We start from the raw sequence: 57671 nt of genomic DNA on the forward strand, positions 1-57671 counted from the left end.
CGCGCCCCCTCCACAAGAGGGGAGAGGGCGCGGCCCCGGCCCGTCAGGGCCAGGAAAGGGCAGGGAGTTGAATGCCGTTACTTCCCCACCCGCCGGACATGGGCGGCCAGACCCAGGAAGGCGGGGTAGGGGTGGGTGACGACATAGGTGGGGATGGGCCCCAGGAAGGCGCGCATGCGGCCCTTTTCCACGAACCGCTTGCGGAAGCGGCTATGGGTGAACCAGGTCAGGAAGCGGGGAATGATGCCGCCGGCGATGAAGACGCCGCCGCGTGAGCCCAGCGACAGGGCCAGATTGCCGGCCACGGCGCCCAGCATGGCGCAGAACATGTCCAGCGCCTCCACACAGATGGCGTCGCGCTTGCCCACGGCGCGGTCGGAAATCTCGGCGGCGGTCAGCTTTTCCGGCTCCACCCCGTCCAGGAAGCAGAGCGTTTCATAAAGGTTGACGAGGCCGGGGCCGCAAACCAGCCGTTCGGCCGAGACATGTTCGAACTGTTTGCGCAATTGCGACAGGACGGCACTTTCGCGATCGGTGATGGGGGCCATGGTGACATGCCCGCCCTCTGTTGCCAGGGCCGTGAAATGACCGGCGCTGTCGGGCACCAGGGCCGAAACGCCCAGGCCCGAACCCGGCCCCAGAACCGCGATGGGAGAGCCGGCGACCGGGTCGCCATCGCCCACCTGGGTATAATCATCGGGCGTCAGTTCGGGGATGCCCAGCGCCACGGCGGTGAAATCATTGATCAGGTCCAGGCGCGCCAGACCCAGATCATGCGCCACGGCCTTGATGGAGAATTCCCAGGCCAGATTGGTCATGCGGATCAGGTCGCCCGTGACCGGGGAGGCGACGGCGAAGGTGGCGATTTGCACCTTGCCCACCAGATCCTGGATTTTCAGGTAGGTCAGCGCCGCATCCTGCAAGGTGGGATAGTCGGCGCAGCGCAGCACCTGTTCGTTATAGGGCGCACCGGTCGGCCCCACCAGGGCGAAGCGGGCATTGGTGCCGCCGATATCGGCGATCAGGAAGGGGGCGGTACCGTCGGTCATGGGTGTCGTTCCAGGCGGGCGGAGAGGCGGTTTGGAAATGGGTCAGGCACTGCGCACGGGACGCAGCGCCGCACCGGGCTGGCCAGGGGCCGGGCCGGTGGACCCGCGGATGATCAGGGAATGGTCAAGCTGCCGGTGCGGCATGGGGTTTTCCCACACGCCCGCATCCTTGCGCTTGATCAGTTCCAGCAGAATATCGGCGGCGGCTTCGGCCATCTGGATCACGGGCTGGCGAATGGTCACCAATTGCGGCCAGACCATGCTGGCGATGGGCATGTCGTCGAAACCGACCACGGAAAGCTGTTCGGGCACGGTGATGCCCATGCCATGCGCCACCGCCAGGGTGGCGGCGGCCATTTCGTCATTCGATGCCAGGATGGCGGTGGGCCGGTCGGCCCGTTCCAGCAGCCGCGTGGCGGCCGGCAGGGCAGCGCTATAGTTGAATTCCCCGATCTCGATCAGGTCGGGCATGGGGGCCAGACCATGGTCGGCCAGCGCCTCGCAAAAGCCGGCATAGCGCAGGCGGGTGGCGGCATGCTGCGCCTTGCCCTTGATGAAGCCGATGCGCCGGTGGCCCAGATTGATCAGATGCTCGGTCAGGTCGCGCGTCGCCTTCCATTCATCGATGCGCACGATGGGCGAGGTGTCGATATCCCGGTCGGGCGCGATGCGCACATAAGGCACGCCGGCCCGTTGCAGCACATTCAGCACGATGGGATTGTCGGTGACGGGCGGGGTCAGGACCACGCCGGCCATACGCACCTGATTGACCAGGGCGGCGGCGCGTTCCTCCACATCCGGGGCGTTATAGGCGATTTCCTCGATCAGCAGATGATAACCGGCGGCGCGGCAGCGGTTCAGCATGCCCAACTGAATGTCGTGCGTGTACTGGCCGCCGGTATCGCCATAAAAATGGCCGATCAGGAAAGAGCGTTCGCCGGCCAGACTGCGCGCCGACAGCGAGGGCTGATAGCCAAGCTGCGTGATGGCCGCCTGCACCCGCTGGCGCACCACGTCGCGGACATTCGGTTCCTTGTTCATCACGCGGCTGACGGTCTTGATCGACACCTCGGCCAGGGCCGCGACGTCGTTGATCGTCGGCTTGCGATGCGACTGCGCCATTTTCACTGAATCTCCCGGTTTGACCGGTGTAATTGTCTGCCTATTCGATTGCCGGGTCCACCATCAAAAGCCGCAAAAGTGGCGGAACCATGCGGGTTCCGCCACGAAAACGGCCCCGACCCGTCAGCGGATGCGGCCGTAGCCGTTTTCCAGCGAACCGTTGGTGCATTTCAGGCCGAAAGCCACGATCACCAGATAGCAGACCACCGGCACGATCATCGAGATATGCAGGTTGGTGGCATCGGCGAACAGGCCTGTCAGCACCGGCACCACGGCCCCACCGACGATGGACAGGCAGAGCAGGCCCGACGCGGCCGGCGTCTGGTCATCCATGTCCTTCACCGAGAGCGAGAAGATGGTGGGGAACATGATGGAGTTGAACAGACCGATGGCGATGGCACTGTAGGCCGACAGCGGGCCGGTGGTGAAACCGGAGATGGCAGCCAGCACGGTGGTCATGATGGCGCAGAAGGCCAGCACACGGGACGGCGCGATCTTCGACATGGCGGCAGAGCCGATGAAGCGGCCGACCATGGCCCCGCCCCAATAGAAGGCCAGATACTTGGTCGCCTGTTCTTCGGTCAGGCCCAGCGTGCTTTCCAGGCCCAGATAGTTGATCATCAGCGAGCCAATGGCCACTTCCGCACCGACATAGACAAAAATGCACAGCGCGCCGAAGGCCAGACGCGGATTTTCCGTCAGCGACGGCATGTGCCAATGGGCCGTTTCCCGGCGCACCACCTTTTCCTTGCCGCGCAGCGTCCAGAACAGGGCGGCCACGGCGAACATCATGCCGGCCAGCACGATGCAGGGCGTTTCCAGAACGCGCAACATGGTGGTGGCAGAGCCTTCGCCGGCGGGCACAACCTCTGTCACCGCGTCGAAGATGATGGCGCCGGCCAGCAGCGGGCCGATGAAGGTGGCGACCGAATTGAAGGCCTGCGCCAGGGTCAGGCGCTGCGGTGCAGTTTCCGGCGAGCCCAGGCCCGAGGTAAGCGGGTTCATCACCACCTGGATCATCGTCACGCCGGTGGCGATGATGAACAGGGCCAGCAGAAACACCCAATATTGCGCAATCTCGATCGCGGGCACGAACAGCAGGATGCCCAGACCGACGGTGACGAAGCCGACAATGGCGCCGCGCAGATAGCCCAGACGGTCAAGCACGCGGCTGGCCGGCAGGGAGATCAGGAAATAAGCCAGGAAGTAGCAGAACTGCGTCAGCATCGCCTCGGCATAGCCCAGGCTGAAGGCCGCCTTGAACTTCGCCACCAGCGGGTCGACCAGAACGGTCACAAAACCCACGACGAAGAACAGCATGAAGGTGAAAGGCAGCATCGAACGGGCCACCGGGAACGTGCTGTCCCCCCCGGATGCGGCAATAGGACCGGACTGCGCCAAGGCGACCTCCCCATATTTTGCTTTGTCCCGACATGTCGCAGAAATTGACAACGCTGTCGACACCAAATTGTACGAACGGTTCCTTTTCTGCCGATTCCCGTAACGATGCAACAGGAAAACGGGTATGTTCGGGTAATTTCGTAAACGGTCTTGGCAGAGGCGCTTCAACCATGTTCAGTGATGGGCAACAAGAAGCGCCGGGGACAGGTGGAAACCACCGCTACCGGGGCGTCCCTGGGAGGACAAGCCATTGGAGCGCAAGGCAGGCACGTTGAGCCTTGGCCGGAAGTTCGGCTATGGGCTGGGGGATTTCGGTCTGAACCTGCACTGGCAGGGCATGGGCCTGTTCCTGACTTTTTTCCAGACGGAGATCATGGGCCTGTCGCCCCTGTGGGCCGGGCTGACCTTCTTCATCGCGGCCCTGTGGGACGGGATCACCGACCCGATCATGGGTGTGATCGCCGACCGCACGCGCGGCCGCTGGGGCAGCCACCGGCCCTATCTTCTGTTCGGGGCGGTGCCGCTGGCGGCCAGCTTGGCGCTGGCCTTCACGGCGCCGGGACTGACCGGCATGGCGGCGGTCATGTATGGCCTGGCCACGCATATGCTGCTGCGCACCACCTATACGGTGGTGGCCATCCCTTATTCCAGCCTGTCCGCCCGCATGACCAGTGACGCGGACGAGCGCACGTCCCTGACCGGGTGGCGCATGCAGTTCGCCTTTCTGGGCGGGGCGGCCGTGTCCTGGATGATGCCGGTCCTGGCCAAGGAATTCGCCGATGTGGACGGGGCCCAGGGCTATGCTATCGCGGCCAGCATCATCGGGGCGATTTCCGCCTTGGCCTTTGTCCTCTGTTTCCTGATCGTGCGCGAACAGCCCGTGGCGGAAAGCCGCCTGCCGCCGACAGGGGGAATGTGGCCGGAGCTGAAAGGGTTCATGCGGCTGGTGCGGCGGGGCGGACCGACGGTGCAGCTTTATCTCTGCATCCTGGTTTCCCAGATCATGGTACCGCTGCAGGCCCGCAACTATCTGTATTTCTTCAAATATGGCCTGGGCGACATGAGCCGGGCCGATCGGGCCATGGCCCTGTTCGGGATCATCAATGTCGTGTGCGTGCCGCTCTGGGTCTGGCTGATCCGGCGGACGGAGAAACGTACCGGCTTCATGGTGGGCGGCACGCTGTTCGCGCTGGGCAGTGCCGGATTCGCGCTGATGCCGGACTGGACCTACTGGACCGGGTTCCTGCCGCTGGCGGTGGCCTGTGCCGGGCACACGGCCTATGCCGTCTGCATCTGGGCCATGCTGCCCGACAGCGTGGACTGGAGCGAATGGCGGTTCCGGCGGCGTGACGAGGGCAAGATTTTCGGGTTGGCCGCCTTTCTGCAAAAGGCGGCGCTGGGCGTTTCCGGCCTGCTGATGGCCGCGATTTTCCACGGTTTCGATGTGACCAAGGGCCAGGGGGAGGCGTCGGAGGCGGGCCTGCGCGTCGTCATGGGCGTGATCCCGCTGGCCGGCATCCTGGCCGCCATGTTCATCATGCGCGATTACCGCCTGGATTTCCGGCGCCATGCACGCATCGTGGAACGCCTGGGTAACCGGTGACATTGTTAGCGTTGTCAGGGATTTCAGCCAGTAGGCGGACATTTATGACAAATGGACGGTCAGGGCCGGCTGCGGGTCCGGTGCCAAAGGTTGTATTGTCGTCACGTATTCATGTTATGGCGCCGCTCAGGTCGAACCGATGGCGCGCCCGGTTGGCGAAGGTCTGACAGTCATGCCGTCAAGTCTCTCTGGCGAGGGGACCAACCTGTGCCAATGGCCGCCGGTTGATAGCGCTCACATTTTTCGTTGATCCCCCTCCCAAGGAACGCTTTACTGTCCGCACCAAAGAACCCGGTGAACGGGTAAAGGGAGGAAACATGGTCAGGAAAGGGTGGGTCCTGTCGGCGGTGGCGTTTGCCCTGCTGGCGGGCGGTGGAATTGCTTTGCCTGTGATGGTGAAGGCGGACGAGGCGGCGCTGGCTGCCTTGCAGGCGCAACTGCCCGGCAAATTGATGAATGATCCGACGGTGCTGGACTGGACCGTCTATGGCCAGGGGCAGAAAAACAAGCGGGTGAAGACACCGGGCATCGGCGGCGGGGTCGCCCTGCAGGTGACCTCGCCATCGGCATCGGACGCGGCGCACAGCATCGGCGTGAATGTGCCGCTGACGGCGGGGTTCACGCCGGGCCAGGCCATCACGGTGGTGTTCTGGGCGCGCACGGTGTCGGCCGACACGCCCGATGGCATGGGCAGGCTGGGCGTGCGGTTGCAGTTGAACGAGGCGCCGTATAGCGGCTTCGGGGACAGTATGCTGTCCATCGGCGGCGACTGGAAAATGTATGAGGTGAAGAGCCAGGCCAGTATCAATGTGGATGCTGCCAAGGCCGTGCTGGGCTTTCAGGTGGCCGCCGCCAAACAGGTGGTGGAGATCGGACAGATCTTCGTGCTGGACATGGGCATGAAGGCGGTCGCGACCCCGGCGGGCGGCGGGGTCGCAGCCATCCGCATGCCGGTACCGGAAGGGCTGCCGGGTGCGCTGCTGAACGATCCGGCCAGTATTGACTGGCCCGTCTATGGTACCGGCCAGACCAATGCCAAGGTGCAGACCCCCGATGTCGGCGGTGGCTATGCCATGCGGGTCAGCAGCCCGGCGGCCGATGAGAAGCCGTTCACTATCGGGGTCAGCGTGCCCCTGGCGACGGCCATCGCGCCCGACCGCGACATCACGGTAGCCTTCTGGGCCCGCTCCCTGTCGGCGGAAACGCCGGACGGCATGGGGCGCATCGGCCTCAGAATTCAGGAGAATGCGGCCCCCTATGCGGGTTTTGGCGACAAGATGTTGTCGGTTGGGCCGGATTGGAAACTGCATCAGGCGAAGATGCGATCCAGCATGGCCCTTGATCCCGGCAAGGGTGTTCTAGGCTTCCAGCTTGCCGGTGCCAAACAGGTGGTGGAGATCGGTCAGGTCTATGTGCTGGACATGACGAAGTAGGATGATCGCCGCCTCCCCCGGCAGGCGCAAGGGGAGGCGGCGCATACGTATTTCGTGCCGCTTCGCAACGCACAACATACGTATTCAGCCGGTAAAACCGGCGTTGATACCCGATCTATTCTCCTCAAGCGCCACGGCCATGAAGCCGGGTGAAATCGGTTGGATTGGGGAGTGACATGACCAGGACCTTGCGCGCCGCCGCCGCTGGCACCCTTGCCGCCCTGTTGATGAGTGGGACGGCCCTGGCCGCGACCGCACCGGGTGCGCCGGGGGCCACGCCCACCTTCTCCTATGCCGGCAAGCAGGGGATCGGCACCTCGTACGAGGCCTATGTCAAGGGCCGCTACCAGGATGGCGGCGTGACCGGTCCGGTGTCCAAGGTCTGGTTCTCCCTGGCCCATGGCGTCATTACCGAGACGATGCAGGGCATGATCCATGAGGCGCAGCTTCGGGAGCTGCAATTCGCGGTGAAGGGCGACGGGTTCGTCCATACCGAATATGACGACATGGAAACCCATGTCGATTACCTGCACAAGGATGCGGCCGGGCGGCCCTTGTCGCTGGCCTACCGGATCGTCAACCGCGACCGGCAGGGGCGGTATGAGATCGAAAAGCATGTCTTCACCGATCCCGACCGCGACACGCTGTTCGTGCGGACCATCTTCCGCGCGCTGAAGGCGGGCATCACGCCTTTCCTGCTGGCCGATCCGCAGATGGCGGGCACGGGCAGCAATGACAAGGCGGACACGGCCGGCGGCACGCTGAACGCCGTGGAGGGCACGCACAGTCTGGTCATCAAGGCGGACAAGCCGTTTGTGAAGGCCAGCGTCGGGTTTGCCGGCACGTCCGACGGGTTGAGCCAGCTTCGCAAGGACGGCGCCCTGACCGTTTACGACACGACGGGGGCCAAGGAAGGCAATGTCGCGCTGGCGGGTGAGCTGCCGGCGCTGTCCGCCGGGCAGGAGGCCACCTATGATGTGGCCGTAGCCTTTGGGGCCGACCGTGCCGCCGCCACCGCCGTGGCCGATGCCAGCCTGAAGCAAGGTTATGCCGCCACGCTGGCCGCGTTCAATGGCCAGGGCGATGCCGTGGGCTGGGAGGATTATATCAATGGCCTGGCCCCGCTGAAGGATCTGGCCGCCATGGCGACGGATGGCGGCGGCCTGGCCTTCGTCTCGGCCCTGGTGCTGAAGGCGCAGGAGGACAAGACCTATGCCGGCGCCTTGATCGCGTCCCTGTCGGCACCGTGGGGCGAGACGGTGTCCACCGAAAAGCTGGCCACCGGGTACAAGGCCGTCTGGCCGCGCGATTTCTATCAATGCGCCATGGCGCTGCTGGCGCTGGGCGACAAGGATACGCCGCTGGCCGCCTTCAACTATCTGAAGACGGTGCAGGTATCGGCCCAGACCAGGGGCAACAAGGGCGCCAATGGCTGGTTCCTGCAAAAGACCCATGTCGATGGCACCATCGAATGGGTGGGCGTGCAGCTTGACCAGACGGCCATGCCCATCATGCTGGGCTGGAAGCTGTGGCAGGCCGGCATCGTGGATGAGGCCGCGCTGAAAGCCATGTATCCAGCCCTGCTGAAGCCGGCGGCGGACTTCCTGGTCAAGGGCGGCACGATCGGGCTGGACTGGAACAAGGCCAGCATCAAGCCCCCCTACAGCCAGCAGGAACGCTGGGAAGAACAGGAAGGCCATTCGCCTTCCACCACCGCCGCCATCGTGGCGGGGTTGATCAGTGCGGCGGAAATCGCCGACAGGCTGGGCCAGGGGGACGACGCCAGGACCTATCGTGCAACCGCCGATGCCATCAATGGCGCCATCGAGGCGCGGATGTTCACGACCCAGGGCACCTATGGCAATGGCCGCTACTTCCTGCGCGTCAACCAGAACGACAATCCCAATGACAAGGGCCCCGTCAATGCCGCCAACGGGCAGCAGGGCCTGACGGAGAATGTCTATCTGGATGGCGGGTTCCTGGAACTGGTGCGTTACGGAGTGCGCGGCGCCAATGCCGACAGCATTGTCGACAGTCTCGGAGAACTGGACGACATGTCCATCCCCGACCATTTCCGCGTGAAATACGTGTTCACGTTCTCAGGCGATCCCGGCACCTATCCCGGCTGGCGCCGTTATGGCAATGACGGCTATGGCGAGGATATCCGCAACGGGGCCAATTACGGTACCGGCGAGCTGAAAGGCGGCATGGGTCCGGGCCAGCGCGGGCGCGTCTGGCCCATCTTCACCGGGGAGCGCGGTCATTATGAACTGGCGCGCGCCAGTGCCAAGCCGGGCGGTGCGACGGCGGCGGACCTGGACGCCATCCGCATGACCTATGTCCGCGGCATGGAGAAGTTCGCCAATGAGGGAATGATGATCCCCGAACAGGTATGGGATGGGGTGGGCGTAATGCCCAAGGGCTACGCATTGGGGGAGGGCACCAACAGCGCCACGCCCCTGGCCTGGAGCCACGCCGAATATGTGAAACTGCTGCGGTCGGTGCGCGACCGGCAGGTGTGGGACCTGTATGCACCGGTGGTGGCGCGATACGGGAAGTGATGGTTTGTGTGGTGGGTGATGGGCCTTATCCCAGCGGCACGAAATCATGACCGATGGTCAAGCTTTCGTTCGCCTCAATCGCCGGTGGGCGCATCCGCGCCCTTGGCGACGCGGCATGGGCCGCGTGGTGGCAGTCGCCGCCGTACCATCGGTCAAGAATTTTGACCCATGGCATTATCCCATCACCCGTTCCACGGTCCAGTAGAGCCCGACCAGGGCGATGGCGGCCGAGGCGGGGGTGATCAGGCGGGCATGATACCAGGGCCGGTCCTTGAACCAGCGCAGGACAAGGAAATAGGCCAGCGCGATCACCGCCAGTTGCCCCAACTCGATCCCCGCATTGAAGGCGATCAGGGCGACGGCGCGGTCATTGGCCGGCAGGCCCAGATCGGCCAGGACACCGGCGAAGCCCAGGCCGTGCAGCAGGCCGAAACCGAAGACCAGCACCGGTCGCCAGGGTGTCAGCCGTCTGGCAAAGATATTCTCGACCGCCACATAGGCGATGGACAGTGCGATCAGCGGTTCCACGACGCGGGACGGCAGGTCGATCACCCCGTACAGTGCCAGGGCAAGCGTCAGGCAATGGGCCACCGTGAAGGCGGTCACCTGCACCAGCAGGGGATGCAGGCGTGTGGTCAGCAGCAGCAGACCCAGCACGAACAGTACATGGTCCGGCCCATCCGGCAGGATATGGATGAACCCCAGATAGAGATACTGGCCCGTCACCTGCAACAGACCGGGGGGCGGGGCGGCGTGCAGCGGCAGGGGGCCGGCTTCGGACCCACCCTCCACCCAATGGGTCCGCCCGGCCAGCAGCAGCGGGTTCTGCCCCTCCAGAAGGTCGAAACGCCAGGTCATGCTGGTGGCTCCAGCCAGCAGGGGGCCTTCCGCGCGCAGCACCAGATAGGCCGGCTGTGACTGGTCGGCCGGCATCTGAAGCTGTTCCACCGTCAGGGTGGCGGGAACGGGCATGCCATCGATGGTGATGCGAAGATGGTCGGGCAGGGCGGGGGCCATGGCCGCCAGCCGTTCGGCCGCTTCTTCCGGGGTCATGTCGCGGCTGGGCACCCGTCCGGCCGCCCGTTCCAGCCGATTGATCAGCGGCGTGGGGGCGGTCACGATGCGGGCCACCCAGATGCCGTCCCCCGGTTCCACCACGATCTGGCTGTCCCCGATTTCATGTGCCGGGGCGGATAGGACCGGCACCAGCAAGAATAGCAGGAGCAGAAGGCGGTAAAGCGGGGATGTCATGATGGCTCCGGTCTCAGGACAGGATGGCTGTTGCTATAGCCGATCATCCCTGCCCTGTCGCCGGGCATCGCCGAAGGCTTGACCCGGAAGATGAAACAGTGTGACTGGGAAGAGGTGGACAGCGGGAGCGGGCGATGGCGGCGCCGGACATTGCGACCTTGCGCATGGGGCTGGGATTTGCCGGGCTATTGTCGCTTGCGGTGACCGTGGCGCTGTGGTGGTCCCCCTCGCGGGTGTCGGGGACGGGGCAATGGTTGCTGGCGGCCCTGCTGTCAACGCTGGCCTATCTGCTGCCCCCGGCCGTCCAGTGGCGCAGCCCCGACCTGGGCATTGCCGTGAATTGCGGCCTGACCCTGTCGGCCATGCTGTTCATGCTGGACGGTGCCCTGGCATTGCGTGGGTTTGGTCACGCGGCGCGGCGCCGCATGCCGGTCATCATGGGGTGCCTGGCGGCGCTGGCCCTGATGCTGGTGTCGGCGGGGTTGCCCTGGCTGCGGGTGGTGCTTCATGACGGGCTGGCCTGCCTGTTGCTGGGTGCCACGGCGCTGGTCCTGCTCTGGCGGGCGCCGCGCTGGTCCCGGCTGCCGGCGGGCGGCATGGCGCTGCTCTCCCTGGTCCTGGGCCTGATGTTCCTTTGGCGCGGCATGGGCTTGCTGGCTGCCGGCCTGGAGCTGGGCGGGGCGGATACGCGCACGCCCCCCTGGCTGCTGGCCGCCAACCTGGCCTGGGCCCTGGGCTGGGCGGCGCTGCTGCCGGCGCTGGTCGCGGCGGCAGCGGGCGACTATCTGCGCCAGCAGGCCGAACGGGACATCCTGACCGGATTGGCCAGCCGCAGCGCCTTCCTCAGCCAGGCCCGCCTTGTGCCGGAACGGCGGGACGGGCTGCTGCTGCTGGGGCTTGAAGGGTTGCGCACCGTGAACGGCAGCCTGGGCCATGAGACGGGCGACCGTATGCTGGCCGCCTTTGCCACCCGCCTGCGCGAGGCGGTGGGGGAGGGAACGTTGACGGGGCGCCTGACCGGTGGGCAGTTCGCGCTGCTGCTGCCCGGTCTGCAAGGGCGGGCGGAATTGATGGCGGCGGCGGACCGTCTGCGTTCCGCCCTGTCGGTGCCGCTGATCATCGGCGATCTGGTCCATGCCCCGGAATTCACCCTGGGCACGGCCCTGGCCCCCGATGATGGCAAAAGTGTCGAACGCCTGCTCGAAGCGGCCGAACGCGCCATGTTCCGCGTGCGGGCGGCACAGGAGGCGGGATAGGCCCCCCGAGCGGCATATTCCCTGCAACGGTCCGCCCAAAGATCAATCTTCAGGCGGACTCTGTTGCCAGCCGATGCTGTCAGCCGATGATGATATCGGTGTCGAAGGGCACCCGGCCCTCGATCTGGCCGACCAGCCGGTAATGGCTGAGGCCGCTGTCGAACACACCCGCGGCCACGGCGGCGGCCACGTCCGGATTGTGCGACAGGTAATAGCTTTCGCTGAACTGCTCAGTCGCCAGACGGCCTTCATAGCGGCCGAAGCTGAGATAATGGTCGATGGCGGATGCCACCTGGCCCGTCTGGATGGCGGCGGCCACGTCGGGATTCAGTTCCAGATAGTCGATGCTGTTGAAATAGGCGTTGGGGTTGCGCCCCTCGAACTGCCCAAACAGCAGGTAATGTTCGAACGCGCTGCGCACCGTGCCCGCCTGGATCGCCGCCGCGATGTCGGGATTGTGCGCCAGATAGTAGCTGCTGTCGAAGAAGGAGGCCGGATCACGCCCTTCCTTCGCGCCAAAGGACCAGAAATGTTCCTCCAGCGAGGAAATGGCGCCACCGGTCACGGCGGCGGCCACATCCACATTGACCTTGCCATAATAATCGTCGTCGAACCGCACATGCGTGGCTTCCGCCCCCCAGTTGCTGCTGTCGATGATCCGGTCAGCGAACTGCACATATTCGACATTGACGATGCTGATCTGCCCCTCGGCGCCGGTGATGACGGCCCAGGTCCTGCCATCCTCCGCCGTGAGGGGTGCGATTGTATAGCTGGCCGCCGCCCCCGACAGGGTGATGCGGTCAAGACCGGTGCCACCATCGACGCTGTCACCATTGGTCAGGCTGGAGATCACGTCATTGCCACCGCTGGCCGCGATGCTGTCGGCCCAGGCGGTGGAACGAATATTGTCGGCGCCGACGGTACCGACGATGGGCACAACGGCGATGGTCGCGGCGCTTTCGGCATAGCTGCCGAAGGTCGCATAGATCATGCTGCCGGATATGCCGATGCCGATGGCATCCCAACTGGTGGAAAGCAGGTTGCTGGCGGTACCTGGCTTGTCCAGCCAGGTGCTGAGAATGTCGCCATCGGCATTGCCCGCCAGAACGCCTTCGGCATTTTCCCCGATGCTGCGCGGCAGCGTCAGGTTCAAGGCGCTGGCCATGGCCAGCACGCCGCTGGTGTAGCTTTGCCCATCACTCCAATGATGCAGAGACGGGACGGCACGGACCGCCACACCTGCCTGCGACCAAGCCGCATACCCGACATTGCCGTCGAAATCGGCGGCATGCTGCCCGGCCATGACCGACAGGTCGAGCGAGGGTTTCAGCGGTGTCAGGCCTTTGGCCAGGCGCAGGTCGTTGATCGCGTGGTAAAGCTCCAGCTCCGTGATCGACAGGCTGTTGCTTCCTGTAAGCAGGGTTTCAAGGGCTGCCAAACTCATTTCACTCAACCTCCGCCAACCAGCGAGTGCCCAGGCGCCGACAGATGAATTTCCATCGTCGCCTGACCGATCACCGTCAACTGTTGTCCGCCATTGGCAACCAAAGCCCCCAAATCCGTGATAAGGGCGCTGCTCGTGCCCTTGTCGTCGGATTGTTCGATCACCAGACTGTCATGCCCCTTTTCGAAGTCCCCCACCTTGCTGGTTACCTCCTTCTCATCCTTGCCCAGGATGATGATGAAGGTGTCCGCCTTTTCTGCCGTCCCTGCGAAATAGGCCTTTTCATTGAAGGCCACCTGCACATGGTCGCCGCCCGCCGCCACGAATGACAGGGCGACGCCCGACGATTCCTGCCGGTCGGAGACGGCCACCAGGGCCATCATCTTGCCGGTATCCAGGACATCCTCCGCCTGCACCGTCACGACCTGGACGTCTTTGACCGGTGCCTGCACGTTCTGCACCGTGACGGTCACGGCCGCGGCGCTGTCATCATGAAGATCGTGGTCGGCGGTCTTTTCCGCCTTTATCGCCAGGGGCTGCCGATCGCCCGCGTCATCCGCCGATGCGGCCGTCGTCTCCTGCCGGTGCGCGGTGGGCAAGGTCGCCTCGACCGCTGGCAAATCCAGCACAGCCTTGTTACCATCATTCGAGTGGTCGCCAGCGTCTGGCGCGCCGGTCGGGGGCAGGGGCGATGCCGCCGCCTCGTGCGTGACGGCGTTGGCGATCACGTCGGCCGTCAACACGGCGACCACGGCACTGACGATGCGCAGGAAGGCATGCGTCCCGTCACGGTCGTCATCGCCATCGGCAGCGGCGTCATGATGGCCGATCCCGGCCTCCAGGCCGGTCAGCCCGCCAATATCAAGCTGTGACAGCGCATCCCGCAGCGTGTCGCCCGACCACGCCTCCCCATCCAGCACATGCACAATGAAGAACCCGTCGATCCGGGCGATATGGACCAGGGCGTCGCCGGTCGTCGTATCCTCGATGGAGAACCAGGGGTCCCCTTCCTCCGACATGCCGGAGGCGGCTTCCACGCTCAGGCCGTTACGGGCGAAGATATCCAGGCAACGATAGACATCGGCGATGTCCTGATTGCTCCAGGCGCCATTGCCACCATTGGTCGATCCCCTGTCCGGGAAGCGGAAAATTTCGGCCGACGCGCTCATGCCGGCCTCCCTTCTTCTTGGTTCGGCCGCAGAGCGGCAAAGGCATCGGGTTCGAAAGCGGAAAGATAACCGGCGGCAAAGTCGGATGGTTCCATGCCGATCGCCAGGGCCCAGCCCGCCAGCACACCATCGGGAAGGCGGCCGCGACCGCTTTCGATGGCGCTGACCAGCGTGGGGCTGGGCAGGCCCACGGCATCGGCCAGCGTCCGCGTGGTGTAGCCACGGTCCACCCGCTGCTGCCGGATGATACGCCCCCAGGCCGCCCGGCGCTCACGCAGGGCGGTCATCCGTTCACGCAGGGCATTGTCGGTCGCCTCGGGACGGGCGGCCTTCAATTGCGCAATCTGGATGGAGACGATTTCGCCCATGGCGACGGCTCTGACCTGCTGACGATAAAATGAAACCTGTTCAGACCACGCGGAACTTCGGCGTCGACTTTTCCCCGGCATTGGCCTGGGGGGCCGAGCCGGCGTCGCCGAACAGGATGGAATGGGTAATCGGATCGTAGAACTGCATCAAGGTCCGCACGAACTCCGCCGGTTGCATCTGCAGCGCGTTCGCCCATGCCAGATAACTGTCCGGTGGGATGCGTCCGCGTCCCGCCTCGATCATCGACACCATCGTATAATATTCAAGGCCAACGGACTCGGCCAGCACACGCTGGGTCAGCCCGACCTCGGTCCGGCGGTTCTTCAGCCAAGCACCCGCCTGCCGGCGCAGTTCCTTGACCTCTTCACCGCCACCATGTTGAGGATGTGAGTACATCCGACACCCCATAAACGCTGTCTGGCCCAAACATAAGCGACTTTATAACAGATTACCACTTTTCTCTTACGCAGGCCGGGGCGGGGTGTCCTACGTCGGATTGCATACGATGAAATGCCAAAAAAATGGCCGAAATAGGGTGATGCCGAACGCCTCTGCCTGTGCCATGGGCGGGTCGTTTGGGCGACTCCGGCGACTCCATCCTGACGCGGCGGCCGGGGCGCGGCTTGACCCTGGCGGGCCGCTTCTCTAACGTTGCGCGGCGCAGCGATGCGCATTCCCAGGATGGATCAGGGCCAGCGTGGGCATGATGGACGCCTTCTACGACGCGCTGTTCGCGCTGAACCTTCTGTACAATTTTGCGCTGGAGCCGCTGTTCCTGCTGTTTTTCGCGCGCCTGCTGGGTGTCGCCTATCTCAATCCCTATTCCATCACGGTTTTTGCGCTGCTGCCGGTGCGCCTGCTGTGGCTGCTGGCAGGGCCGTCGGTGCATTTCACCGATGGGGTGCTGGACCAGACCTACCAATATCTGATCCTGCTGGAGAATCTGCATTTCACCCTGCGCACGGCGGTGGCGGGGCTGCTGGTCTTCTATCTCTCGCGCGACGATGTGCTGGGCCGCTTTGTCGACCGGTTCCATTTCCAGCCCCTGTCGGGGGAGCGGTTGCGGCTGTGTGCGCTGCTGTTCTTCGGGGTCTTCATCCTGGCTTTCGTGGTCACGGCCAGTTGGAGCTTCGGTCTGCTGAACTGGCTGATGAGCCCGCGCACGGGGTACCAGTTGCACCGGTCGGGGGCCGGGCCTTTCTATGCCATCGCGGTCTCGATGATCGCTGTGTCCTATATCCTGGCCCTGCTGGCGGCCAACAGCCAGAAGCGGATAATCGTCACCTGGCTGGTCTTCCTGCCCTTCGTCTTCCTGCTGGGGTCCAAGGGCTATCTGGTGCTCTACACCGTGACGGCCTTTGCCTTCATGCTGATCTATGGCTTCAAAATCCGCATTTCCACCGTCGCGGCGGCCGGTCTGGTCATGTCCACGGCGGTGCTGCTGAATTTCGGGTCGGCCGATCTGGTCGATATCTTCTTGTATTTCGACTATTATTCGAACAGCGCTTATTTCGTGCGGGCCTACCAGAACGGCCTGACGGACCTGTTCTATGGTGAGATTTCATCGACGGAGATCATCGGGGCCGTGCCCCGCGCCCTCTGGCCCGGAAAGCCCTTCGTCTATGGCGCGACGCTGCTGAACGAAATATTTTATCCCGGCATGGCGGCGGCCGGTCATACCCCGGCCTTTGGCGGCCCGATTCTGGCCTATGCCGATTTCGGCGTGGCGGGCGTGGTGCTGCACGGCCTGACCGACTGGTCCTATCTGGGCACGGTGATGATGGCCTTCATGCTGCTGACGCGCCTGCGCGACCGGGGCCCGGCCTTCGTGCGCACGCACCATTTCTACATCTTCCTGACCCTGATGATGCTGGCGCCGGGTTATCTGAACTTTTTCCAGTTTCCGCTGAACCTGGGCGTCATGCTTTTTGTCTCGGTCACCCTGACGGCCTGCGCCGTTTTTCCGCGGACACGCTTCATCCGTTTTGCCTGAAACCCGTTGCACGCGGAACGGTATCGCGACATATTTCTGTTGGACTCATCCCAGCGGCACGAAATCATGACCGATGGTCAAGCTTTCGTGCGCCTCAATCGCCGGCGGGCGCATCCGCGCCCTTGGCTACGCGGCATGGGCCGCGCGGCGGCAGTCGCCGCCGTACCATCGGTCAGGAATTTTGACCGATGGTATCAGTCGCAGCCCTGTGGGCAACCGGCGTGACGGGTCGTTCCAGCCAAAAAAAAGCCGGCTGCGGGTAGCAGCCGGCTAAGAGATGAAGGGAGCCTCATAAGGAGGTAAAGTCCCTGACAGTTGCCCTTATGCAACGGTCAAGTCACTTTCTTATAACCCAACAGGACGGGCTTTGAAAAGTGAAAAATGTGTCCGAATGGCTACACTAGCGAAAAATTCATAATTGGCCCTTGCGGCGGGCGCGATGCTGCACTGCATCAGGCGCTGGGGGGCGATCCGGGAAACCGGTCGACCTTGCGCAGGGCCGGGAACAGCACGCACCAGAGGGCCACGATGACCAACGTGCCCGCCCCGCCCACGATGACGGCCGGGCCGGCCCCCCACCAGGAGGCGGTGGCCCCGCTTTCGAACTCGCCCAACTGGTTGGAGGCACCGATGAACAGGCTGCTGACGGCGCTGACGCGGCCGCGCATGTCGTCGGGTGTTTCAAGCTGCACCAGCGACTGGCGGATGAAGACGCTGACCATGTCCACCGCCCCCATCACCACCAGCGCCGCACCTGCGACCAGGGCCGAACTGGTCATGCCGAAAATGATGGTGCCCACGCCGAAGGCCGCCACGCAGAGATAGAGCACGCGCCCTACCCGCCGCCGCACGGGCCACAAGGCCAGGCAAAGTCCCGTGACCAGCGCCCCGACGGAGGGCGCGGCCCGCAGCACGCCGGCCATGATGGGGCCGGCATCGAACTGGTCCTTGGCCAGCACGGGCAGCAGCGCCGTGGCCCCGCCCAGCAGCACCGCGAACAGGTCCAGCGAGATGGCGCCCAGCACGATGGGCTTTGACCAGATGAAGCGGAAGCCGGCGAACAGGGTTTCCAGGTTGACCTTCTTCACCGCCGCCGGCGTGGTACGCGGCGGCAGGCGGATCAGCGTGACCAGGATGAAGGCCACCACGAACAGCAGGGCGCAGATGGCGAAGACCCAATGGCCGATCACCCCGTACAAAAGGCCGCCCAGCGCCGGCCCCACGATGGAGGCCGCCTGCCAGGCCGAGGAGTTCAACGCCACGGCGCGCGGAAACAGCGCTGCCGGCACCAGATTGGGCACCAGGGAGGAGGCCGCCGGCATTTCGAAGGCGCGGGCGGTTCCCAGGATAGTGACGGCCACGAAGGCCGGCCACAGCGCCCTGGTATTATCATCCCAGAGCGCCAGCCAGAGCACCAGCATGGCCAGGATTTCCAGCCCCTGGCAGACATTGATCACGCGCCGCCGGTCGAACCGGTCGGCGACGTGACCCGTGATCAGGACCAGCAGGATCGAGGGCAGGAATTCTGCCAGCCCGATCAGGCCCAGCGCCATGGGGCTGCCGGAGACATCGTAGACACGCCAACCCGTGGCCACGATCTGCATCTGCAGCGCCAGGATCGCCGAGATTCGGGCGAACCAGTAAAGCCGGTAGGGGACAAAGGCGAAAGGGCTGGTCGGCTGGCCGACCGTGGTGGCTTCGGACATGGCACCAGGGCACGTAACGGGCAATGGCGAAACTATGCGCCGGGCAAATGGGGGGCGTTAAGGGCGGTTCCTGCAAGGCAGGGGCGCGCCGGGGTGGGAGAGGGCCGGATGGAAATGACGGGTCACGTGCCCGGCCGCAGGACCAGAACCGCCCCGCCGGCACCGGCCAGGGCCAGTTGTACATGGTCGGCGGCGGTCACCGTGCGGCTGCCGCGCGACAGGGCGGCGGGGCCGGGACCGTCGGACAGGATCTCGGCGGTGAAGCTTCCCCGGCCCAGGAAGGACAGGGGCAGGTCCAGGTCGCGCGCCTGTTCATTATTGATCACGCCGACATACCAGATGTCGCCTTTGCGCCGGGCCAGGGCGATGCTTTCCCCGACCTCCCCCGCCACGAACCGCACCTCGTCCCACACGGTGGGGACGGCGCGGATGAAATCCAGCCCGTCCTGGCCTTCATAGGCGTCGGGACTGTCCGACACGCAGGTGAACGGGCTGTCATAGACGACAAAGAGCGCCAGGCCATGCGCCCGCGTGGTCTGCACCTCCGGCAGGGTGAAACGTGCCTGGAACGTTTCCGGCGTTGCATGGCGGAAACCGCCCGGCGTGTAATCCATGGGCCCCAGCAACAGGCGCGTATAGGCCAGCATGACATTGTGGGACGGCGTGATGCGGCTGGACCATTTGTTGTACTCGGCCCCCAGCACCCCTTCCTGCGTCAGATAGTTGGGATAGGTGCGGATCAGGCCCGTCGGGTGATAGGCGCCGTGCAGATCCACCAGCAGCTTGTGCCGGGCCGCCGTGGACAGCAGGCGATGGTAGAAATCCACCATCCATTGATCGTCCCGGTCCATGAAATCGACCTTGATGCCCTTGATCCCCATGCGGGCGTAATGGGCCAGCACCTGCTCCATGCGCGGCTCCAGCACTTCCCAATGCATCCAGAGCCACAGGCCGATGCCCTTTTTCCGGCCATGGTCGATCATGGCCGGAAGGTCGAGACCGGGCGTGACGCGCATCAGGTCGGCCCCATCCTTCACGGTGCCCTCGCCACCGGAATTCAGGTACCAGCCATCATCGACCAGCATATAGTCCAGGCCCTGGCTGGCCGCCTGGTCGATGAAGGCGGTGACGGTGGCGTCGTTGGCCTGGACCTTGTTCTGCGCATCCGGCGCGCGCCAGCCGTTCCACCAGTCCCAGGAGGCCTTGCCCGGCTTGATCCAGCCTGTGTCGGCAAAGGCGGGGTCGGGGTTCAGGGTGGTGATCAGGTTGCTTTCATTCAGCGCGCCGGGATGGCGGGCCAGCATGAGCACGCGCCAGGGGCTGAACGCCCCGTCCGCCGGCAGGAGGCGGCGCACCGCGATGCCTGGCTGATCGGGGCGCGGCGACAAGACGCTTTCCACGCCCAGACTGCCATCACCGGGGCGGGTCAGATAGAGGCCGGCATAATCGCGCAGGTCCGCCTCCGTGATGGCAAAGGCGGGGCCGGTGGGCGAGGTGCGGCAGACCAGCGGGGCATCGTAGCGATGGCTGGGGCGGATGCGGCTGGCGGCGACCGGATCGAACTCCCCTTCATGGGAGCTGCGGAAATGGCCCAGATTGAGGCCCCAGCAGGCATAGTCGCCGGCGAAACGGAAGCGGGTGCGTTCCTGTCGGATCACAAGTTCCGCCATTCCTGCCTGTGCCGGCACGCGGTAGCGCAGGGCCACGCCATCATCATAGGCGCGGATGATTACGTCCAGCCGCCGGCCGGGCGCCGCTGTTTCCATCAGGCTGACGGTCACTTCGTTGAAATGGTCGCGGGCGGTGGAGACCTTGCCGGCCACAAGCCGATAAAGGCTGTCATGGCTGCGGGTCGCCGTGCCGGTGATGGTCAGCCCTTCCGCCAGGGCCTGCCGCTGTCCGGCCAGATCCAGCCCCAGAATCGACGGGGCGAGGATGGGCGTGCCGTCATAGGTGACGGCATAGGTAAGCCACCTTGCCGGGTCCTGATCGACATGCACGGCAACCTTGCCGTCCGGGGAGGTCAGGTCGAGCGCGGCGGCCGGCATGGCCAGCAGCAGCAAGGCCAGCGCCAGGGTGCGGAAGGGGGGCATGGTTTCCTCCTGCTATGTTTTTGGCCGGCTGCGGCGTCACCAACGGATGTCGTGCCGACTGAATTGTCTTACTAATCATTTATGCACTCTTGTTCCGGGTAATTGGTAGCGGTATCATCCGTTCATAACGAAATAAGGACCGTCCCGCCGCCGGCGGATGAGGGTCCGGGGAGGCGTGCGGGATGGGATGCGGTGGTCTTCTGGCCACGATGCCGCCTGCCGGGAAGGCGATCGATGCAGTTGCGCACTATCCGCGCCTATGCCGTTCTCGGCGGTCTGGTGGCTGGTCTCACCCTGCCGGGTGCGATCGGTGCCCATGCGGCGCCCGACGGTTCCCCGCCACTGCCGCCGCCGCGCATGGTGACGGAGAAGGGGCGCCATGCCCTGCTGGTTGATGGCCGGCCGTTCCTGATCCTGGGCGCGCAGGTCAATAATTCCAGCAATTATCACGCCGCCCTGCCGCTTGTCTGGCCGGCCGTGAAGCAGGTGGGGGCCAATACGGTTCAGGTGCCCATCGCCTGGGAACAGATCGAGCCGGTGGAAGGCCGGTTCGATTTCAGTTTTGTCGACCTGCTGCTGGAACAGGCCCGTGCCAACAAGGTGCGGCTGATCCCGCTCTGGTTTGCGACCTGGAAAAACAACGGCCCCAACTATGCCCCCGGCTGGGTCAAGCTGAACAATGACCGGTTCCCGCGCGTGGTGGAGGCCAAAGGCATCATCCGCAATTCCCTGTCACCCCATGGCAAGGAAACGCTGGCTGCCGACAGCAAGGCCTTCGCCGCCCTGATGCGCCATCTGAAACAGGTGGACACGCAGCGCACGGTCATCATGGTGCAGGTCCAGAACGAGGTCGGCACCTATGGCGCCATCCGCGACCATGGAAGCGAGGCGGAAAGGCTGTTCAACGGCCCTGTGCCGGCCGATCTGGTCAAGGCCATGAAAAAGAAGCCGGGGATCTGGCGGGACCTGTTCGGCAAGGATGCCGACGAGTTTTTCCATGCCTGGCATATCGGCCGCTTCGTGGACGCGGTGGCGGCGGCGGGCAAGCAGGAATATGACCTGCCCCTCTATGTGAATGCGGCCCTGCGCGACCCGTTCAAGGACCAGGACCCCTATACCTATTCCGCCGGCGGGCCGACCTGGAACGTGCTGGATATCTGGAAGGCGGCGGCCCCGAATATCGATGTCCTGGCGCCCGACATCTACATGGAACATCACGCGCCCTACATGAAGACGCTGGAACAGTATGGACGGCCCGACAATGCCCTGATGGTGGCGGAGATGGGCAGCAAGCCCGTCTATGCCCGCTATCTGTTTGCCGTGCTGGGGAAACAGGGCATCGGGTTCAGCCCGTTCGGCCTGGATTATACGGGATATTCCAACGCCCCCCTGGGGGCGGCGACGGTGACGCCGGAAACGCTGGCGCCCTTTACCCTGGCCTACCGCACCGTCAGCCCCATCGCCGACCTGATCGCCGAGCGCAGCCTGAAGGGAAGGGTTTGGGGCGGCGCGGAGCCGGAGGCCGAGCATGCCCAGGAGATCGCGCTGGGCGAGGCGCCGTGGAAGGCGGAGCTGTCCTATGGGCTGGGCCAGTTCGGCATGGAGAAGCCGCCCGGCAATGCCACGCCCATGGGCGGTGCCGTGGTGATCGAGATGGGCCAGGACGATTACCTGATCACCGGCATGCATGTGCGGGTGGATTTCATCAGCACGCGGGAGGGGCGCGGCCGCATTTACGACCGGGTGGAGGAAGGGCGGCTGTTGGAGGGCGTCTGGGTCATGGACCGGGTCTGGAACGGTGACCAGACCGACTATGGCCTGAACCTGACCGACAGGGCGCAGGTATTGCGGGTGAAGCTGGGGACGTATCCGACGAGGTAAGGGCGGATTTGGGGGGCGGGCGTATTAAACCCTCGCCCGCTTGGCGGGAGAGGGAGGGGCCCAAGCCGGAAGGCTTGGGAGGGTGAGGGAACACCTTAACGACAAAGACATTGGCAGTTCGACAGGGGGAAAATAACGCATGACTTTCCGATCCACGATGCTGGCCCGCGCCGCCCTTCTGCCGCTGCTGTGGCTGGCCGGCTGCGATGGTGGTGCCACATCCGGCGGTAACTCGCCCGTCCAGGCGGTACAGCCGGATTCCGTACAGCAGACGGCGGACGGGCTGGTGGCGACCCTGTCGGCGGGACCGGCCAAGAAGCTGCGCCTGCAGGTGATCAATGACCGCACCATCCGCGTTACGGCGGTGCCGACCGACAGCCTGGACATTCCCGCCAGCCTGATCACCGTTGCCGGTCCGGCGAATGGTGGGTTCACGGTGGAACAGGATGGCAAGATCGCGCGGGTGAAGACGCCTGCGCTGACCGCGGAACTGACGCTGGCGACGGGTGCCGTCCGCTTCCTGGACAGGAACGGCAAGGAACTGCTGGCCGAGAAGGATCGCGGCACCATCGCGCCCGTCAAGGTGCTGGACCGCGACTATTACACGATCAGCCAGAGCTTCAATCCCGGCACGGATGAGGCGTTCTACGGCCTGGGCCAGCATCAGAACGGGGTGCTGAACTGGAACGGCGAAGATGTGCGGCTGGCCCAGCATAATATGGACATCGCCGTCCCCTTCGTGGTGTCCAGCCGCAATTACGGCCTGCTCTGGGACAATAATTCTATCAGCCGGTTCGGCGTGCCGCATGACTATGCCGATCTGGACGGGTCCCTGACGCTGTTCGACGCGCAAGGGCAGGCAGGGGCGTTGACCGCCACCTATACCAGGGATGGCGAGGCGAAGCTGGTGCGCCGCGAGGCCAAGATCGACTGGCGTGATCTGGATGATCTGGTCAATTGGCCGGCGGAAGTGGGCGGCACCCGGCGCCCCGACAAGACGCGCGACACGCCGGGCCAGAAGGTGACCTGGCAGGGCAAGATCGCTACGACCAAGGCCGGTATCCACAAGTTCCAGCTTTATTCGTCAGGCTACGCCACGGTGTTCGTGGATGGCAAAGAGGTCATCCATCGCTGGCGCCAGAACTGGAACCCCTGGTTCCATAATTTCGAAATCGCGCTGGAGGCCGGCAAGCAGCATGACATCCGCGTCGAATGGCAACCCGATGGCGGCTATATCGGCGTCTCTCATCAGGACCCGCTGCCGCCCGAGCAGCGCCATGCCCTGACCTTGTCGTCGGAAGTGGCCAATGCCCTGGATTATTATGTCATTGCCGGTGACGATATCCATGGGGTCATCGCGGGATACCGGCAATTGACCGGCAAGTCGGTGATGCTGCCACGCTGGGCCTATGGGTTCTGGCAGAGTCGGGAACGGTACAAGACCCAGGAGGAAGTGGTCGGCACGGTCAAGGAATACCGCAAGCGCGGTATCCCGCTGGATAATATCGTGCTGGATTGGAACTACTGGCCCGAAGATGGCTGGGGCAGCCATGATTTCGACAAGGCGCGCTTCCCCGATCCGGCCGGCATGGTGGATCAGGTTCACAAGCTGAACGCCCGCCTCATGATCTCCGTCTGGCCGAAATTCTATCCCAGTACGGCGCATTACAAGGAACTGGACGCCAAGGGCTATATCTACCGCCGCAATGTGGAGAAGGGGGAGCGCGACTGGATCGGCGAGGGGTACCTGAACGCGCATTATGATCCCTATAGCCAGGAGGCGCGGGATATCTATTGGCGGCAGATGCGCGACAAGCTGAACCTGCTGAAGGTCGATGCCTGGTGGCTGGACAATACCGAACCGGATGTCCATTCCAACCTGCCGATGGAGGAGGTGAAGCTGCGTATCGGGCCGACGGCCATGGGGCCGGGTTCCGCCTTCTTCAATTCCTATCCCCTGATGCAGACCAAGGCCGTGTATGAGGGGGAGCGGCGCGACGATGGTGGGCGGCGCAGTTTCATCCTGACCCGCTCCGGTTTCGCGGGACAGCAGCGCCATGGCATGGCGGTCTGGTCGGGCGATGTGGTGTCGCGCTTTGTCGATCTGGAACACCAGATCGCGGCCGGCATCAATACCAGCCTGTCGGGCCTGCCCAACTGGACCACCGATATTGGCGGTTTCGCCGTTGAAAGACGGTTCGAGGCCCAGCCCATGGCGCCCGCGGACCAGGCGGAATGGCGGGAATTGAACTTGCGCTGGTTCCAGTTCGGGGCCTTCAGCCCGCTGTTCCGGTCGCACGGGCAGTTCCCGCTGCGCGAGATCTATCATATCGCGCCGGAAGGATCGGACATTTACCAGTCCATGGTCTGGTACACCCGGCTGCGCTACAGCCTGCTGCCCTATATCTACACGCTGGCCGGCGACACCTGGCACAAGGACGGGACCATCATGCGCGCCCTGGCGCAGGATTTCCCCGCCGATGCCAGGGTGAAGGACCTGAGCACACAGTACCTGTTCGGGCCCAGCATCCTGGTGGCGCCGGTCTATACCCAGGGCGCCACGACCCGGGCGGTCTATCTGCCCGCCGGCGCCAACTGGGTGGATTTCTACACAGGCGAGAAGCAGGCCGGCGGGCAGGAGATCACGGTAGAGGCACCCTTGACCCGTATTCCGCTGTTCGTGCGGGAAGGTTCCATTATCCCGACCGGGCCGGCGGTGCAGTCCACCGCCGAGACGCAGGATGGATCGCTGCTGATCAACATCTATGCCGGGGCGGACGGGTCCTTCGACCTGTATGAGGATGAAGGCACCACCTATGGCTATGAGCATGGCGAATTCAGCCGCATCAAGATGAGCTGGAACCAGGCCAGCGGTGAGTTGACCATCGCCGACCGGCAGGGGGCGTTCCCCGGTATGGTTGAGAAGCGCACCCTTCGTGTCCGCTGGATCGACGGCAGGAACGACAAGGCCGCCGACTTCACCGTGAAGGGTGAGCGTGCGGTGTTGTATGAGGGCAAGCAGCTTGTCGTTAAACGCTGAGGACCGGCACGCCATCCCCAAACCGCGCCCATTGCTTTCTTGTGAAAGGAACCGCCGCATGAACCGTCGCCATCTCCTGTCCTCGCTTTCCACCCTGCCGCTGCTGGCCGCGCTGCCGGGGCGGGCGGCGGAGCCGGTGCAGGCGCTGGACTGGGCCAACCGCGCCCGCTATGCCGGCGCCAACGTCACCGACAAGGCGCAGCCGGCGGACAGGCGGCGGGTCGTCTTCATGGGCGACAGCATCACGGAGAATTGGGCGCGGCCGGACTATGATGGCGGGTTTTTCCCCGCCAACGGCTTCATCGGGCGCGGCATTTCGGGGCAGACGACCTCGCAGATGCTGCTGCGCTTTACGCCTGACGTTCTGGACCTGACACCCCGCGCCGTTCATATCCTGGCGGGAACCAATGACGTAGCGGAAAATGGCGGGAGATACGATCCGGCCCTGACCCAGGACAATCTGGCCAGCATGGCGATACTGGCCCGGGCGGCGGGGATCAAGGTCTTCATCGGCTCCGTCCCGCCGGCCCGCGACATCTATTGGCGCAAGACGGTGGGCGATCCGACCGACCGTATCCTGGCCCTGAATGACTGGATCGCGGGATATTGCCGCCGGGAGGGCCATGTCTATGTGGATTACTGGCCGGTTCTGGCCGATGCGGAGAAAGGGTTGAAGGCGGAACTGGGCAGGGACGCGGTGCATCCCAACCGCGCCGGCTATCTGATCATGGGGCCGCTGGCCCTTCAGGCCCTGCGGACTGTGTGAACCGGACCCTCAGCGGGGGCGCATGCCGTCGAACAGGAGGGTGATCGAGGTGTCGAGCCAGCGGTTGATGGGGGTGAAATTGCGATCGCCCTTGGTGATGACCAGCGATACGATGCCATGGCCCATGGCCCAGACGCTGTCGGCGAAACCTTCGGGATCGTCGCCGCGCAGCAGCCCGGCGGCCACCAGCCGCTCGATACCGGATTGCAGGATGCCGAAGGTCTGCATGGCCTTGGCCGTTTTCTGCGCCACATCGTCCGGCGCGGCCCCGGGCTGGCAGGGCAGCCCGCGATGGCCCAGGGTGGGGACAAAGCGCGACAGGCTGTTCATGAAGACCAGCCGATATTCGTTGGGATGCGCCAGTCCATAGCGCACATAATTCATCATCAATTGCCGCAGCATGCCCAGCGGGTCGGTCGCCGCATCGGCCGGTACGGTCATGGCCGCCACCAGCCCGTCGAAAAACTCCGCCGCGATGGCGGTCAGCAGCGCTTCCTTGTCGGCGAAATGATCATAGATGGCGGTGGGCGTGATGCCGGCGGCGTCGGCGATGCGGCGCATGCTGGCCTGTTCGAACCCCTGCGTCACAAACAGGTCGCGCGCCACGGCCAGAATCTGCGCACGCCGTTCGGCGGCGGGAAGCCGTGTACGCTTGCCGGGTTTTGCTGCACGCCTGCTTTTTCCGGTAACCATGCCTTCGACCTTCAGAATCCCTATTGACCTATAGCGCGGCCGGACTAAACCTAACACCGTAAACTTATCGATGTTAGGTTAGGTGTGCCATGCTGCGCGCGTCCCTCCCGCTGATCCTTGTCCTTGGCCTGTCTGCGTGTGGCAAGCCGGCACCCGACGCGGCGCAGGCCAGCCCGTCGGCCCCGCCCGTGCCTGTGTCGGTCAGTGCGGCCCGCCCCGCCCCGGAGGCGCAGATGATCAAGGCCACGGGCAGCGTCGCCTTCAAGCGGGAAATCCCGCTTTCCTTCAAGGTGGCGGGCAAGGTGGAGGGTTTCCAGGTCGATATCGCCGATCCGGTCACGCGTGGCCAGCGTCTGGCCCGTATCCAGGTGACGGAGGTGGATGCGCAATTACGCGCGGCTGACGCCCGTGTCACCAAGGCGCGGCAGGATCTGGACCGGCTGCTGCCGCTGGTCGCCAAGGGTTTTGTGGAGAAGGCGCGGGTGGATGCGGCCAAGTCGGCGCTGGATACGGCCCAGGCCGACCGCGACGCCATCGCCTTCAACCGGGGCCTGTCGGAGATTTCGGCCCCGGCCGACGGCGTGGTGCTGGCACGGCCGCTGGAGCCGGGGCAGATCGTGCCGGCGGGCACCACAGCCCTGGTCATCGGGGATCGCGAAAGCGGTGTGATCGTGCGCGCCGGCCTGTCGGACCGCGACGTGGCGCGGGTCGGGACCGGCAATGAAGTGGAACTGGACCTGCCCGAAGGCAGGCTGACGGGGCATGTCACCCGCATCGCGGCCAAAAGTGCCACGGGCACCGGCGTGTTCGATGTGGAGGTGACGCTGCCCGACGCCCCTGCCTATCTGTCCAGCGGGCGCATCGTCACCCTGCTGATCGCGCCGAAACCGGGCGGGGCACAGCCGCCGCTGGCCGTGCCGGCCTCCGCCATCATCGAAGGGTTCGGCGATCTGGCCACGCTCTATGTCGTGAAGGCCGACGGCAAAGGCGTGGAGCGGCGGCAGGTTAAGGTGGCGGGCCTGCGCGGGGCCGACCTTCTGGTGGCCGCCGGTCTTGCCGAGGGGGAACGGGTCGTGTCGGCCGGCGGCGCCTATCTGCGGCCCGACAGCGCCATCAGTATCGCGCCGGCGGGGAACTGAGCCATGGGCAGCATCGCCGCCTTCTCCGTGCGCCAGTGGCAATTCACGCTGGTGCTGTTCGCCATGCTGGCCGCCATGGGGGTCAGTTCGCTTCTGTCCATTCCCCGCGCGGAGGACCCCAGCTTTCCCATCCCCACCGTCCTGGTGGTGGCCATCCTGCCGGGGGCGGACACGATCGACCTGGAAAAACAGGTCACCGATCCGCTGGAAGACGCCATCGACAGCCTGGATGACATCACCAAGATCACGTCGCGCACCCGCGACGGTGTCGCCGTGATCACGGTCGAGTTCGACTGGTCCGCCGACGCGGAGCGCAAATATGATCAGGTGGTGCGGGAGGTGAGTGCCATCCGCCCGACCCTGCCGGCCGGGCTGGTCCGGCTGGAGGTGAAGAAGTTCAACACCGCGCTGACCAATTTTATGCAGGTGGCGCTGGTGGGCGACGGGGCAACGGCGCTGGAACTGCGCAAGCGGGCCGACGATCTGCGCGACATTATCGACCGGGTGCCCGGCGTCTGGGAAAGCGAGATCTGGGGGGAGGAGCGGACCGAGGTCCGTGTGGCCGTCGATGCCGGGCGGCTGGCCGAACTGCGCCTGCCCGCGACGGCGGTGGCCGATGCCTTGAAGGCGGAGGGGGCAGCGGTGCCGCTGGGCGCCCTGCATGCCGGGCAACGGCGCTTCACGGTGAAGACGGAGGGCGATTTCGACACGCTGGATGATATCGCCAATACCGTTGTCCGGGCATCCGATGGCCGTGTGGTGCGTGTGCGCGATGTGGCCGAGGTCACCTGGGCGGCGGACGAGGCCAACCATATCGCCCGTTTCAACGGTCAGCGTGCGGTGTTTGTCACCGCCAATCAGAAGCCGGGGCAGAATATCTTCGAATTGAGAAAGGGGGCCTATGCGGCCCTGGACGAGTTCGAGCGGAGCCTGCCGCCCACCATCAAGCTGGAACGTGGGTTCGACCAGTCGGAAAATGTCGCCAGGCGCCTGTCCACCCTGTTCCGCGATTTCGCCATCGCGCTGGGCCTGGTTCTGATCACCCTGATCCCGCTGGGCTTCCGGGCGTCGCTGGTGGTAATGCTGGCCATTCCGCTGTCGCTGGCCATCGGCGTGACGGTGCTGCAATTCACCGGCTTCACCCTGAACCAACTATCCATCGCGGGCTTTGTCCTGTCGCTGGGCCTGCTGGTCGATGACAGTATCGTGGTGACGGAGAATATCGCCCGCCATCTGCGCATGGGCAAAAGCCGGGAACAGGCGGCGATCGAGGGTACACGGCAGATCGCGGTGGCCGTGCTGGGCTGTACCGCCACCCTGCTGCTGGCCTTCCTGCCGCTGATGTTCCTGCCGGAAGGGTCGGGCAAGTTCATCAAGTCCTTGCCGGTCGCGGTACTGGCCACGGTGGCGGCTTCGCTGTTCGTGGCGCTGACCATGATCCCGTTCCTGGCCGCCCGCATCCTGTCGCGGCATGAGGACCCGGAAGGGAACAAGGCGCTGCAACTGGTCATGGGCGCCATCCATGCCGTCTATCGCCCCGTGCTGCACCGGGCACTGGAACGGCCGGGCCTCACGGTGCTGATCGCCACCATCCTGTTCGCCGGGTCCGTGGCCCTGGTGCCGCGCATCGGGTTCAGCCTGTTCCCGTCCGCCGATATTCCCCAGTTCCTGATCGAGATCGACCTGCCCGAGGGCGCGCCTCTGGCCGAGACGGACAAGGCCGTGCGCTTTGTCGAGGCGCAGGTGAAGCAGATGCCCGATGTCCGCTTTGTCATGGCCAATGCCGGGCATGGCAATCCGCGCATCTATTACAACATCACCCCGCGTGAGGATGACCCGACCCATGGCGCCATCTTTGTCGGCCTGACGGAATGGAAGGGGAAGCAGAGCACTTTGGCGCTGGACAAGCTGCGCGCCCGGCTGGCCGCCTATCCCGGCGCGCAGATCATCGTGCGGGTGTTCGAGAACGGACCGCCCATCGAGGCGCCCATCGCGGTGCGCATCCTGGGGCCGGAACTGCCCGTGCTGAAGGAACTGGCGGCCAAGGTGAGCTCGATCATCGAGGGCACGCCCGGTTCGCGCGACGTGGTCAACCCGCTGCGCCTGGACCGCACCGACCTGGATCTGGGCATCGACCTGGACAAGGCGGGTGTGCTGGGTGTGCCGGCGGGGGCCGTGGATCGCGCCGTGCGCCTGTCCTTGTCGGGCGAAGCGGTCGCCACCTATCGGGAAAGCGACGGTGACGATTACCCCGTGACCCTGCGCCTGCCCATGGAGGGCCGGCACGAGCTGGACGTGCTGGGCGATATCAGGGTGCCGGGGGCGGCGGGGGCGGTGCCGCTGTCGGCCATCAGCGATCCGCATTTTATTACCGGCCCGGCGCGTATCGACCGGTTCAACCGCGAACGCGCCGTGACCATCACCGCCTTCACGGCCACGGGCTACAATACCGACCGGGTGACCCGCGCCATCGGCGAGCAGCTTGCGACGCTGGGCCTGCCGCCGGGATACCGGCTGATGACGGGGGGCGAGGCGGAGACGCGGTCCAAGAGCTTCGCAGGTCTGTCGGGCGCCATCCTGGTGGCCATGTTCGGCATCCTGGCGGTCCTGATCCTGGAATTCCGCAGTTTTGCCACCACGGCGGTGGTGGCCGGCGTCATCCCGCTGGGCATCATCGGCGGCATGGCGGCCCTGTTCGTGACCGGTTACACACTGTCCTTCACCTCTGTCATCGGCTTCGTGGCCCTGATCGGGATCGAGATCAAGAATTCCATCCTGCTGGTGGATTTCACCACCCAGTTGCGCCGCGCCGGCACACCGCTGAAGGCCGCCATCGAGGAGGCGGGGGAGGTGCGGTTCCTGCCCGTGCTGCTGACCTCCGTCACCGCCATCGGCGGCCTGCTGCCGCTGGCGCTGGGCGGATCGGGGCTTTATTCGCCGCTGGCGGTGGTGATCATCGGTGGGCTGATTTCCTCAACCGTCCTGTCGCGGCTGGTGACGCCGGCCATGTATCTGCTGCTGGCACCCAAGGAGGTGGATTGACGGCGGGCGCGGTGGCGGGCCAGAAAGGGATGCATGCCGCCGCAGCGCCCGAGGAACCCCCATGTCGATTGCCATCAATCTGACCGTCAATGGTGTCCGGTTGAGCCGGGAGGTGGACCCGCGCCTGCTGCTGTCGCAGCTTCTGCGTGACGAGCTGGGCCTGACCGGTACGCATGTCGGCTGTGACACCAGCCAGTGCGGTGCCTGCACCGTGCATCTGGACGGCGCGTCGGTGAAAAGCTGTGCGGTGCTGGCGGTACAGGCCGACGGGGCCGAGGTGCTGACCATCGAGGGGGTGGCGGGGCCGGATGGCACCCTGCACCCGATGCAGGCGGCGTTCCGGGAGCATCATGGCTTGCAATGCGGATTCTGTACGCCCGGCATGGTGATGGGCGCCATCGAACTGGCCCGCACCGCCCCCGACCTGGAGGAGGCAACGATCCGGGAGGGGCTGGAGGGCAATCTCTGCCGTTGTACCGGGTACCAGAACATCGTGAAGGCCGTGCGCGCGGGCGCCCTGGCCATGCGGGAAGGGTGACGCCATGTACGGGTTCGATTATCACCGCCCGGCCGCCCTGTCCGATGTCGTGGACCTGTTGACGGGGGACGAGGATGCAAAGCTGCTGGCCGGCGGCCAGACCCTGATCCCGACCCTGAAACAGCGGCTGGCCATGCCGACGGCTCTGGTGGACCTGTCCGCCGTGCCCGGATTGCGCGACATCGTGGCCGAAGGCGACGGGGTGCGCATCGGCGCCATGGCGACGCACGCGACGGTGGCGGGCAGTGCCCTGGTGCGTGGCGTGTTGCCCGGCCTGGCCGATCTGGCGTCCCATATCGGTGATGCCCAAGTGCGCAACCGGGGCACCATCGGCGGGTCCATCGCCAATGCCGATCCGGCCGCCGATTATCCGGCGGCGTTGGTGGCCCTGGACGCCGTTATTCGCACCGACCGGCGGGATATTCCGGGCGGGGACTTCTTCACCGGTCTGTTTGAAACGGCGCTGGCACCGGGGGAGGTGGTGACATCCGTCTTCTTCCCGGCCGCAACCCATGCCCGCTATGCCAAGTTCCCCAACCCGGCCAGCCGATACGCCATGGCGGGCGTGTTTGTGGCCAGGCGCGGCGACGATGTGCGGGTGGCGGTGACGGGGGCCGGGCCGTCGGTGTTCCGCTGGGACGCGGCCGAGGCGGCGCTGTCCGTACGCTTCAGCGCTGATGCGCTGGACGGGATCGTGCCGGACGCCGATGGCCTGAACAGCGACATGCATGCCGACGCGGATTACCGCGCGCAGATCGTGGCTGTGCTGGCGCGGCGCGCTATCGCCTGAACTTGTCCGACAGGACCAGGGACGACATGGTGCGTTCCACCCCCTGCACCTGACCCAGCAGGTCCAGCAAGCGGTCAATATCCTGCACCGACTGGGCCGCGATGACGGCCATCATGTCGTAGGTGCCGGCGATGGCGGACAGGCTTTCCACCTCGGTGATGCGCTTCACCTCCGCAACAATGCGCGACAGCATCTTGGGATTGGTGGAGAGCAGTACATAGGCGCGGATCAGCCGGCTGCTGCCCGGGTCCTGGCGCAGCGTATAGCCCTGAATGATGCCCAGCCGTTCCAGCCGCGCGATGCGTGCCTGTACCGATGACCGGGCCAGCCCCAGCTTGCGCGCCAGCGATGCCGCCGGTTCGCGGGCATTGGCCTTCAGCAGGGCCAGCAGGGCCGTATCAACGGTGTCCTGTTGAGCGTCGGGGGCGTCCATCGGGGGCCTTGGCAAGACGGAAAGACGGGTCGGGGCGGATGGCTGCCCATCCGCCCCGCCACCCTATCACAGCTCGGGGAACTCAATTCCCTGGGCCAGCGGCAGGGTGGTGCCGTAATTGATGGCCGAGGTCTGGCGGCGCATATACTGCCGCCAGCTATCGGAGCCGCTTTCACGCCCGCCGCCGGTTTCCTTCTCGCCGCCGAAAGCGCCGCCGATCTCCGCCCCGCTGGGGCCCATATTGACATTGGCGATGCCACAGTCGGAGCCATCGGGCGCCAGGAAGCGCTCGGCCTCCAGCAGGTCCCGGGTGATGATGCTGGAGGACAGGCCCTGCGGCACGTCGTTCTGCATCGCCACCGCTTCCTCGAACTCGCTATAGCGCAGGACATAGAGGATGGGGCCGAACGTCTCGTGTTTCACGATCTCCGTCTGGGCCGGCATTTCCGCGATGGCGGGATAGGCATACCAGGCGTCGGGGAAGCGGTCGGCGAGCGCCCGGCCACCGCCATGGACGGTGCCGCCCTGCGCCTTGGCGGTGTCCAGCGCCTTGGCCACGGCATCGAAGGCGGCCTTGTCCACCAGGGGACCCATCAGGGTGCCGCTCTCACGCGGGTCGCCCGGCTGGATGCCGGCAAAGGCACTTTTCACCGCCGACACCACCTTGTCATAGCAATCGGTATGGACGATCAGGCGGCGCAGGGTGGTGCAGCGCTGACCGGCGGTGCCGACGGCGGCGAACAGGATGGCGCGCACGGCCAGCTTCAGATCGGCCGACGGCGTCACGATCATGGCATTGTTGCCGCCCAGTTCCAGGATGGAACGGCCGAAGCGCCGGGCGACCACCGGGGCCACTTCGCGGCCCATGCGGGTGGAGCCGGTGGCGCTGACCAGCGGCACGCGCGGGTCGGCCGCGATCTGTTCACCCACTTCGCGCAGGCCGAACAGAAGCTGCGACAGGCCTTCGGGTGCGTCACCGAAACGGGCCAGGGCCTTTTCGAACAAAGCCTGCGTGGCCAGCGCCGTCAGCGGCGTCTTTTCCGACGGCTTCCAGATCACCGGGTCGCCGCAGACCAATGCCAGGGCGGCGTTCCAGGCCCAGACGGCGACGGGGAAGTTGAAGGCGGTGATGATGGCGACGGGGCCCAGCGGCTGCCAGGTTTCCACCATACGGTGACGCGGACGCTCCGACGCGATGGTCAGGCCGTGCAACTGCCGCGACAGGCCGACAGCGAAGTCGCAGATATCGATCATCTCCTGCACTTCGCCCAGGCCTTCCTGGACGATCTTGCCGGCTTCCAGCGTCACCAGCGCGCCCAGATCGGCCTTGTGCTCACGCAGCACCTCGCCATAGAGGCGGATCAGTTCCCCCCGGCGCGGCGCCGGGACGGTGCGCCAAGCCTTGAAGGCCGCCACCGAACGGGCCAATGCGGCGTCAACCTCGGCGGCGCTGTGCGCCTTCACGGCACCCAGGCGGGCGCCATCGATGGGGGAGCGGGAGACGATGTCACCATCCGCGACAAGATGGGCGATGCCCAGACGATCCAGAAGGGCGGCGGTAGCGGACATGGGGCGGAACTCCGGTATGGATGCTGGTGGTTTTTTTGCGGTTGGGGCCCTGTCGCTTCCGCCCCTTTACCGTCCCCCGGCGAAGGCCGGGCCCCGGTATCGTAGGGCGAGGCGCCTGCGGCCCCTGGACCCCGGCCTTCGCCGGGGTGAGTGGGGGAAGGCGTTGATGTTATGGCACATCGACGCCTTCCCCAAACCTCACGCATAAACCTTTCCGAAACGGTTGGAAAGGAACAGGTCCAGCGGCATCTGTTCCTGGCGGACGAAGCCCTTGGCCGGCAGGTGGCCGGCGGCCTGCAGATCCAGCATGGCGCAGATGCCGGCAGCGGTGCTCATCTGAATGGCCGACAGGAAATGGCCTTCGACCTCTTCGCCATAGATGTGGCGGACGATGCTTTCCTGCTCCAGGCGGCCATGGCGCTTGCCGCTGACGGTGCAGAAAACCAGCACCACATCCTGCATGGTGATGGGCAGGGCTTCTTCCAGCACTTCCTTCAGCAGGTCGCGGCGCCGCGCCAGACGCAGATCCTCCACCAGCAGCTTGATGATGGCGCAATGGCCGGGATAGCGGACCGACTTGTAGGTCAGGTTCTCGACCTTGCCGGCCAGCGTCTCCGTCAGGGAGCCCAGACCGCCTGAAGTGTTGAACGCCTCATAGGTCACCCCTTCCAGGGCGAATTCTTCCAGGTCTTCCAGGGGCGGCAGCTCGACATTGCGGCCGTCCTGCACGGCTTCGCACGGGTTCAGATATTCGTTGATCAGGCCGTCGGTGGACCAGGTCAGATTATATTTCAGGGCATTGGTGGGATAGCGGGGCAGGGCGCCCACGCGCAATTGCACATCGCGCAGGCTGTCGAAGCCGGCGGCCAGGCCGTGGGCCGCGATGGAGACGAAACCCGGCGCCAGACCGCATTGCGGGACGAAGGCGCTGTTGGCCTTGGCCGCCACTTCCTTCACGACACGCGTGCTGGCCACATCTTCGGTCAGGTCGAAATAATGGATGCCGGCATCATAGGCGCCATAGGCCACCGTGGAGGTGGTGTGGAAGGGCAGCGCGTTCAGCACGGCATACTGGCCCGCCATGGCCTTGCGCAAGGCGGTCCCATCATTGATGTCCAGTTGTACCGTGTCCACGCCCAGGGCGGTGAAACGGGTCAGGGCGTCGGCACTGTAATCGGCGACGGTGACCCTGTATTCCCCCGTGCGACGCAGCAGCAGGGTGATGGCGATGCCGATCTTGCCGGCGCCCAGCAGCAGGATGTTCTTCATATTGCTCCCCGTTTCCCGAATTGGATTAAGGGGATGGTGCCGCCCGGTGCCGCCGATCGGAAGGCGGCAATCTGTCGATATGCAGGGTAAATGCCGACGTTACGCCGGTTGATGTGGCGGATCGTCGGCCATCTGGCGCAGCTTGGCCAAGAGGGCCTCGATGCTGGTGGGCTTGGTCAGCATCTGGGTGCCGCTGGGCAATCGCGCCGTGTCGGCGCGATCGATATAGCCGGTGAGGAACAGGATCTTCAGGTGCGGCCAGCGCGCCATGGCCAGTTCGGCCAATTGCCGTCCATTGGTGCCCGGCAGGCCCACATCGCTTACCAGAAACTGGATGTCGGGATGGTCGGTCAGGATGTCGAGGGCCGCATCGGCATTGCCCGCCTGATGCACCACATGCCCCTGTTCCTCCAGCGCCTCGGCCAGGACCAGACGGATCAGCACCTCATCCTCCACCAGCAGCAGCCGGTAGTGCGAACGGGTGGTTTCGGGGGCGGGGGGGGGCGGCGTCTCCTCACGTACCTGCTCCGGCCCGGCCTCCCCGTGGCAGGGCAGGTGCAGGGTCACCTTGGTGCCATGCCCCTCCCGGCTGTCCAGTGTCAGGAAACCGCCCGATTGCCGCGCGAATCCGTAAAGCTGGGACAGGCCAAGGCCGGTGCCATGGCCCACGGGCTTGGTAGTGAAGAAAGGTTCCACGGCGCGGGCCAGCACCTCTGCCGACATGCCGATGCCGGTATCGGCAATGGAGAGGGTGGCATATTCGCCCTCTTCCACCTCGTTCGCGGCCGCCGCCGCCCCGTCCACATGGCGCATACGGGTGGCGATGGTCAGGGTGCCGCCAAACGGCATGGCATCGCGGGCATTGACGGCCAGATTGAGGATGCCGCTTTCCACCTGATGCGGGTCGGCCCAGGCGGAACAGATCCCGTCGCTCAGGTCCAGATGAAGCCGTACATCCTCTCCCACCGACCGGCGGACCAGTTCGGCCATGCCGCCGGCCAGTATATTCAGATCGATCGCCTCGGGCTGCAGCGGCTGCCGCCGGGCGAAGGCCAGCAGGCGCTGGGTGACGGCACCCGCCGTTTCCAGCGCGGATCGGGCGGTCGCCATATGGCGTTCGATATCCGGCTGGTTGGGGAGAAGGCGGGCCGACACGAGTTCCAGGCTGTTGCCGATCACCTGCAGAAGATTGTTGAAATCATGGGCGACACTGCCGGTCAGCCGACCGATGGTTTCCAGCTTCTGGGCCTGGAACAGGGCCTCGCGCGCTTCCTCCAGCGCCTGCTGGGCCTGACGGCGTTCGGTGATGTCGCGCGTGACCTTGGCAAACCCGACCAGGGTGCCGTCATCTTCCCGAACTGCTTCCACCACTGTGCTGGCCCAGAAATGGGTGCCGTCCTGGCGCACACGCCATCCCTCTGCCTCGAACCGGCCTTCCGCCAGGGCCGTGGCCAGGATGTGGGCCGGCAGGCCGCTGCGCACATCCTCCTCCCGGAAAAAACGGGAGAAATGCTGGCCGGTAATCTCCGCCGCCCGATAACCCTTGAAACGCTGCGCACCCCGGTTCCAGCTCATGACATGGCCGTGGGGGTCCAGCATGTAGATAGCGTAGTCATGAACGCTGTCGATCAGAACGCGCAAATGCCGCTCACCCACCGACTCCGGGACAAGGCTGGTCAGGGCATGGCTCAAGTTCGGGGTTTCCCACGGGGAGAAATAATCAGGCATTGTGAAGCCCAGCCTTTCAGCGTCAATACCACCATTGGTTCTAGGCTTCTGTTTCCATTTGCATATTAGCAGACGATTCCGCCATACCCACCGCAATTCGGTCCCGGTGCCGCGATGTCACAGCCGACCGACATGGGATTTCAGATAATCGACCAGAAGGGACACTTTGGGCGACAGGTGGCGGCGGTGCGGATAGACGGCCCAGATGCCCTCGTCGGGCGGCCGGTTCGTCTCCAGCAGGCTGACCAGTGTGCCCGCCGCAAGGTCGGCCTCGACATAGAAGTCCGGCAACTGGCACAGGCCCAGCCCCTGGCGTGCCGCATCCAGAACCGCGAATCCGCTGTTGCAGCGCCAATTTCCCGTCGGGCGGAATTCCACCTGCCGGCCGTTTTCGCTGAAATGCCAGAATTCCGCCGTGCCGGTCAGGCTGGCATGGCGGGACAGGTCATCCAGGCTGACCGGCGACCCATGCCGGTCCAGATAGGCGGGGGCGGCACAGAGATGGCGGCGGCGCGACGCCAGCCGTACCGCGATCAGCCGGCTGTCATCCAGGCTGGTGCCGGTCCGCACGGCCAGATCGAAACCTTCCCCCACCAGATCGACAATGCGGTTGGTCAGGTCGATGCTGACCGAAAGCTGAGGATGGGTCAGCAGGAACCGATTGACCAGCGGCACGATGAACCGTTCCCCATAGGCGATGGAGCAGGTCAGGCGCAGATGGCCGCGCGGGGCGCCGTCGCTTTCGCTGATGGTGGAAAAGGCCTCGTCCCGTTCTTCTACCAGCCGGCGGCAGCGTTCCAGGAAGGTGCGGCCCGCATCGGTGACGCTGACCCGCCGCGTGGTGCGGTAGAGCAGGCGCACCTGCAACCGGTCCTCCAGCCGCGCCACCTCCCGGCTGACATGGGAGGTGGAGACGCCCAGGCGCGTGGCGGCGGCGGAAAAGCTTTCCGTTTCACACACGGCGATGAAACTGTCGATCCCGTCCCAGGAGCCCATGATTGTTCCCACACAGCAATAATCATTTGTCAAAATGCATGATCGTTGCCGGGGCTTTCAAGCTATAGTCCGTGCCTGACCGTTCGTGCCCACCGGGCCGGACGTGCCCCTTATTGACCCCTGATCGGAACGACATCGCCATGAAGACCCGCGCCGCCGTCGCATTCGAGGCCAAGAAGCCGCTGGAAATCGTCGAACTGGACCTGGAAGGCCCGAAGGCCGGTGAGGTTCTGGTGGAGATCATGGCCACGGGCATCTGCCACACGGATGCCTATACGCTGGATGGGTTCGACAGCGAAGGCATCTTCCCCTCCATCCTGGGCCATGAAGGGGCCGGGATCGTGCGCGAGGTGGGCGCCGGCGTCACCTCCCTGAAGCCGGGTGACCATGTCATCCCGCTCTACACCCCGGAATGCCGCCAGTGCAAAAGCTGCCTGTCGCGCAAGACCAACCTGTGTACGGCTATCCGCGCGACCCAGGGCAAGGGCCTGATGCCCGACGGCACCACGCGCTTCAGCTACAAGGGTCAGCCGATCTATCACTATATGGGCTGTTCCACCTTCTCCAACTTCACGGTGTTGCCGGAGATCGCGGTCGCCAAGATCCGGGAGGACGCGCCGTTCCAGTCCTCCTGCTATATCGGTTGCGGCGTGACCACGGGCGTGGGTGCCGTCACCAACACGGCCAAGGTGGAGCCCGGTTCGAACGTTGTGATCTTCGGCCTGGGCGGCATCGGCCTGAACGTGATCCAGGCGGCCCGCATGGTGGGTGCCGACAAGATCATCGGTGTCGATATCAATGACCGCAAGGCGGAATGGGGCAAGCGCTTCGGCATGACCCATTTTGTCAATCCGCAGAAGATCGAGGGCGATATCGTCCAGCATCTGGTGGCCCTGACCGACGGTGGCGCCGATTACACGTTCGACTGCACCGGTAACACGGTGGTGATGCGTCAGGCGCTGGAAGCCTGCCATCGCGGCTGGGGCGTGTCGGTGGTGATCGGCGTGGCCGAGGCCGGCAAGGAGATTTCGACGCGTCCGTTCCAACTGGTCACGGGCCGCGTCTGGAAGGGCTCGGCTTTTGGTGGCGCGCGCGGCCGCACCGACGTGCCGAAGATCGTCGACTGGTACATGCAGGGCAAGATCGAGATCGACCCGATGATCACCCATGTCCTGACGCTGGAAGAGATCAACAAGGGTTTCGACCTGATGCATGCGGGTGAGAGCATCCGCAGCGTGGTGGTTTATTGATTTTCACCGTCGCTCCCTCACCCTCCCATCGGCTGGCGCCGACGGGCCCCCTCCCTCTCCCACTGTCGTGGGCGAGGGGCGAAATTTCAGCCCTCGCCCGCTTGCGGGAGAGGGAGGGGCCCAAGCCTTCCGGCTTGGGAGGGTGAGGGAGCCCCGTTACCACCCCAATCCGGCGATCCCCCATGACCTTTGAAACCGTCTCCACCACCCGGTCGCATGGCGGTGTGCAGGGCGTTTACCGCCATGCCTCGACATCCACCGGCACGCCAATGGTGTTCAGTGTCTTCACGCCGCCGCAGGCCGCCGACGGGACGAAGTGTCCCGTCGTCTGGTACCTGTCGGGCCTGACCTGTACCCATGCCAATGTGACGGAGAAGGGCGAATTCCGGCGCTGGGCGGCGGAACTGGGTCTGGTCATCGTCTGTCCGGATACCAGCCCGCGCGGCGAGGGTGTGGCCGATAATGCCGGCTGGGACCTGGGCCAGGGGGCGGGGTTCTATGTCGATGCGACAGAAGCGCCGTGGGCGCCGCATTTCCGCATGTGGACCTATGTGACGGAAGAGCTGCCTTCCCTGGTGGCGGCCCATTTCCCGGTGGATATGGACCGGCAGGGCATTACCGGCCATTCCATGGGCGGGCATGGCGCCCTGACCGTGGCCCTGCGCCATCCCGGCCGCTTCAAATCCGTGTCCGCCTTCGCGCCCATCGTGGCCCCGGCCCAGGTGCCGTGGGGACAGAAGGCGTTCCCGGCCTATCTGGGCGGGGATAAATCCTCTTGGCGCCGGCATGATGCCGTGGCCCTGATCACGGACGGGGCACGGCTGCCCGACCTGCTGGTCGATCAGGGGGCGGCCGACGGGTTCCTGGAAAACCAGCTTCGTCCGCAATTGCTGGCCGATGCCTGCGCCAAGGCGGGCATCCCCCTGACCCTGCGCCTGCAGGACGGGTACGACCATTCCTACTATTTCATTTCCAGCTTCATGGAAGATCATCTGCGCTGGCACGCGGCGCGGCTGTGATGGCCGTGCCGCACTGGTCCGCCAGCCAGCCGGCAAGCGCGGTCAGCGCCGGTCCCGGCAGGCGTGACTTGGGCCAGACCAGCCAATAGCGGCCCAGCGTGATGGTGGTGGCAAAGGGCTGGACCAGCCGGCCCGCCGCCACCTCCTTCGCGAACATCATCGCGGGCGCCAGGGCCACGCCATGGCCCTGCAGCGCCGCCTCCACCATGATCCAGGAACTGTCGAAGACGGGGCCGCGCAGGGGTGGGCAGACGGTGTCGGCCGCCGCGAACCAGCGCGGCCATTCATCCGACCGATAGGAACGCAGCAACCGCTCGCCCGCCAGATCGGCCGGGGATTTCAACCGCGCCGCCACGGACGGCAGGCAGAGCGGGGCCATCGGCGCCTCCAGCAGCGGCTGCACCTCCATCCCGTGCCAGGCGCCATCACCGAACTTGATGGCGGCGTCCAGCCCTTCCGCCTGGATATCCACACGGTTGTTGTTGGTGGACAGGCGCAGATCCACGAACGGGTTCGCATCCAGGAAGGCATCGATGCGCGGCAGCAGCCAGCCCGCCGCGAAGGTGCCCACCACCCCCACCGACAGCGGTTCCGTCACCGGCCCGCCATCGAACCGGTGCAGCAGCCGGGCGATCTGATCGAAACTGTCGCGCACGCCGGGCAGCAGGGCCATGCCCTCATCCGTCAGGACCAGCCCGCGCGGCAGGCGGCGGAACAGCAGCGCGCCCAGCCGTTCCTCCAGCCCCTTCACCTGATGGCTGACGGCGGCCTGTGTCACGCATAGTTCGATGGCGGCCTTGGTGAAGGACAGGTGGCGGGCCGACGCCTCGAAGGCGCGCAGGGCGTTCAGCGGCAGGTGCGGGCGGGTCATGGTTGGCCTAGTTTTTCTAATGCTTCATCCGATTTATCACAGTTTGCCGGGGGCCGTCAGCTTGGATAGCGTGGGGAAACAACACGGGAGACGGACATGCTTTCACGACGCCAATTGATTGGAAATACGGTATTTTTCGGGGCGCTGGCCGGTATTGGCCTCAGCCTGCCCGGGCGTGTGGCCGGGGGCGCCACGCCGCTGGGTGACATGAAGGCAGCTATTGGCGGTCTGGAACGGGCGCGGGGCGGGCGGCTGGGTGTGGCGCTGCTGGACCTGGCCACCGGGGCCGGGGCCGATTGGCGCGGGGAAGAACGTTTCGCCATGTGCAGCACGTTCAAGTTCCTGCTGGCCGCCTTCATCCTGTCGCGGGTCGATGCGGGGGCGGAGCGCCTGGACCGGGTGGTGATGTTCGGCAAGCAGGATCTGGTGCAATGGTCACCCCTGACCGGACCGCAGGCGGGCAAGGGCATGAGCGTGGCGGCGCTGTGCGAGGCCATCATCATCCAGTCCGACAATACCGGCGCCAATGTCCTGATGCGCGAAAGCGGCGGGCCGGAGGCGCTGACCGCCTTTCTGCGCCGCGTCGGGGACAGGGTGACGCGGGTCGACCGGATCGAGCCGGGCATGAATGTCGTGCCGGCAGGGGATGAGCGGGACACGACCACACCCCTATCGATGCTGGGCCTGATGCGGAGCCTGCTGATCGGCGACGTGCTGACGCCAGCGTCGCGCCAGCGTCTGACGGACTGGATGATCGATAACCGCACGGGCGGGGCGCGGCTGCGGGCCGGGTTGCCGGCGGGTTGGCGCATCGGTGACAAGACCGGGTCCTATGGCGCCCTGAACAATGATATCGCCATCATCTGGCCGCCGGCCGGCGGGCCGTTGCTGCTGACCAGCTATTACCAGAATGAGGCGGCCAGTTCGGAGGAACGCAGCGCCATGCATGCCGAACTGGCCGCCCTGGTGGCCCGCCGGTACAAGACGGCGTGATGGAAGCCGGTGCGGGGGTGCGGCAACCCCGCACCGGGTTTTCCCCGGGATGGAAATCGGTTACCAAAGGGGGAGAAGAAAAAGCGGCGAAGGGGAGGGCCTTTGCGATGATCATCGCCAGACGGCTGTTCCTGGCGGCTGGCCTGCTTCTGCCCGTGCCGATGGTTGCGGCGCAGGCGCCGGTGCATCTGCGCATGTCCTGGTGGGGTGGCAATGATGTGCATCGGGCGCATCTGCGCGCGCTGGAGGCGTTCGAGGCGCGGTACCCCCATATCAAGGTCACGGCCGAATATACGGGCTGGGTCGGGCATCTGGAGCGGCTGACCACCCAGATCGCGGGCGGCACCGCGCCCGACGTGATGACCGTCAACTGGAATTGGCTGAAGCTGTTTTCCCGCGATGGGCAGGGGTTCCTGGACCTGAACAATGTCGCGGACATCATCGACCTGACGCAGTTCGACCATGACGCCCTTTCCATGTCGTCGGTGCGCGGCAAGCTGAACGGCTTGCCGCCCAACATGACGGCCCGGCTGTTCTGGTTCAACAAGACCACCTTTGCCAAGGCGGGCCTGCCCGTGCCTGACAGTTGGGACGCGCTGATGGCGGCGGGGCCGATCTTCCGTGACCGGCTGGGCCCCGATTATTACCCGCTGGACATGAATTTCCAGGATACGGTGGCCCTGCTCTATAGCTGGATGAGCCAGAAGACCCAGGCGCCCTTTATCGACGAGGAGGGCAAGCGCCTGCTGCCCGGTCGCGACCTGCTGGTGGCGGCGGCGACGCTGTACCAGCGACTGGTGGATAATCACGTGGTCCCGTCGGCGCGTGAGCGGGCCAGTTTCGGGCATGTGCAGTTGCAGGAGACGCGGCCCTGGATCACCGGCCGCTATGCCGGCATCTATCAATGGACCAGTTCCGTCGGCAAATATGTGGAGACGCTGGAACCGGGGCAGAAGATGGTGCTGGCGCCCTATCCGCTGCTGCCGGGGGCTGCCGATCCGGGGCTGCTGTACAAGCCCGCCATGATGTATGCCATCAACCGCCACACGGCCCATCCGCGCGAAGCGGCGCTGCTGCTGCAATTCCTGCTGAACGATCCGGAAGGGGTGCGCATCCTGGGTGCCCGGCGCGGGGTGCCGGCCAGCGCCGCTGCCCGCCGCATCCTGGAAGATGACGGGCAATTGACGGGGCTGGCCCTGGAAGGGCAGCGGCAGATCGAAAGCCTGCCACGCGGTATCGTCCTGTCGGGATATTATGAACATGCCCGCGTGCGGGACGGGTTCAACGACATATTGGAGAAACTCGGCTATGGCATGATGACGCCGGAAGAAGCCGGGCAGGCCATGGAACGGGAAATCAACGGCATCCTGAAAAGGGTGATCCGCTGATCTCCGAACGGGTAGGGAAAGCAATGATGACACCGGTTTCCGTTTCGAGTAGACAGAGAGATTGCCGCCGGTTCTCCCGTCCCTGGTGCCCAACCCATCATGCATGATTTCCGCCGTTTCGGACCGCAGGTCCTGCCGTTCCTGCGTCATTACCTGTCGGAATGGGATTTTTTCAAACCGACCTGGAATTACGAGGATGGCTGCGTCTTCAAGGGCTGCCTGGACCTGGCCGACGCCACGGGCCGGTCGGAATTTTCCGACTTCGTGCATGACAAGGTCGGCGCGCGGGTGGATGAGGATGGCAGCATCGAAGGCTTCGACCCGGCCGAATACAATATCGACAATGTGAAGCCGGCCAAGGTCTTCTTCCCCCTGTATGACCGCACGGGCGAGGAACGGTTCCGCCGCGCCATCGAGACGCAGGTGGCGCAGTTGCGCACCCATCCGCGCACCCGGTCCGGCAATTACTGGCACAAGCAGATTTATCCCTGGCAGGTCTGGCTGGATGGCCTGTACATGGCGCAGCCGCTGGTGACGGCGCAGGCCGTGGCGACCGGCGACCGCGACGCCTGGGAGGATGTCGTCCACCAGTTTATCCAGGTACGCGACATCCTGCGCGACCCGCAGACCGGCCTTTATTACCATGGCTGGGATGAAAGCCGGCAGGAACGCTGGGCCGATCCCGTGACCGGATGCTCGCCTTGTTTCTGGGGCCGGGCCATGGGCTGGTTCATGATGGCCATGGTCGATTGCATCGAACTGTCGGCCGCGTTCGACGGGCCGGGCCGGGCCGCCCTGATCGCCATGTTCCAGGACACGTCCATCGCCCTGATGGCGGTACGCAGCGCGCGGGGCCTGTGGTGGCAGGTGCTGGACCGGGGCGGGGAGCCGGGAAATTACGAGGAGACCTCCGCCAGCCTGATGATCGCCTATGCCCTGATGACGGGCGCGCGGCTGGGCCTGCTGCCGGCCGACCATGGGCGGGCGGGAGAGGCGGCGTTGCGCACCGTCATCCGCGACTTCCTGACGGAGACGGAACTGGGCGGCATCTGCGGCGTCGCGGGGCTGGGCAATGATCCCTACCGTGACGGCAGCTATGACTATTACCTGTCGGAGCCGGTGGTGCCCAACGATCCCAAGGGCGTGGGCGCCCTGATGATGGCCCTGGCCGAGGGGCTGCGGCGATAGGGCGGCGCGATCAGACGATACGGCCCCGGTTGCGGCGATAGGCGTTGAACAGCATCACGCAGACAAGCAGGAAGCCCAGAACCCCACCCGCCACGGCGGCGCCGGCCAGTGTCAGCACCCGGCGGGGCGAGGCCGGCCGGTCGCCCGCATGCATGCTTTCGATGATGCGGTAGGAGAAAGGCTCGTCCGTCTGGCTGGTCATCAATTCATGTTCGACTTCCAGCAGGTTCTTCACCAGCGCGTCGCGCTGATAAGAATTGGTGGTCTGCTCCAGCGAGCGCAGCAGCACCTCGCGCTGGGCCGTCTTCGATTCCCGCACCTGTTTGCGGATGATGGTGTCAGACAGCTCAAAAATATGGTTCAGGACCTTCTGCGCGAAGGCTGGGTCCTTGTGCAGCAGCGTCACCTCGGTGAAGGTCGTGTCTTCCAGTGGCGCATTGCGCAGCTTGTTGACCACCAGCACCGCATCCAGCCGCTCCGACACCTTGCCCGCCGTGATCGCCTCCCCTTCCTTGGGGTCCAGAAGGCGCGGGCCGATCTCCTTGTCGGCGGCCAGCCGGGCCGCGATGTCATAGGATTTCAGCGTCTGCAGGAACTGCTTGTGCAAGGTGGAGCCGCCGCCATCACCCAGGGCGGCGCCCAGGCCGAAGGGCAGGGCCGCGAGGCTGCCCGACTTCGACGAATTGCTGGAGGAGGTGGGTGGCCCCACCGTGGCCGACGCCTTGTAAAGCGGCGTGGTCAGGAACAGGTAGAGCACGGCCCCCGCGATGGCCAGCAGGATCGCCGCCAGGAAAACCGCCCAGCGACGCAGGAAGAAGGTGACGATGTCGCCGATATAGATCACGTCCGCATCGGCCGGGGCGGCGGCATGGGGGCTGGTCTGGGCCTGCATCGTCACTTGTTTCCCTCCGGTCCTCGAATGACGCCGGTTATCTGTCCGGCGCGACCCTACGATCAATGAAGCCGCCTGTCCATCACGCCAACAAGGCGTAAAGCGATGCGGTTTCCGCCGCACAGCGTTCCCAGCCGAAATATCTGACCCGATCCCGCCCGCGACTGGCCAGTGCGGTTCGTACCGCACCGTTGCCCACATTCGTTTCCAGCAGATGCGTCGTGGCATCAATATCGCTGGCGTCATAGGTCAGGGCGGCATCGCCCGCCACCTCCACCAGCGCCTCGGCCTCCTTCGCGATGGCGACGGGGCAGCCTATGGCCATGGCTTCAAGCACAGGAAGGCCGAACCCTTCGCAGCGGGAGGGATAGACGAATAGCAGCGCGTCGCGATAGGCGCGCATCATGGTGGCATCATCGCCACCCATCCAGCTTACACGCTCCGCCATGCCCGTTTCGGCCAGCAGCGCATGGTCCAAGGGCCCGAAATCACCGCCGCCGAAACAGAGCAGGTGGATGCCGCGCCCCGGCAGGGAACTGCGCGCATAGCCGTTGAGGAAACAGGCGAAGTTCTTGTATCCGCTGCGCCGGCCCACGAACAGGATATAGGGCCTGCCGCCCAGGATATGCTGCCCGTCCTCGGGCGGCAGATCGGGAGCGGTGAATCCGTGATTGACCACATGCACCCGCCCGGCCGGCAGCGACCAGAGGCGGCAAAGATCGCGTTTCGTCGCCTCCGTCGGCACGATGATCAGATCGGACCGGTCCACCGCCTTGCGTTTCAGCCGGCTGTTGATGGCGAAGGACCGCGCCTCCCCGGGGAACATTTCCCACACCATGTCATGCACCGTGGTGACCAGCGGCCGGCGGCCGGGCATCAGGTCCAGCAGCGGATAATAAGTGCGGTGGAAAATCCCGTCCGGGCGGGTGCGCGCCGTCGCCCAAATCTCATTCCGCATCCGTAACAATTGGGCATGAAGACGCGTCGGAGATTCATATCGGCCCCGTACCAATCCCCTGTCCACAACGGTCGGCACGGATTCCAGCGCTTTCAGATGCTGGTTGCGGTGCCGGCCGGCCTCGATTTCCACCGCCCGCCCGCTGTCGGACAGGGCCAGGGCCAGCTCGCAGAAATAGCGCGAGATGCCACCCACCGTCTGGGAGGTGAAGATATCGTGGCTGAAACTGACGGGCAGGGTCACGTATATCAGCCTGCGGCCAGCAGCGCATCCACGGCACGGTCCAGCCCGACATGCCAGTCGGGTAGGATGGCACCGGGCAGGGCCAGATAGCGGTCGCAGGCCAGCACGGAATTGGCCGGGCGACGGGCCGGGGTGGGATAATCGGCGGTAGTGATGGGATGGACCACGGGCACGGGGCGCCCATGGCGGGCCGCGCTGTCGAACACGGCCTGGGCGAAGGCATGCCAGGTGGTCGGCCCCTCCCCACCGAAATGGAAGATGCCCCGGGCACGCCCATCGGCCACGCAGGGGGCCATCAGCAGGATGGCATCGGCGATGTCATGCGCCGCCGTGGGCCGCCCCCGCTGGTCGGCCACAACGCGCAGTTCCGGCCGGTCGGCGCCCAACCGCAGCATGGTGCGGACAAAGTTGGCGCCATAGGGGCTGAACACCCAGGAGGTGCGCAGGATGGCATTGCGCGCCGGCCCCAGATCGGCCATGGCCTGTTCGCCCGCCAGCTTTGACGCGCCATAGACGCCCAGCGGGCCGGTGGCGTCATCCTCCCGCCAGGGGCGGTCACCGCCGCCGTCGAAGACATAGTCGGTGGAAACATGGATGAAGGGGATGTCGGCATCACGGGCCGCGGCCGCGATGTGGCGCGTGCCGTCACGATTGACGGCAAACGCCTCCTGCGCATCGCTTTCGGCCTTGTCCACGGCCGTGTAGGCGGCGGCATTGACGATCAGGTCGGGGGCGTGGGTGCGCACGGCAGCCGCCACCGCCGCGGCGTCGGCGATGGACAGGCTCTCCCGGCCCAGACAGACCACATCATGGCCGGCGGCCGCGCCTTGGTCGCGCATGGCCAGCGCCAATTGGCCGCCACGGCCGAAAACCAGGACCTTCATGCTATATTCCCGTTGTCGCGGCCTTTTTCAGACCTTGGCCTCGGCGAGTATCTTCATGAGATACAAGCCATATTCATTCTTGAGCAGGGGTTTGGCCAGTTTTTCGACCTGCTCGGCGTTGATCAGGCCGCGCCGGAAGGCGATTTCTTCGGGGCAGGCGATTTTCAGGCCCTGCCGGCGTTCGACCGTCTGCACAAAATGCGTGGCCTCGACCAGGCTGTCATGGGTGCCGGTGTCCAGCCAGGCATAACCCCGGCCCATCCGTTCGACCCGCAGCTTGTTCTGCTGGAGATAGACATTGTTGACGTCGGTGATCTCCAGCTCGCCGCGGGGCGACGGCTTGATGGAGGCGGCGATGTCCAGCACTGAATTGTCGTAGAAATACAACCCGGTGACGGCATAGTGCGATTTCGGTGCCTTGGGCTTTTCCTCGATGGTGAGCGCATTGCCCTCGCCATCGAAGCTGACCACGCCGTAACGTTCGGGATCGTGGACGTGATAGGCGAAGACCGTAGCGCCGGTGTCGCGGCCATGGGCATTGGCCAGCAGCTTTTCGAAGCCGTCGCCGTAGAAGATATTGTCGCCCAGCACCAGGGCGGCCGGATCATTGCCGACAAAGCCGCGCCCGATGATGAAGGCCTGGGCCAGCCCGTCGGGGCTGGGCTGGATGGCATAGGACAGGTTGACGCCCCACTGGCTGCCATCGCCCAGCAGGTGGCTGAATTGCGGCATGTCGTGCGGCGTGCTGATCACCAGGATATCGGTGATGCCCGCCATCATCAGGGCCGACAGCGGATAATAGATCATCGGCTTGTCATAGACGGGCAGCAACTGCTTCGACACGCCCAGGGTGATGGGGTAAAGCCGCGTGCCCGAGCCGCCGGCCAGGATAATGCCTTTGCGGTTAGCCATTCTTCTTGCCCTCTCCCCGGCGTTTATGGGCCTCTTCCCGCAAGGGAGCCCACCACCATTCATTGTCGAGATACCAGCGGACCGTCTTTTCCAGGCCGGTCTCGAAGCTTTCCTGTGGTTCCCAGCCCAGGTCGCGCCGGATTTTGCCGGCGTCGATTGCGTAACGATGGTCGTGGCCGGGCCGGTCCTTCACGAAGGTGATCAGGTCCCGGCGCGGACCGCCATCGGGGCGCAGACTGTCCAGGATGTCGCAGATGCGCTCCACGACCTCCAGGTTGGTCTTTTCGTTGTTGCCGCCGATATTGAACCGTTCACCCACGGGACCCCGGGTCAGCACCTGCCACAGGGCGCGGGCGTGATCCTCGACATAAAGCCAGTCGCGCACATTGTCGCCCTTGCCATAGACGGGCAGGGGCCGGCGTTCCAGAGCGTTCAGGATGACCAGGGGGATCAGCTTTTCGGGGAAATGGAAGGGGCCGTAATTGTTGGAACAGTTGGTCAGGACGACCGGCAGCCCGTAGGTATGGTGCCAGGCATCGACCAGATGGTCCGACGAGGCCTTGGACGCGGAATAGGGGGACCGGGGGGCGTAGGGGGTGGTTTCGGTAAAGAAGCCTTCGTCGCCAAGCGAGCCGAACACCTCGTCCGTGGAGACATGGTGGAAGCGGAAATCCGCCTTCTTCTGCCCGTCCAGCCCCTGCCAGTAATCGCGCGCCGCCGACAGCAGCACGCCCGTGCCCACGACATTGGTCTGGATAAAGGCGTCCGGCCCGTCGATGGAACGGTCGACATGGCTTTCGGCCGCCAGATGCACGATGGCGTCGGGCTGATATTTCGCGAAAATCGCGTCGATGGCGGGGCGGTCGCAGATATCCGCCTGTTCGAAATGGTAAAGCGGGCTGTCCTTGACGGCCCGGACATTCTCCGGGTTGGCGGCATAGGTCAGCTTGTCGATATTGACGACGGCGCAGCCCTGCTCACCCACCACATGGCGGATGAAGGCGGACCCGATGAAGCCGGCGCCCCCGGTGACAAGGATCAGTTTGGGGGAAAGGAGGGTCATTCCAGGGCTCTTGTCAGCGGGTTCAGAAAATCGGCGGCAGATCGCGCAGACGCGGCAGCCTGGCGTCCTTGTCGGACAGGATCAGCTTTTCGGCCGGAAACGGCCATGCAATAGCCAGATCGGGATCGTTCCAGATGACGCCGCCATCATCGGCGGGGCTGTAATAGTCAGTCACCTTGTAAACGAACTCCGTATCCGGGACCAGGGTGCAGAAAGCGTGGGCGAAGCCGGCCGGGATCCAGAGCTGCTCCCCACCCTCGGCCGTCAGTTCCACGGCGATATGCCGGCCAAAGGTGGCGGAAGCGTGACGCATGTCGACAGCCACATCCAGGACGGCCCCGCGCACCACCCGCACCAGCTTTCCCTGGGCCGTGGGCGGGCGCTGGAAATGCAGGCCGCGCAAGGTGCCGGCATCCCGCGACAGGGAGTGGTTGTCCTGCACAAAATCCACATCGACGCCGACCACCTCGTGGAACCGGCGGCGGCTATAGGTCTCGCTGAAAAAACCGCGATGGTCGCCAAACCGGGACGGCTTCAGAAGGGCGAGGCCGTCAATGTCGTATCGGGTCACTTGCATGGGGTCTATCCGGCGAAAGGGTCATGACAGAAATCGGCCGCAGCCACACCCGCACACACGCCCCCGCCCCAAGGACGCGCATGCAGGACGGCCGCTTTATGCACTGTTCGCAGCACACAGGCAACATGGGGGCTTAATCCCGCATCCGAACATCCTCGAACCTTATGGTGCGAAATTGCCAGAGGATGCGCCACAGCATGGGCAGCCGGTCCGCCTGCCCACGGTGCAGACGGTTCAGCGCCGTCACGCACAGCCCGGCCAGGATGGTGGGCATGGCATAGGGGAAATGCCGCCAGGTGACGCGCAGCCGGTTACGCAGATTGTAGAAATCGGCCAGCAGGCTGATCTGGTCACGATGCCCGCCCGTCGTGCCGCCTTCCTTGTGCAGCACCAGGCTGGCCGGGGCATAACCCAGGTCGAACAGGTGCCGACCCCGCCGGCAATAATCGATCTCCTCGAAATAGAGGAAAAAACTGTCATCCATCAGCCCGACCTGTTCCAGCCAGGCCCGGCGGATGAACATGGCGGCCCCGATCACATAATCCATGCGCGCATCGGCGAAGCTTGCCGCCTCTTCCCGCGGCCGGTTCCAGCCCAGATGGCTGACAAGGCCGGTCCAGCGGTTGTAGCGGGCGCCGCCGGCCCCCTGGATCCGGTCGGGTCGATGGACATAGAGCAGGGTGGAACCGATCATGCCCTGGCGCGGATGCGCCGCCGCATGCGCCAGCAGCGCCGACAGCGCGTCCGGCTGGGGCAGCGTGTCGTTGTTCAGGATCCAGGTGAAGGCCATGGCCGGATCCTGAAGGGCCAGCCGCACCCCGACATTGTTGCCGCCGGCATAGCCGTGATTGCCGGCATTGCGGATCAGGTAAATGTCACCGTCGGGGCGCGTTTGCCCCACCTCCGCCTCAGCCAGTTCGACAAAACCCTCGCCGAACCGGTCGGCGAGGGCGGCGCGCAGACGGGGCAGCGAATCATCGGAGGAGGCGTTGTCACAGATGGCCAAGCGCCATCGTGCCCCCGTCATCGCCCTGACGGCGTCGAGACAGCCGATCGTATCCTCCGCCCCGTTCCAGTTCAGGATGACGATCCAGGTCAGCGGGGACGGGGCGGCGGCGGGGGCGGCGGGCATGCGGGACCGGTGATGTGACGGAAAAGGGGGCGTCCCTGCGGGCGGCGCCCCCTACTCTATCCGACGCGGGGCCGGCGGCTGCCAAGCCTAAAAACGGCAACCCCGATGGTCAGGCATGGCCATGCTTGGCATTCCAGGCCGCTTCCACCTCCGGCGGGCGCTGCAGGATCAGCCCGTACCAGCCCAGACCCTTATAGGTTTCATAGCCCGGTGTCAGGGCGAATGCCACCAGCGTGCCGTCTTCGGTCTGGTAATAGCCCATGTCCTTGCCATCGGTCTGCAGCGGGTAGCGGCCGATCAGCAGATAGCGTTCGTCGCTAGCGGCCATGACGCGGAAATTGCTGTCCACGATCAGGCACTTGGTGCGCCCCTCCTGCCGCTCCTCCTCGGTCAGGCGGACGGATTTCACGACGGTGCCGGCCTGCGGCGCCCAGTCGAAAAAGATGCCCAGCACACCCAGCGGCCGGCCATTCTCCGCCCCGTTGGCCCGGATGGCGGTGGAATAGATGGCGACAGGCTGGCCGCCCAACCCCTCATGCGGCGCCACGTCGGCCACGGCGAATTCACTGCCATCGCGCGTCGCCATGGCATCACGGAACCAGCTTTCACCCACGACCGACCGGCCAGCCACGCGGTACCGGTCAGGCCGGCCGCTGGCGATCACGCGCCCCTGCGCATCCGCCACCCAGATGTCGAGATAGACCGTGTAGGATTTCAGGATGACGCCCAGTCGCCGCGACGCATGGGCCAAACTGTCAGCATCGGGTTTCTGCAGCGCATCGACAACGGCGCTGTCGGTGGCCCACCACCTTACATCGCAGGACCGTTCGTAGAGGTTGCGATCGACGATATCGATCATGTTCAGCGCGAGATCGGCCAGCCTTTGCCCGCGCATGGAGCCGACAAGCCCCTGGCCGAGTTGGTGCAGGCGATTGGCACTGCCCACAATCTCGTCCCGCATGCGGCTGGCGGCCAGATCGATCTCTGACGAAATGGTCTGCACCTCCGCCGCCACGACGCCGAAACCGGCCCCATGAACCCCGGCCCGGGCCGCCTCGATCTTGGCGTTCAGCGCCAGGATCTTGGTGCGGCGGGTGATGTCGCCAATGGCGCTGGTTCGCATGGCGGAGACTTCCGCGACCTCCTTCGCCAGTTCGATGATTGTTTCTGGCGAGGCGTCCAGATCAGCCCCCGCCGCCCGATATGCGGAAATATCCGCCGTGAAATCTTTCGGCATGTGAACCACGGTTCTTTATTTCGGATTGCGATTTATTGGGTGCGATTGATCCCCTGCTGCCACGCGTCTTTGCGTGGTCGGGTGGCTTTGCGCCATCTGCGTTGCTAATTTATCAATTGCTCAAAATTGTTCCAAGTTAAAATATTGATCAAATTGTAGGCGAATTCCGTTGATGGACTGATGAAGGGTACAGGAATATCAATTCGCCTCGTCTTTGCGCAGAGCTTCTGCCCATTGGTTGGTCAATCATGCTTATAAATTGGTCAACGGTGGTGTCGGTTCCGCCACCCCTTTTCAGCGCCGGCCGCTTGGGTTAACTCAAGCCCGGGTGGGCCCGGTCAGCGGGTGCCAAAAATGCAAGGACCCTGATTGATGGCTACGATATTCGTCGCGCGCAGCGCCAATCTTTGCCAGTGGGGCTCGGATGTCGGGCTTGGCAAGAATTTGTTCAAGGTCGGGCTTTGCGATGGTGATCCGGCCCCGCTGCTGGCGGAAGGGTTCGCCGGGGAGAAGGACTGGACCCTGGTCAAGAAACAGGCCGATGTGGAGGTGACGGAGGAGCAGGTGCTGGAGCGCCTGTCCAAGCGGCAGAAGCGGGTCGACCCCACCTATTACCCCCGGATCAAGGGGGAGACGATGCTGTACAAGGTCGTCGATACGGATGTGCAGCGTCATATCGTTCTGGCCCGCGCCATGGAAGGGGAGAGCGAGCGCGCCGCCATCAAGCTGAAGGTCGCCGATTATGCCACCTACCTGATCAGCAATGCCCTGCGCTGATACCGGCGGCCCAGAAGTTTGACCGACGGCATCAGTTCGCTTGGTCTTGGGATTCCGTTGATTAAGGAACTGTCCGGACTGTACAAATCCAGGGCAGGCATTGGCGCGGGGGGAACAAGCGGTGCAGAAGGTGGGCGTCTCTCAGAATATGTTGGCGGAGTTGAACGCCGCCAAGCAGTTGCACATGGCGGGCAAGATCGCAGAGGCGGAAACCCGCTATCGTACCCTGCTGGCCCGCAATCCCAACCTGCATGACGCCCTGCACCCGCTGGGCATCGCCTTGCAGCAGCTTGGCCGCCATGCCGAGGCAGAGGCTGTCATTTCCCGCTGGCTGGTACAGTCGCCGCGCGACTATGACGCGCTGGTCAATCAGGGCAATTCGCTGTCGGCGTTGGGCCGGCCGGCGGAGGCTGGTGCCGCCTATCAGAAGGCATTGGCTGTGCGGCCACAATCGGGCGAGGTCCGCTGCTTTCTGGCCAATACCCAATATATGCAGGGCGACGTCGCGCGGGCGGAGGAGAATTACCGCCTGGCCCTGAAGGACCATCCGACCCTGGCCGTCGGGCTGTTCAATCTGGCCAACCTGCTCTGCGATACGGGCCGGGCCGAGGAGGGTATCCGGTATTACGAGGAGGTGCTGCGCCACCACCCCGACATGATCGAGGCCATGGTCAATCTGGGCAACCAGTTCGCAAAGCGGGGCCGGGGCGAAGAGGCCCTGAAACTGTTGCGCGAAGCCGTCAGGAAGCGCCCCACCATGCCAGAGGCGCTGGTCAATCTGGGCATCGCCATCTATGACCAGGAAGGGGATCTGGAAGGGGCGGAGCACTGCTTCGCCGAGGCGGTGAAGGTGGCGCCCACCTATCGCGACGCGTTGAACAATCTGACCAACATCTACATGAACCAGGGCCGGCTGGACGAATCGGAACAACTGGCCCGCCGCATGCTTGAGCTTTTCCCCGACAACCCGACGGTGCATGGGACGGCTGCCGGCCTGTTCCTGGTGGCCGGCAAGCTGTTGGAGGGTTGGGGGCATTTCGAATGGCGCTGGCTGCGGCCCAACCTGCCGGTGCCGCTGCGCGATTTCGGCAAGCCGGAATGGCGGGGGGAGGATATCTCCACCAAGACCATTCTGCTGCATCACGAACAGGGGCTGGGCGACAGTATCCAGTTCGTGCGCTTCGCCGCCATAATCGCCGCCCGCGCCGGCAAGGTCATCCTGGAGGTGCCGCCCAATCTTCGCGCGCTTTATAGCTGCCTTGAGCAGGTGCCGGGCGTCACCCTGGCCATCTATGGCGAGCCGTTGCCGCCCTTCGATGTGCATCTGGCCATCATGAGTGTGCCGCATGTCCTGGGTATCACCCTGGACAATATCCCCGCCCCCATCCCCTATCTGTTCGCGGACCCCGAGCGGGTGGAGATGTGGCGCGACCGGTTGCCCAAGGGTGAATTCCGTATCGGCGTCGTGTGGCAGGGCAAGGCCGGTATCGGTGTCGATCGCGGTCGTTCCTATGGGTTGCGCCATCTGGCCCCAATCGCCCGCATCCCCGGCGTGACGCTGGTCAGCCTGCAGAAGGGCTACGGCCTGGACCAGTTGGATCACCTGCCCGACGGCATGCAGGTCGTGTCTCTGGGGCCGGATTTCGACAGCGGTCCCGGCGCCTTCCTGGATACCGCCGCCGTCATGCAGCATATGGACCTGATCATCTCCTCCGATACGTCGGTGGCGCATCTGGCCGGTGCCCTGGGCCGGCCGGTCTGGGTCCCGCTGAAATTCGCCCCCGACTGGCGCTGGCTGATGGAACGGGAGGACAGCCCCTGGTATCCGACCACCATGCGCCTGTTCCGGCAGCGCCGGAATGGCGGCTGGGACGGCGTGTTCGAGCGGCTGGCCGAGGCGGTGGCGGCGCTGAAGACGGGTGACCGGTCAATGCTGCTGCCCCCGCCCGCCCCGCCGTCCCGCCCGTCCGCGGAGGTCAATCACCCCGTGCCGCCACCGCCGCTGCCCCCCGATCGCCCCGCCATCATGCTGGCGTCGGGAGAGATACACCAGACGGGGTCGGACACGGTGCGTGAGACCGTCACCCGTTACGGCACGCTGCGTCACCCGGCCCGCGACCCGGTGATCGGGCGCAGCCTGGAAGCCTATGGCGAGTGGATGGAGGCCGAACTGGCCGCCTGCCTCAGCGTCCTGAATCCCGGCGATGTGGTGGTCGAGGCCGGTGCCAATATCGGCACGCATGCGCTTCCCTTGGCCCGCCATTTCACCTTGCACCTGTTCGAGGGGCAGCCGGCCCTGCGCGGCCTGCTGGCCGACAATCTAGCCGCCAACCAGATCGGGTCCGCGACCTTGCATGAGGGCGACGGCACGGCCATCGACAGCCTGAACCTTCCCCGCCTGCGCCTGATCAAGGCGGCCCTGGAGGGACGGGAGGTGGAGTTGTTGCGGGGGGCGGCGGATACGATCGCGCGCTGCCGCCCCTATCTCTATCTGCGGAACGACCGGCCGGAAAGGGAGACGGAACTGGTGTCCTTGCTGCGCAGCCTGGGCTATCGCATGTGGTCGCATCGGCCCCGCCTGTTCAATCCCGGCAATTTCCGGGGCGAGGCGCAGGACTTTTTCGGCCCCATCGGCACCATCAACCTGCTCTGCGCCCCGCAGGAGAAGGATTGCGTGGTGGTCGGGCTTCCGCTTGTCACTTGAAGGGCGCCTGAAGGTTGAGCTTCAGGCGGATTGGAGGACGGCGACTGCCGGCCCAGTGCGTAAGGGAGGTCTTGATGCCGACCACCGGTCAGCATCAAGGATGATGGGTATCATACCAATCTCCCTTGATCGTCACCGATCAAGGGAGATTTTGCGTTCCCTCAGACGCCGGGCGGCGGCATCCGCCGCCTTGGCTCACGGCGCATGTGCGCCGGGCTGGCCGTCGCCAGCCTCCAATCTGCCGAAGGTTTGACCTTCGGCAGATTGGTATCAGATCTTGGCGATACGCAGATTGTTGGTGCTGCCGGACTGGCCGAAGGGGATGCCGGCGACGATGACGATCCGCTCGCCCGGCCGGGCGAATTCTTCCTTCACGGCCAGGGCGCGGGCGCGATCCACCATTTCCTCATAGGTGCCGACATCGCCGGAATGGATGGCGTGCGCACCCCAGACCAGGGCCAGACGGCGGGCCACGGCTTCATGCGGGGTGGTGGCCAGCACGGGCACGTCCGGCCGCTTGCGGGCGATACGGGCGACCGTGTTGCCGCTGGCCGTATAGGCGAAGATGGCGGCGGCATCGATGGTGCCGGCCAGATCGGCGGCGACGCCGGCCACCGCGTGGGAGGGGGTGTGGTCCACTTCCGGTTCCAGCGCGGTAATGATGGGGCGGTAGGTCGGATGCTTTTCCGTGCTGGCGATGATGCGGCTCATCATCGACACGGCTTCCAGCGGGAACTGACCCGAGGCGCTTTCAGCCGACAGCATGACGGCATCGGCGCCGTCATAGACGGCGGTGGCGACGTCGGACGCCTCCGCGCGGGTCGGCGTCGGGCTGGCCACCATGCTGTCCAGCATCTGGGTGGCCACGATCACCGGCTTGGCGGCCAGACGGGCGGCGCGCACCAGTTCCTTCTGCCGGCCGGGCACATCCTCATGCGGGATTTCAACGCCCAGATCACCGCGCGCCACCATGATGGCGTCCGACAGGCGGATGATATCCTCGATCTTTTCCAGCGCCTGCGGCTTTTCGATCTTCGACACCAGACCGGCCTTGTCGCCGATCAGGCTCTTGGCCTCGATCACGTCGGACGGGCGCTGCACGAAGGACAGCGCTACCCAATCCACGCCCAGCGACAGGCCGAAGGCCAGATCGGCGCGGTCCTTTTCCGTCAGCGGCGACAGGTCCAGCGGCGTGCCGGGCAGGTTCACGCCCTTGCGGTTGGAGATGATGCCGCCCACGATGACCTCG

General features: G+C 65.1%; 45 protein-coding genes (1 of these 45 cut by a window edge). 19 read left to right on the forward strand and 26 right to left on the reverse strand.

The window, feature by feature from the left end; all coding sequences use genetic code 11:
• Window positions 1-77: 77 nt before the first annotated feature.
• The 3 genes from KBA48_RS04555 to KBA48_RS04565 form a co-directional block, all read right to left on the reverse strand.
• Entirely contained in the window at window positions 78-1049 is a 972-nt protein-coding gene (locus KBA48_RS04555; protein WP_292903814.1) for a glucokinase, read from the reverse strand.
• 42 nt (window positions 1050-1091) lie between these two features.
• Entirely contained in the window at window positions 1092-2171 is a 1080-nt protein-coding gene (locus tag KBA48_RS04560; protein WP_292903815.1) for a LacI family DNA-binding transcriptional regulator, read from the reverse strand.
• A gap of 123 nt (window positions 2172-2294) precedes the next feature.
• Window positions 2295-3509, reverse strand: coding sequence for a sugar MFS transporter (locus tag KBA48_RS04565; RefSeq protein ID WP_292903816.1), 1215 nt, complete (start codon window positions 3507-3509; stop codon window positions 2295-2297).
• A gap of 313 nt (window positions 3510-3822) precedes the next feature.
• Between KBA48_RS04565 and KBA48_RS04570 the strand changes: the two genes are divergently transcribed.
• The 3 genes from KBA48_RS04570 to KBA48_RS04580 all read left to right on the forward strand — a co-directional run bounded on the left by KBA48_RS04570 (window position 3823) and on the right by KBA48_RS04580 (window position 9169).
• Entirely contained in the window at window positions 3823-5175 is a 1353-nt protein-coding gene (locus tag KBA48_RS04570) for an MFS transporter (RefSeq protein WP_292903817.1), read from the forward strand.
• Window positions 5176-5492: 317 nt separating this feature from the next.
• Complete coding sequence (locus KBA48_RS04575) at window positions 5493-6608, forward strand: hypothetical protein (protein WP_292903818.1); 1116 nt, start codon at window positions 5493-5495, stop codon at window positions 6606-6608.
• Between the two features lie 176 nt (window positions 6609-6784).
• Window positions 6785-9169, forward strand: a complete 2385-nt coding sequence (locus KBA48_RS04580; protein ID WP_292903819.1) for a glucan 1,4-alpha-glucosidase — start codon at window positions 6785-6787, stop codon at window positions 9167-9169.
• Between the two features lie 174 nt (window positions 9170-9343).
• Here KBA48_RS04580 and KBA48_RS04585 read toward each other — a convergent pair whose 3' ends face one another.
• Window positions 9344-10420, reverse strand: coding sequence for a HupE/UreJ family protein (locus KBA48_RS04585; protein ID WP_292903820.1), 1077 nt, complete (start codon window positions 10418-10420; stop codon window positions 9344-9346).
• A 134-nt stretch (window positions 10421-10554) separates the two neighbouring features.
• Between KBA48_RS04585 and KBA48_RS04590 the strand changes: the two genes are divergently transcribed.
• Window positions 10555-11676 (forward strand): GGDEF domain-containing protein, encoded by a 1122-nt coding sequence (locus KBA48_RS04590; RefSeq protein ID WP_292903821.1) that lies wholly within the window; start codon window positions 10555-10557, stop codon window positions 11674-11676.
• A gap of 79 nt (window positions 11677-11755) precedes the next feature.
• Here KBA48_RS04590 and KBA48_RS04595 read toward each other — a convergent pair whose 3' ends face one another.
• From KBA48_RS04595 to KBA48_RS04610, 4 genes are read right to left on the reverse strand one after another with little or no spacing between them, the layout of a single operon-like run.
• A complete protein-coding gene (locus KBA48_RS04595; protein ID WP_292903822.1) occupies window positions 11756-13120 on the reverse strand; it encodes a CAP domain-containing protein in 1365 nt (454 codons plus the stop codon).
• A 5-nt stretch (window positions 13121-13125) separates the two neighbouring features.
• On the reverse strand, window positions 13126-14289 hold the full coding sequence (locus tag KBA48_RS04600; RefSeq protein WP_292903823.1) for a hypothetical protein: 1164 nt from the start codon (window positions 14287-14289) through the stop codon (window positions 13126-13128).
• On the reverse strand, window positions 14286-14657 hold the full coding sequence (locus KBA48_RS04605; RefSeq protein ID WP_292903824.1) for a helix-turn-helix transcriptional regulator: 372 nt from the start codon (window positions 14655-14657) through the stop codon (window positions 14286-14288). Before KBA48_RS04605 ends, KBA48_RS04600 begins: the two co-directional genes overlap by 4 nt.
• Window positions 14658-14697: 40 nt before the next feature.
• Window positions 14698-15054: a helix-turn-helix transcriptional regulator gene (locus tag KBA48_RS04610; RefSeq protein ID WP_292903825.1), complete on the reverse strand. Its 357-nt coding sequence runs from the start codon at window positions 15052-15054 to the stop codon at window positions 14698-14700.
• 301 nt (window positions 15055-15355) lie between these two features.
• Here KBA48_RS04610 and KBA48_RS04615 point away from each other — a divergent pair, with 301 nt between their 5' ends.
• Window positions 15356-16651: a hypothetical protein gene (locus KBA48_RS04615; RefSeq protein WP_292903826.1), complete on the forward strand. Its 1296-nt coding sequence runs from the start codon at window positions 15356-15358 to the stop codon at window positions 16649-16651.
• A gap of 452 nt (window positions 16652-17103) precedes the next feature.
• Here KBA48_RS04615 and KBA48_RS04620 read toward each other — a convergent pair whose 3' ends face one another.
• Both KBA48_RS04620 and KBA48_RS04625 read right to left on the reverse strand, forming a co-directional pair.
• Entirely contained in the window at window positions 17104-18357 is a 1254-nt protein-coding gene (locus KBA48_RS04620; protein WP_292903827.1) for an MFS transporter, read from the reverse strand.
• Between the two features lie 122 nt (window positions 18358-18479).
• Window positions 18480-20450 (reverse strand): glycoside hydrolase family 97 protein, encoded by a 1971-nt coding sequence (locus KBA48_RS04625; RefSeq protein ID WP_292903828.1) that lies wholly within the window; start codon window positions 20448-20450, stop codon window positions 18480-18482.
• A 234-nt stretch (window positions 20451-20684) separates the two neighbouring features.
• Between KBA48_RS04625 and KBA48_RS04630 the strand changes: the two genes are divergently transcribed.
• The 3 genes from KBA48_RS04630 (at window position 20685) to KBA48_RS04640 (ending at window position 26137) form a co-directional block, all read left to right on the forward strand.
• Window positions 20685-22331 (forward strand): DUF5597 domain-containing protein, encoded by a 1647-nt coding sequence (locus tag KBA48_RS04630; protein WP_292903829.1) that lies wholly within the window; start codon window positions 20685-20687, stop codon window positions 22329-22331.
• 139 nt (window positions 22332-22470) lie between these two features.
• Window positions 22471-25371, forward strand: a complete 2901-nt coding sequence (locus KBA48_RS04635; RefSeq protein ID WP_292903830.1) for a TIM-barrel domain-containing protein — start codon at window positions 22471-22473, stop codon at window positions 25369-25371.
• A gap of 58 nt (window positions 25372-25429) precedes the next feature.
• Entirely contained in the window at window positions 25430-26137 is a 708-nt protein-coding gene (locus KBA48_RS04640; RefSeq protein ID WP_292903831.1) for a GDSL-type esterase/lipase family protein, read from the forward strand.
• A 9-nt stretch (window positions 26138-26146) separates the two neighbouring features.
• Here the strand turns inward: KBA48_RS04640 and KBA48_RS04645 are convergent, their stop codons facing one another.
• Window positions 26147-26830, reverse strand: coding sequence for a TetR/AcrR family transcriptional regulator (locus tag KBA48_RS04645; protein WP_292903832.1), 684 nt, complete (start codon window positions 26828-26830; stop codon window positions 26147-26149).
• Window positions 26831-26919: 89 nt separating this feature from the next.
• Between KBA48_RS04645 and KBA48_RS04650 the strand changes: the two genes are divergently transcribed.
• From KBA48_RS04650 to KBA48_RS04665, 4 genes are all read left to right on the forward strand, one after another.
• Window positions 26920-27969 (forward strand): efflux RND transporter periplasmic adaptor subunit, encoded by a 1050-nt coding sequence (locus KBA48_RS04650; protein ID WP_292903833.1) that lies wholly within the window; start codon window positions 26920-26922, stop codon window positions 27967-27969.
• Window positions 27970-27972: 3 nt separating this feature from the next.
• Complete coding sequence (locus KBA48_RS04655) at window positions 27973-31011, forward strand: efflux RND transporter permease subunit (RefSeq protein ID WP_292903834.1); 3039 nt, start codon at window positions 27973-27975, stop codon at window positions 31009-31011.
• Between the two features lie 61 nt (window positions 31012-31072).
• Window positions 31073-31549: a (2Fe-2S)-binding protein gene (locus tag KBA48_RS04660; protein ID WP_292903835.1), complete on the forward strand. Its 477-nt coding sequence runs from the start codon at window positions 31073-31075 to the stop codon at window positions 31547-31549.
• Between the two features lie 4 nt (window positions 31550-31553).
• Complete coding sequence (locus tag KBA48_RS04665) at window positions 31554-32339, forward strand: xanthine dehydrogenase family protein subunit M (RefSeq protein WP_292903836.1); 786 nt, start codon at window positions 31554-31556, stop codon at window positions 32337-32339.
• Here KBA48_RS04665 and KBA48_RS04670 read toward each other — a convergent pair.
• The 5 genes from KBA48_RS04670 to KBA48_RS04690 form a co-directional block, all read right to left on the reverse strand.
• Window positions 32329-32772, reverse strand: coding sequence for an Lrp/AsnC ligand binding domain-containing protein (locus KBA48_RS04670; protein WP_292903837.1), 444 nt, complete (start codon window positions 32770-32772; stop codon window positions 32329-32331). The two genes, KBA48_RS04665 and KBA48_RS04670, sit on opposite strands and share 11 nt — an antisense overlap.
• A 66-nt stretch (window positions 32773-32838) precedes the next feature.
• Complete coding sequence (locus KBA48_RS04675; RefSeq protein ID WP_292903838.1) at window positions 32839-34341, reverse strand: aldehyde dehydrogenase family protein; 1503 nt, start codon at window positions 34339-34341, stop codon at window positions 32839-32841.
• Between the two features lie 198 nt (window positions 34342-34539).
• Window positions 34540-35610 carry a saccharopine dehydrogenase C-terminal domain-containing protein gene (locus tag KBA48_RS04680; protein ID WP_292903839.1) on the reverse strand — a complete coding sequence of 357 codons (1071 nt, stop codon included), beginning with the start codon at window positions 35608-35610 and terminating at the stop codon, window positions 34540-34542.
• A gap of 99 nt (window positions 35611-35709) precedes the next feature.
• Window positions 35710-37302 (reverse strand): PAS domain S-box protein, encoded by a 1593-nt coding sequence (locus KBA48_RS04685; protein WP_292903840.1) that lies wholly within the window; start codon window positions 37300-37302, stop codon window positions 35710-35712.
• Window positions 37303-37455: 153 nt separating this feature from the next.
• Window positions 37456-38334 (reverse strand): LysR family transcriptional regulator, encoded by an 879-nt coding sequence (locus KBA48_RS04690; protein ID WP_292903841.1) that lies wholly within the window; start codon window positions 38332-38334, stop codon window positions 37456-37458.
• Window positions 38335-38474: 140 nt separating this feature from the next.
• Between KBA48_RS04690 and KBA48_RS04695 the strand changes: the two genes are divergently transcribed.
• Entirely contained in the window at window positions 38475-39584 is a 1110-nt protein-coding gene (locus tag KBA48_RS04695; RefSeq protein ID WP_292903842.1) for an S-(hydroxymethyl)glutathione dehydrogenase/class III alcohol dehydrogenase, read from the forward strand.
• Window positions 39585-39766: 182 nt separating this feature from the next.
• Window positions 39767-40603 carry an S-formylglutathione hydrolase gene (gene fghA, locus KBA48_RS04700; RefSeq protein ID WP_292903843.1) on the forward strand — a complete coding sequence of 279 codons (837 nt, stop codon included), beginning with the start codon at window positions 39767-39769 and terminating at the stop codon, window positions 40601-40603.
• Here the strand turns inward: fghA and KBA48_RS04705 are convergent.
• Window positions 40563-41474: a LysR family transcriptional regulator gene (locus tag KBA48_RS04705; protein WP_292903844.1), complete on the reverse strand. Its 912-nt coding sequence runs from the start codon at window positions 41472-41474 to the stop codon at window positions 40563-40565. The genes fghA and KBA48_RS04705 overlap by 41 nt on opposite strands.
• Window positions 41475-41570: 96 nt before the next feature.
• Between KBA48_RS04705 and bla the strand changes: the two genes are divergently transcribed.
• From bla to KBA48_RS04720, 3 genes are all read left to right on the forward strand, one after another.
• Window positions 41571-42467 carry a class A beta-lactamase gene (gene bla, locus KBA48_RS04710; protein ID WP_292903845.1) on the forward strand — a complete coding sequence of 299 codons (897 nt, stop codon included), beginning with the start codon at window positions 41571-41573 and terminating at the stop codon, window positions 42465-42467.
• A gap of 107 nt (window positions 42468-42574) precedes the next feature.
• Complete coding sequence (locus KBA48_RS04715) at window positions 42575-43855, forward strand: ABC transporter substrate-binding protein (RefSeq protein ID WP_292903846.1); 1281 nt, start codon at window positions 42575-42577, stop codon at window positions 43853-43855.
• A gap of 99 nt (window positions 43856-43954) precedes the next feature.
• On the forward strand, window positions 43955-45043 hold the full coding sequence (locus KBA48_RS04720) for a glycoside hydrolase family 88 protein (protein ID WP_292903847.1): 1089 nt from the start codon (window positions 43955-43957) through the stop codon (window positions 45041-45043).
• 10 nt (window positions 45044-45053) lie between these two features.
• On the opposite strand, the gene KBA48_RS04725 is transcribed toward KBA48_RS04720, so the two are convergent.
• The 8 genes from KBA48_RS04725 to KBA48_RS04760 all read right to left on the reverse strand — a co-directional run bounded on the left by KBA48_RS04725 (window position 45054) and on the right by KBA48_RS04760 (window position 52941).
• A complete protein-coding gene (locus KBA48_RS04725) occupies window positions 45054-45935 on the reverse strand; it encodes a Wzz/FepE/Etk N-terminal domain-containing protein (protein WP_292903858.1) in 882 nt (293 codons plus the stop codon).
• An 82-nt stretch (window positions 45936-46017) separates the two neighbouring features.
• Complete coding sequence (locus KBA48_RS04730; RefSeq protein ID WP_292903848.1) at window positions 46018-47136, reverse strand: glycosyltransferase family 1 protein; 1119 nt, start codon at window positions 47134-47136, stop codon at window positions 46018-46020.
• A gap of 5 nt (window positions 47137-47141) precedes the next feature.
• Complete coding sequence (rfbD, locus tag KBA48_RS04735; RefSeq protein WP_292903849.1) at window positions 47142-48020, reverse strand: dTDP-4-dehydrorhamnose reductase; 879 nt, start codon at window positions 48018-48020, stop codon at window positions 47142-47144.
• A gap of 27 nt (window positions 48021-48047) precedes the next feature.
• Window positions 48048-48932 carry a glucose-1-phosphate thymidylyltransferase RfbA gene (gene rfbA / locus KBA48_RS04740; protein WP_292903850.1) on the reverse strand — a complete coding sequence of 295 codons (885 nt, stop codon included), beginning with the start codon at window positions 48930-48932 and terminating at the stop codon, window positions 48048-48050.
• Entirely contained in the window at window positions 48925-49995 is a 1071-nt protein-coding gene (gene rfbB / locus KBA48_RS04745) for a dTDP-glucose 4,6-dehydratase (RefSeq protein WP_292903851.1), read from the reverse strand. Before rfbB ends, rfbA begins: the two co-directional genes overlap by 8 nt.
• Before the next feature lie 22 nt (window positions 49996-50017).
• Window positions 50018-50572, reverse strand: coding sequence for a dTDP-4-dehydrorhamnose 3,5-epimerase (rfbC, locus tag KBA48_RS04750; protein WP_292903852.1), 555 nt, complete (start codon window positions 50570-50572; stop codon window positions 50018-50020).
• Between the two features lie 133 nt (window positions 50573-50705).
• Window positions 50706-51704, reverse strand: a complete 999-nt coding sequence (locus KBA48_RS04755; protein ID WP_292903853.1) for a glycosyltransferase family 2 protein — start codon at window positions 51702-51704, stop codon at window positions 50706-50708.
• A gap of 109 nt (window positions 51705-51813) precedes the next feature.
• Window positions 51814-52941 (reverse strand): cache domain-containing protein, encoded by a 1128-nt coding sequence (locus KBA48_RS04760; RefSeq protein ID WP_292903854.1) that lies wholly within the window; start codon window positions 52939-52941, stop codon window positions 51814-51816.
• Window positions 52942-53313: 372 nt separating this feature from the next.
• Here KBA48_RS04760 and KBA48_RS04765 point away from each other — a divergent pair, with 372 nt between their 5' ends.
• Window positions 53314-53718, forward strand: coding sequence for a hypothetical protein (locus KBA48_RS04765; RefSeq protein WP_292903855.1), 405 nt, complete (start codon window positions 53314-53316; stop codon window positions 53716-53718).
• Between the two features lie 121 nt (window positions 53719-53839).
• Window positions 53840-56422 (forward strand): tetratricopeptide repeat protein, encoded by a 2583-nt coding sequence (locus KBA48_RS04770; RefSeq protein WP_292903856.1) that lies wholly within the window; start codon window positions 53840-53842, stop codon window positions 56420-56422.
• A gap of 270 nt (window positions 56423-56692) precedes the next feature.
• Here KBA48_RS04770 and pyk read toward each other — a convergent pair whose 3' ends face one another.
• On the reverse strand, window positions 56693-57671 hold the 3' portion of the coding sequence (gene pyk, locus KBA48_RS04775; RefSeq protein ID WP_292903857.1) for a pyruvate kinase. The gene runs 434 nt beyond the window's last position; 979 of the gene's 1413 nt are visible here — the last part of the coding sequence; its start codon lies off the right edge, out of view; its stop codon occupies window positions 56693-56695.

The sequence above is a fragment of the Niveispirillum sp. genome (assembly GCF_017996735.1).
GTDB lineage: Bacteria > Pseudomonadota > Alphaproteobacteria > Azospirillales > Azospirillaceae > Niveispirillum.

Coding starts and splice junctions, on each gene's coding strand:
- rfbB (WP_292903851.1), bottom strand. CDS start 49,995: ATGACCCTCCTTTCCCCCAAACTGATCCTTGTCACCGGGGGCGCCGGC.
- rfbC (WP_292903852.1), bottom strand. CDS start 50,572: ATGCAAGTGACCCGATACGACATTGACGGCCTCGCCCTTCTGAAGCCG.
- KBA48_RS04720 (WP_292903847.1), top strand. CDS start 43,955: ATGCATGATTTCCGCCGTTTCGGACCGCAGGTCCTGCCGTTCCTGCGT.
- KBA48_RS04600 (WP_292903823.1), bottom strand. CDS start 14,289: ATGAGCGCGTCGGCCGAAATTTTCCGCTTCCCGGACAGGGGATCGACC.
- KBA48_RS04590 (WP_292903821.1), top strand. CDS start 10,555: ATGGCGGCGCCGGACATTGCGACCTTGCGCATGGGGCTGGGATTTGCC.
- KBA48_RS04755 (WP_292903853.1), bottom strand. CDS start 51,704: ATGCCCGCCGCCCCCGCCGCCGCCCCGTCCCCGCTGACCTGGATCGTC.
- KBA48_RS04760 (WP_292903854.1), bottom strand. CDS start 52,941: ATGCCGAAAGATTTCACGGCGGATATTTCCGCATATCGGGCGGCGGGG.
- fghA (WP_292903843.1), top strand. CDS start 39,767: ATGACCTTTGAAACCGTCTCCACCACCCGGTCGCATGGCGGTGTGCAG.
- bla (WP_292903845.1), top strand. CDS start 41,571: ATGCTTTCACGACGCCAATTGATTGGAAATACGGTATTTTTCGGGGCG.
- KBA48_RS04655 (WP_292903834.1), top strand. CDS start 27,973: ATGGGCAGCATCGCCGCCTTCTCCGTGCGCCAGTGGCAATTCACGCTG.
- KBA48_RS04575 (WP_292903818.1), top strand. CDS start 5,493: ATGGTCAGGAAAGGGTGGGTCCTGTCGGCGGTGGCGTTTGCCCTGCTG.
- KBA48_RS04660 (WP_292903835.1), top strand. CDS start 31,073: ATGTCGATTGCCATCAATCTGACCGTCAATGGTGTCCGGTTGAGCCGG.
- KBA48_RS04565 (WP_292903816.1), bottom strand. CDS start 3,509: ATGCTGCCTTTCACCTTCATGCTGTTCTTCGTCGTGGGTTTTGTGACC.
- KBA48_RS04645 (WP_292903832.1), bottom strand. CDS start 26,830: ATGGTTACCGGAAAAAGCAGGCGTGCAGCAAAACCCGGCAAGCGTACA.
- KBA48_RS04635 (WP_292903830.1), top strand. CDS start 22,471: ATGACTTTCCGATCCACGATGCTGGCCCGCGCCGCCCTTCTGCCGCTG.
- KBA48_RS04595 (WP_292903822.1), bottom strand. CDS start 13,120: ATGAGTTTGGCAGCCCTTGAAACCCTGCTTACAGGAAGCAACAGCCTG.
- KBA48_RS04610 (WP_292903825.1), bottom strand. CDS start 15,054: ATGTACTCACATCCTCAACATGGTGGCGGTGAAGAGGTCAAGGAACTG.
- KBA48_RS04670 (WP_292903837.1), bottom strand. CDS start 32,772: ATGGACGCCCCCGACGCTCAACAGGACACCGTTGATACGGCCCTGCTG.
- KBA48_RS04640 (WP_292903831.1), top strand. CDS start 25,430: ATGAACCGTCGCCATCTCCTGTCCTCGCTTTCCACCCTGCCGCTGCTG.
- KBA48_RS04705 (WP_292903844.1), bottom strand. CDS start 41,474: ATGACCCGCCCGCACCTGCCGCTGAACGCCCTGCGCGCCTTCGAGGCG.
- rfbA (WP_292903850.1), bottom strand. CDS start 48,932: ATGGCTAACCGCAAAGGCATTATCCTGGCCGGCGGCTCGGGCACGCGG.
- KBA48_RS04690 (WP_292903841.1), bottom strand. CDS start 38,334: ATGGGCTCCTGGGACGGGATCGACAGTTTCATCGCCGTGTGTGAAACG.
- KBA48_RS04695 (WP_292903842.1), top strand. CDS start 38,475: ATGAAGACCCGCGCCGCCGTCGCATTCGAGGCCAAGAAGCCGCTGGAA.
- KBA48_RS04585 (WP_292903820.1), bottom strand. CDS start 10,420: ATGACATCCCCGCTTTACCGCCTTCTGCTCCTGCTATTCTTGCTGGTG.
- KBA48_RS04625 (WP_292903828.1), bottom strand. CDS start 20,450: ATGCCCCCCTTCCGCACCCTGGCGCTGGCCTTGCTGCTGCTGGCCATG.
- KBA48_RS04650 (WP_292903833.1), top strand. CDS start 26,920: ATGCTGCGCGCGTCCCTCCCGCTGATCCTTGTCCTTGGCCTGTCTGCG.
- KBA48_RS04680 (WP_292903839.1), bottom strand. CDS start 35,610: ATGAAGAACATCCTGCTGCTGGGCGCCGGCAAGATCGGCATCGCCATC.
- KBA48_RS04725 (WP_292903858.1), bottom strand. CDS start 45,935: ATGCAGGCCCAGACCAGCCCCCATGCCGCCGCCCCGGCCGATGCGGAC.
- KBA48_RS04765 (WP_292903855.1), top strand. CDS start 53,314: ATGGCTACGATATTCGTCGCGCGCAGCGCCAATCTTTGCCAGTGGGGC.
- KBA48_RS04630 (WP_292903829.1), top strand. CDS start 20,685: ATGCAGTTGCGCACTATCCGCGCCTATGCCGTTCTCGGCGGTCTGGTG.
- KBA48_RS04675 (WP_292903838.1), bottom strand. CDS start 34,341: ATGTCCGCTACCGCCGCCCTTCTGGATCGTCTGGGCATCGCCCATCTT.
- KBA48_RS04665 (WP_292903836.1), top strand. CDS start 31,554: ATGTACGGGTTCGATTATCACCGCCCGGCCGCCCTGTCCGATGTCGTG.
- KBA48_RS04580 (WP_292903819.1), top strand. CDS start 6,785: ATGACCAGGACCTTGCGCGCCGCCGCCGCTGGCACCCTTGCCGCCCTG.
- KBA48_RS04620 (WP_292903827.1), bottom strand. CDS start 18,357: ATGTCCGAAGCCACCACGGTCGGCCAGCCGACCAGCCCTTTCGCCTTT.
- KBA48_RS04560 (WP_292903815.1), bottom strand. CDS start 2,171: ATGGCGCAGTCGCATCGCAAGCCGACGATCAACGACGTCGCGGCCCTG.
- rfbD (WP_292903849.1), bottom strand. CDS start 48,020: ATGAAGGTCCTGGTTTTCGGCCGTGGCGGCCAATTGGCGCTGGCCATG.
- KBA48_RS04555 (WP_292903814.1), bottom strand. CDS start 1,049: ATGACCGACGGTACCGCCCCCTTCCTGATCGCCGATATCGGCGGCACC.
- KBA48_RS04715 (WP_292903846.1), top strand. CDS start 42,575: ATGATCATCGCCAGACGGCTGTTCCTGGCGGCTGGCCTGCTTCTGCCC.
- KBA48_RS04605 (WP_292903824.1), bottom strand. CDS start 14,657: ATGGGCGAAATCGTCTCCATCCAGATTGCGCAATTGAAGGCCGCCCGT.